The following is a 57,671-nucleotide window of genomic DNA, read 5'->3' as shown; positions in this document are numbered from 1 at the left end:
ATCCTTTATGTTCATCGTCAAATGCAACATTTAGATAATCAGCTAAAGGCACTTCTTTAGCGATTTCGTAACGTCCCATTAATGTATTTTGAAGCTGAATACCTGCAAATTCATGATTTTCTCCTGTTTTCTCAATTTTAACATTGGATAATACCAAGTTAGAACCATCAAACAAAGGATATGCATTAACTCCTGTATTTGCTGTTGCTCCTGAATTTTTCTTACCATATCCAAGCGCAAGACCTAAGGACCCTTCTGCTTGACCAGGCTGAATGAATACAGGAATATCTTTTATTGTTACTCCATTGGCCGTAAGATTTACGATTGAACCATCTAGTTGCATTCTGCCGTTCAAGTCGTTTTCAATTCCTAGTCTTTCCGCATCTTTAGGAGAAATTGTTAAATAATTATCCCAAGCCATTCTTGTGATTGGATCCGGAAGCTCTTGTAACCAAGGGTTATTTGACTGAGTACCGTCTCCCATTGAAGTTTTAGTATATAATACTAATTCCAAATCAGAAGCTTTGAAGCTTCCTAATTCAGAAACTGCTTGAGTAGCGTTTCCTCCTACATATGAAAGTGTCGTAGCTGTGGAAGAAACATTGATACCATTATATAAAGCTTTGTTGAATGAAGTCCCTCCTAAAATAGAAGAAGCATTAGCTTTTAAATAATCATAATAATTATTAGAAGCATTATTTTTACCATTTTTCCAAACCAATAAAGATTCTTCAATCTGTCTTGATTTGTAAATTTTCTGAATTGTGGGTTGCATTAATGAATATACTCCTGTTTGAGGTTCAATATCACCCCAAGATTCCAGCCAGTTAGCTACAGGAATTACAGCTTTAGCTGCGTTATACATTTCATTTTTCTTATCAGCAACTGCGATTACATAGGGAACCTTAGATAAGGATTTTTTGAAATCCTCTCCTTTATGGTAAGAATAAATTGGGTCTACATTGTTTGTAATTAATACACCAACCTGCCCTGCATTTACCCATCCAAGGAATTCCTGGAATTTTGCTTTATCAAAATCTTTTAGGAAATTTGCTTTACCTGTGAAAGCAACTGATCCTAATTTTTGGTTAATTAAATGAGCTAAAACCTGAGCTCCTTTAGATCCATCAGCAAAAACAACAGCTTTATTTCCTTTGGCTTTCAGTTCGTTTGCAATTTCGTTTGCAATTTTATCAGAAGTTATTCCCCCAACAATTGCGTTGTAAACTTCTACTAATGTTTTGTTTACTTGGCTAGGTTTTAATCTATATCTAGAATCCGCATTTGCACCAGTTAATGACATGTTAGACTCCACTTGTATGTGTCTCAACATATTTGCTCCTGGTTTTCTTGCTACTGCATAAGATGTCTCTAGACTTGATGCATTATAGTCTCCTAAAATATCAGCCTGAAAAGAAACGACTAGTTCAGTTCCTTTAAGATCATAAATTGGTAATGCTCTTTGTCCGAACACTTCTTGAGCAGCATCTAAAGCTGCAGAGTAAGGAAACGCATCATACGTTATTAATTCAGCTGTAGGATATTTTGCTTTAAATTCTGTGAATAATTTTTTGAAAGTAGGTGAAGCAAAAGAATGTGATAATAAAACAATTCTTTTACCTGCAGCTTTAGCTTCCTCTAAACCTTTGATCACAAAACTATCTACTTTATCAAAAGTTTCGTCTTTTCCTTCAAATTTAGGCTGCTTTACTTTATCATTATCATATAAAGACAGTACGCTTGCTTGAGCTCTAGCGTTAGTTTTTCCTAAATCACCAGCAGCCGGGTTTGGATCAATTTTGATTGGTCTACCTTCACGTGTTTTTACCAAAACACTAGCAAAGTCGAATCCATCAAAGTATGTTGAAGCGTAATAATTAGGAACTCCAGGAATAATATCGTGTGGTTTTACGACATAAGGAATTGTTTTAATTACCGGAGCTTCACAAGCAGCTAAAGTTACAGCTGCAGTAGAGAAACCTAATAATTTTAAGAAATCTCTTCTTGAAGTACTGGAACCATTTTGTTCAGCATCTCCAAGGAAATCTTCTACAGGAATTTCTTCTTGGAACTCTTTTTGGGCCAGCTTATTATTTAAAGCAGGATCTTTAAGTTCATGAATACTTCTAAATTGTATTTTGTTTGAAGCCATTTATACTTCTAATTTTTAGTTATTAATAATGACATTTACCACACTCAAGACCTCCAATTGCATCTACAGTAATCTTACCACCATCTTTAGGGTATTGTTTTTTCAACTTGTCATGTAGATTCTTGAAGTATTCTTTATTATAACCGTTATTCATATCAACTTCTGTCGTTCTATGACATTCGATACACCATCCCATTGTAAAGTCATTAGCCATTTGAACAACATTCATGGTATCTATTTTACCGTGACAAGCTTTACATACAACATCAATTTTGTTATTAGGATTCTTCTTATTGAAAGAGTTTATAATTGCTTGTTCTCCTGCCACCACGTGTTGAGAGTGGTTAAAGTAAACAAAATCAGGCATGTTGTGTATTCTTGTCCATTCTACTGGTTGTGTCTTTCCGGTATACTGAGCTTTTTGTGGATCCCATCCTGTTGCAGCATAGATCTTTTGAATTTCACCATCATAGAAAGCTTTATCTTTTCCTGGCTCCATATATTTACCATTGTACTCAGATATTGTTCTGTGACAGTTCATACATACATTCATGGAAGGGATTTCGGATACTTTTCCATATTTAGCACTAGAGTGACATAATTGACAGTCAATTTTGTTCTCTCCTGCGTGGATTTTATGTGAAAAATAAATAGGTTGCTCCGGTTTATATCCTTTATAAACCCCAATCCACATGATCCAGTTCCAAATTCCATAAGTTGCTAAAAGAGCAAGAATTGCAATTAGACCTTTACCTATAAGATGGTATTTTTGATAGATTTCACTAAAAGATTTTACTCTTGTTTCGTTTAAACCTGCTAAATCTTCAGATTGTCCAAGTTTAACGAGCTGTCGGAGTTTAATTAAAATCCAGACTAATAAACCAGCGATTGCTAAAAGTGAAATAATTACAATATTAGTAGTCGTTTTGTCTGCTGGTGAGGCTGCTGTAGCTTCTGTTCCAGCAGTTGCTTCTGGTGTTTTTTTCTCTTCCGGAGCGGGAGGATTAGTTGTGTATGCTAGGATGTCATCAATATCCTTCTCTGAAAGATTAGGGAAGACTAACATCTCAGTCTTGTTATACTTTTCAAAAATCTCATTGGCGTATTTGTCTCCAGAAGCTCTTAGAGCTTTGTTGTCTTTGATCCACTTATGAAGCCAATCTTTGCCTACACCTCCTTCAGTCTTTACACGATCTACGACACCCTTCAATGGTGGCCCTATAACCTGTTTGTCTAAAGCGTGACATGCAGTACAATTCGCTTTGAAAAGTTTCTCACCATTTTTAGGATCGCCGTCTTGCCCGTAAATTGAAGCACTGGTTGATAGCAATAATCCTATTGCAATCAACGTTTGTTTATAATGCTTTCTCCAACTAATCATTTAAATTATCTTATGTTAGTAAATATTGAACATTCAATCAATTCCGCAAAAATAATATTTTTAACAGGAATTTAACGGTATATAAAAACAGTAAAATGTCATTTAAGGTTAATTTGTATTGATTCTAAATAACCCCGTTTGGTATAGTTTTTTAATTTTTCTAAATTTGCGGAAAGAAGTTTAAATGAAAAATGTAATCAAAATATTTTCAGTATTGTCAATATTCGGGTTTTATGATATTGAAGCACAACAAATTGTAAAACATGATACTTTATCAGGAACAGAGCTTGTGATGACGATGGATTCTAAAGTAAAGGCTGCTTTGGAGGGGTTAGAAGATAAGTGTTTAAGAGTGAGTAATATATCTCCTAAAGAGAATGAAGAAGTCAATATAAATACAAAACCCACGAAAATATATGTTCCTAGCAGAGAGTTGACTAATGCCGAAATTTGTAGTAAAAATCCTAGAATTTTAGGATATAAAATACAAATTACTACGGTGAAGAGCAATGATGAGGCTAATGAGGTGAAAGCATATTTTAGAAAAAGATTTCCTAACTTGAAAGTTGAAACAGATGCTTCTTTAAGGCCTAATTATAAAATTTTGGTGGGGAGTTATTTTACAAAACAAAGTGCAGCATCTGATTTATCGAAAGTAAGAGAGTATTTTAAATCTGCGATTGCTGTTCAGTATAGGATTTTTTGTGCAGAAGCAAAATAAACGTATTAATATATAACTTATAAGATCATTCTAGTTAGGGATGGTCTTTTTTTATTGATAGTATTGGTTTAAAAACTGAAAGAATTCTTGCATTCTTATATAATTGTTTAAAAAAAGGTAGGTGGATAAACATGCTAATGTTATAATCAAAAATGATAGATATAGGGACGATTTTCTATATGAATAAAACAACCAACCGATTAATAATGGATAAACGAAAATAAAATGTCCTCCGTAAATGTAGGCGGTATGTAAACCAAATCTCATAATACAATGGATTACAATGTCAATTAAAAAAGAAATCATAATTATCTGCACTAAATTATTCTTGAAGTTTCTGAGATACCCCCATATAGTGAAAATCAATAAAATGATAATAAAGGCATAAGGAATCCAAGATGTGTATACTTCCATAAAAAGCCCCTTGAATTCAAATCCTCTCATATTATGTTTGTCTCGAATAATAAAACTTGAAAAAAGAATATTTTGTCCAAAAAAGAAAGAAAGGAGCATATCCCATAGGGGTGTAGAATTTACATTTGAAAACTTTTCATATTGTTTGGACGTTTTTGAAAAAATATTTTCATATTTAAAATTTATTCTATTGAGATATAATAAAATAAAGCACAGACAGGTAATCAAAATTCTAAATATAGCATACCCAATATTTTTCCAACTTTTAAATAGGTTCTTTTCAAAAACAAGAGGTATAAATACTTTTACAATATTAGTGATTGTTAGTCCACCAATAGTAACTCCTGCGAAAACCAGTGGTATAGTTGGTATTCTTTTTTCTTGTTTAAGCTTAGTTGCGGTATAAAAATTAAATACAGTAAGTAAAAATAAAGTATAAGTAAAGTTTTCTGGGGTGAATGAAAGAATAATATTTGTTGAAAAAGCTCCAAAAAAAGAGATAATTAAAAAGCATACTGAAAGAGGTAATTGAATAATATTTTTTAAGTATTTGAAGACTTGTAGGATACTTAAGCTAATAGCGATATTACTAAACCAAGCTAATGTTAAACGGAATATAGAATCTTTTTTACCATCTGAAATTAATAGAGCAAGTTCTCTAATCCAATTGAAAAAATAATAGGATAAAGGATGTCTTTCAAAACTGCCACCAGTCATAACGATGGAGCGATTATCAAAGCTAAAATAAGCATCCCAAGGTATTCTGTCATCAAAAATAATTCTGTAATGAATGGCAATATAGGATCCTAAAATGCCATATGATGTAAGAAAAAATAAAAATACAACAAACTCTGGGTATGAAGTAGGAAATAATAGTTTGAAAAAATTATATACTTTCGATTTGAAATACACGTTAAATTTTTTTGCAAAAATATAAAAACTCACCGGCACGAGTAAGTTTTTATATTTATAGTTTTATGAACTGCATGATAGCATTGAGCATCCCGGGATATTATCATACTTTATTGGCCTTTTTCCTGAAAACTTAGGAATGATTTCTTCGTAAGGTTTTTGTAAAGCATGTAGTAACTCATAAAACACTTCGGATTGCCCATTATTAAGTTCTTCAATACATTGATATAAGAGATAATTTCTAAGAATAAATTTTGGATTATTTTCCCTCATTAGGAGAATGGATGAATTCCTAGATATTTTGTTTTTATCAAGTCTGATTTTGTAGATGCTGAGGAAGTTTTCAATTTTAGTTAGGCTTTTATCATCGAGTATCCCATATGAGACTTTTTGAAATTGACTTTTTAAATCCTTTTCTTCATTAAATGTTTCTAATACGTTGAAGAATAAAGTGTAGTCCATTTGTAATTCTTGCATTAACCCTTGCCAATTTGTGAAGAACTCTTCATCCTCTTCAAGGAGTTGATCAAACCCAAATTTTTTACAAAGCATGTTGTCATGGGCCTCCCAAAAATAAGTTCCAAAAGCATTTAAGCTATCTTCCAAAAATTTTTCATCTTTTATTAAAGGATGTAAAGCATTGGCTAATTGCCAAAGGTTCCATTGTGAGGTTTGCCCTTGTTTTCCAAAAGCATATCTTTTCTCCGGAATATCAGTTGTATTGGGTGTGAAATTTAAATCATATTCTTCCATCATAGAATAAGGACCATAATCAATGGTTAATCCCACAATAGACATATTGTCTGTATTCATAACTCCATGAACAAACCCCACCCGGTACCATTCAACCATTAGATCGGCAGTTCTTTTGGATATATTTTCAAAAAAGTCTTTATATTTTTGAACTCCAACAGATGTGATTTCGGGAAAGTATCTTTCAATTACATATTCTGTAAGCTTTTCGAGTGTCTTATATTCGTTTTGAGCAGACAATAGTTCGAAATGTCCAAATCGTAAGAAGCTTTCGGCTGTTCTTACTACAATAGCTCCTTTTTCTGCTTGTGGGTTTCCATTATACATAACATCTCTTATGACGTCTTCCCCCGTAAGACTTAGACTTAACGCCCTCGTTGTAGGAACTCCTAAATGAAACATAGCTTCACTCATTAAATATTCTCTTAGGGAAGATCTAAGGACGGCTCTTCCGTCTGCATGTCTTGAGTAAGGGGTTGCACCTGCGCCTTTCCATTGGATTTCTGTTGCTTTTCCTGAGTGGCTCGAAATTTCTCCTGCAAAGATAGCTCTACCATCACCAAGCTGTCCTGCCCAATTTCCAAATTGATGCCCAGCATAGGCTGTAGCATAAGGCTGGATATTTTCGGGAAGGTGATTTCCTACTAAAAAATTAATATCATTCTGATCATATTGGCCTAATCCAATTTCAGCAGCAAGATTCGAATTAAAATGAATTAACTTTGGATGATCAAAACCAATCGGATCTATCGTCGAGAAAAGAACTTTTGGGGTATTTCTCTGCATTGGATTTTTAGAAAAATCTCCCGGAAAGTATTCTGTAAATGGATGTTTAATATGTTCAATATTCATAATAACAAAGATACAGATAAAATAAAAAGACCTTTCAATCTGATTGAAAGGTCTTTTTATTTTTAAACGAAATTTATTTATTAAAATCAATTTCTTCAGAAGTATTCAGGTTTTCATTGATATTCTCTTCTTTTTTACCTGAATTATTTTTGGGTGCTGGATCTACGGGTTTAGGATTTTTGATTTCATCAATTGTCCGAAGGCTTCCATCATCGCCATATCCCGAACCTAATCCTTTAAGATTAGAACATCCATCTTTCCATTCTGCGGGCTTTACAAACTTATCATCAGGAGAAATACCTAAAGATTTATTTGCCCATACTTTTTTCATGAATATCGCCCAAATTGGTAATGCCATTTTTGCTCCTTGTCCTTCTCCAGTTCCATAAAAGTGAGTGGCTCTATCTTCCCATCCAACCCAAGCGCCAGTAGCAAGTTTTGGAACAATTCCCATAAACCAACCATCAGAATTATTTTGAGTTGTACCTGTTTTGCCTGCTATTTCCACTGCTTTGGATATTCCTTTTCTTCCGAGCTCCCCTGAAGCGGTACCATATTGGGTTACACCTTTCATCAATTCGATCATAGTATAAGCATAGAGTGGATTCATAACTTCTTTAGGTTCTACATTCACTTCTTTTATTACTCTACCATTTGCGTCTTCCATTCTCCAGATCATTTCAGGTTTATTGTAGTTTCCATAATTGGCGAATGTACTATAGGCACCTAGCATCTCATAGATAGTAATATCTGATGATCCTAAAGCAATTGTATTGTTTCTAGGTATATCTTCAGTTACTCCCAAATCTCTTGCGGTTTGAATTACAGCATCAACCCCTGTCATTTCAATAAGACGTGCTGCAACCGGGTTTTGAGAGTGAGCTAATGCGTCTTTTAAGGTTAGCATCCCTCCTCTTCCAGGAACGTGCCAACCATTATGATCATATGATCCATTGGATACAGTAGAACAAGGAGTCATTCCTAACTTCATAATAGCAGTTGCATATACGAATGGTTTAAATGTAGATCCTACTTGTCTTTTACCTTGTTTGATATGGTCATATTGAAAATGTTGCCAATCGATCCCTCCAACCCACGCTTTAATTTCACCTGTACCAGGTATCATGGACATTAATCCAGCTTGTGCTATTTGCTTATGGTATCTTATGGAGTCCCAAGGAGACATTTCTACTTCTTCTTCTCCTTTCCAAGTAAAGCGTGATGTTTTTATTGGCTTTTTAAATTCCATTATAATAGAATCTTCAGGCATATTATCAGCTTTAAGATCTTTGTAACGTCCCGTTCTTCTCATGGCTTGAAGCATGACTTGATTAATCTGCTTTTCAGTAAGATAATAGAAAGGTTTATTTTTTCGTCCTCTTTGTTCGGCGTCAAATCTTTTTTGTAGATCAGTTAAGTGTTCTCTGATTGCCTCTTCTGCATACTTTTGCATTTTAGAATCTAGAGTTACGTATACTTTTAAGCCGTCTTTATAAAGATTAAGTTTTTTTCCGGTTTCTTTTTCGTAGTCACCTAAGTATTTATCGATTTCTTTTCTTAAATAAAATTTATAATAAGCAGAATATCCATCAGTTATATTTTTGATAGGATGAAAATCAACGGTTATAGGTGCTGTAGTTGCTTTTTCATAAGTTGCTTGATCAATATATCCTGTTTTTAACATTTGATCTAAAACGACATCTCTTCTTTCTTTAGCCCTATCCGGATTTCTATAAGGATTATTTTTTCTTGGATTTTCGAGCATTGCTACAAATGTAGCGGCTTCTGGTAATGTAAGTTCGGAAGTTTTTTTATTAAAATATATTTTTGAAGCCATTTCAATACCATTTGCATTGAATAGGAAATCAAATTTATTAAAATAAAGTGTTATGATTTCTTCTTTTGTATATCTTTTTTCGAGACTTACAGCAACAATCCATTCTTTTAACTTCTGGAATGCTCTTTGGATCTTATTTTGAGAAGCGTTTCCTGTGAATAGAAGTTTCGCAAGTTGTTGAGTAATAGTTGAACCCCCGCCTCTTTTACCTCTATAAACTACAGCTCTGGCTACAGACTGAATATCTATACCGGAATGCTCTTTAAAACGTTCATCCTCTTTTGCTTGTAATGCGTAAATAAGATATGGCGGAAGATCTTTATAGAAAATAGGTTGCGTTTTTTCTTTTTCAAATTTACCGAGTAAAACACCGTCTGAAGAATATATTTCAGAAGCGACATAAATATCTGGATTCTCAAGTTCTTTTACATCAGGCATTTCGCCAAGAAATCCCTGTGAAACAGCAAAGAAAATTCCTGATATTCCTAAAACGACAACAATGAGTCCTACCCAGATAAGTCTGACCCATTTTTTCCAAGAAGTATCTTTCTTTTTTTTGGGAGGAAGAGGAAAAGATTTTCCTTTATTTCCAGTGTTTTTTTTGTTTTCGTCCATTTTTATATATGGTTACGGTTTTGCTGTTTCTAATTTTATTCCAATGTCCTCAATTCCGGGAAGATTATTATTTCTCATAGCCTGGATTAGCCCGATTTGATATTTGCCTTTTGTGGGAAATTTGTAATTAAGTTTATACTGAAAAAGAGTTTCCTTAGTGTCACCAAAGCCTTTACCTAGCCATTCTCCGTTGGGCTTTGCCAAGATGTAATTAAGGGTGTCTGTTTCTTTCTGTTTGTTTTGAAGATTAGTAAAATTCACAATAAACCTTATATTGCTGTATGGATAATTATTATTATTTCTTACAACAAATATAATATTTTTAGGATTTTGTGGATCTGCAATTTCAAGATTAAACTTCTGCTCGCTTTTCTTATCCCATTTATTATTAAGGGGATTCATTATTATATTTTCTCCTGAAGAATTACAGTTAAAGAGAAGCATAAGGCTTAATAATCCTAAAAATTTATGCATTTTTATCTTTTTTGGGAGGAAACTTTTTTTTGAATTTTTTCTTAGGTGGGTTTGTTTTTTTCTCACTATCAGCATTAGGCTCTATTTTTTCTACCTGAGCTCTTGCTTGTTGAGGCTTTTGTGGCTTATGATTAGTATTTTGTTTTGTTGAAGGATTTTGAGGTCTTTCAGGTCGATCCTTTTTCTGCTCTGGAATATTTTTTTTATTCTGTGCTCTGTTTTTGCTTTTCCTTTTTTCAAATCTGTCAACACTGTTCTCTTGAATAAGATCAATGCTTTGAAGAGGGGCTTCTGTTTGTTTTAATTCCTCAAGGGGAAGGATTTTTTCGCCTCTCTTATTTTTTGATATAAGTTTCTTAACTAGGTCAATATCAAAATCATACCAGGCAATAGAACTTTCAACATACGCAAACCACATTTTCTTTTTAAAAACATCAATTTTTATACAAAACGCCCTTCCTTTTTCTGTTTCCAGAGTAGTAGAGGAAGAAGGAAAATTGCTTAAAGCATCCAAATAACTATCCAATTCATAATTAAGGCAACATTTCAGTTTACCACATTGTCCGGCTAGTTTTTGAGGATTAATGCTTAATTGTTGATAACGTGCTACGTTTGTGTTTACAGATCTAAAATCTGTAAGCCATGTAGAGCAACAAAGTTCACGGCCACACGATCCAATTCCTCCTACTTTTGCTGCTTCTTGCCTAAAGCCTATTTGCTTCATATCGATTTTTGTTCGAAAAGCAGCCGCATAATCTTTAATTAATTGCCTGAAATCGACACGATTGTCTGCAGTATAATAAAATGTAACTTTTGAAGCATCGCCTTGATATTCCACATCTGTGATTTTCATTTCGAGACTCAGTTTCCGTGCAATTTTTCTTGCTTCAAGTTTTACATTATCTTCTTTTTTTCTTGCTTCTTGCCAAACTTCTAAATCTTTTTGATTCGCTTGTCTGTATATTTTAAGGCTAGATTCTTCACTAAATTTTTTATTTTTCATTTGAATCTTAACCAATTCGCCGGTGAGACTTACCACACCTACATCGTGTCCGGGACTCGATTCTACTGTAACTACACTGCCTATATGTAATGGAATATTACTTACATTTTTATAAAACGATTTTCTATCATTTTTAAATCTAACTTCTACAAAATCACACCTATTTGGAGTAGGATTATTGATATTAGAAAGCCAGTCGAAAACACTTAATTTATAACTATTACCACAGGTATTTACATTTTCACAGCCACTTGGGCCTTTTTTAGGGCCACAAGAATGTGCAGAATCGCCGGATGTTTTACATCCACAACTCATAATTATTATATTTTAATCTTGCAAATTTATGTATTTTTTACTTTATGTAATTCTAAAAAAAATAAATATTAAAAACAATTCATGTTTAAAATTAAACAAAGTGGCAATTTATGAAATAAAATAGGAATAAATAATTAATAATTAGGTTATTGTATTTTGTTTATTTTCAAATATTATTTTAAACATAGTTTTATTTTGAGATATTGTTTAAAATTTTAAGAATTATTAACAGCTGTGTCCAAAATAATTTTATATTTGGGTTATATAATAATAGTCTATGAAAAAGATCTTAGTATCAACTGCTTTATTGGCAGGTGTTTTATCTTATGCAGGTGGCTTTAGGGTTTCTTTGCAAGGAGTAAAACAAATGGCAATGGCGCATACTAGTGCCCATGCTGAAGATGCAAGTGTGGCATTTTTTAACCCTGCAGGGATGTCATTTATTCCCGCTAAATTAAGTATTGCGGCAGGAGGGTTTGGAGCAAGTAGTAAAGTAACATTTCAAAACTTGAATACCTTACAAAGTACAGAATCGGATAATCCAATGGGGACACCTATTTATGCAGCAGTTGCTTATAGGCCTATTGAAAATTTATCAGTAGGTTTTAGTTTCACGACACCTTTTGGTAGTACTATTAAATATCCTTATGATTGGGAAGGAAGAGAAATGGTACAAAAACTTGAGCTTAAGAGTTTCTATTTTCAACCTATGGTTTCTGTAAAGTTAGCACCTTGGGTATCTTTTGGAGCAAGCTATATATATGCAAGAGGTAGTGTGAACTGGGATAAGGCTGTTACTCAGTTAGGAGGAGGACAAGTTAATATTAAAGACGATAAAGCGAGTGGTCATGGATATGGATTTGGTTTTTATTTCAGACCAGAAGACAAATTGGATGTGAGTGTGGCTTATCGTTCACCTGTTGATATAAAAGCAAAAAATGGAACTGCGACGTTCCAGTTTCCATCGCAATCTGTATATCCTTTATTGGGATTAGATGGTTCAGGAAAAGATTCGTTTACTGCTACCTTACCATTGGTAGAAGAATATACCATTGGTTTAACTTATAAGATAACACCAAAATGGTTGGTTGCTGCTGACTTTAATTATCATGGATGGGAAAAATATAGTAAATTGACATTAGATTTTGCTAATGCTCCACTTGGAAGCCCTCCTGATCCTACAATTGTTGTTTCTCCTAAAAACTTTAGAAATTCAAAAACGTTTAGATTAGGAACGCAATATGCATTCACTGAAATGATCTCTGCCCGTTTAGGAGCTTACTATGATGAATCTCCTTATTCTGATGAAGACTTTATCCCTGAAACACCTTCTTACAATACATATGTAATTACTGGAGGGGTAGGGTTTAAGTTAAAGAAGTTTGGTGTGGATGTTGCGGGAGGTTACGCGATGCCTCAATCAAGAGATGTAAAAAATGCTAATCTCGGTTTCTATGGACAATCTAAAGCGACAGCGTTTTATTTTGGCCTAGGTTTATCTTACAATCCTTTTTAATTGACAGACTATGAAAAAAATAATAATATCGACATTAGCTATTTCTGCATTTCTTTTTACAACAAGCTGTGAAACAGACTTTGATCAGGATGTTAAAGATATTCCGGTAACAAAGGGAGAAGCTGATTTTTCTAATTATGTTTCTTTAGGTAATTCATTAACATCAGGGTATAGAGATAATGCTCTATATATGGATGGACAAAATGAATCTTATCCAAATATTATTGCAGGGCAAATGAAACTTGCGGGTGGAGGAAACTTTGTACAGCCTTTGATGGCAGATAATAACGGAGGTTTAGTCCTATTAGGAATGGTTATTCAACCGACTAAACTTTACATTAAATCATTTACAAATGGTTCTCCAGATATTACGACTGTAAGTGCAACTCCGACTACTGATGTTATGAATAAAGTTACCGGACCACTCAATAACTTTGGTGTTCCAGGAGCAAAATCATATCATTTAGTAGCTCCAAATTATGGAAACCCTGGTGGAATTCTGACAGGAACTGCAAATCCATATTATGTAAGATTTGCCTCAAGTGCTACTTCATCGGTTATTGATGATGCAGTAGCGAAGCATCCTACATTCTTTTCTTATTGGATAGGGAATAATGATGTTTTAGGTTATGCTACGAGTGGAGGAGTAGGTGTGAACCAAACGGGTAACATGAATCCTGCTACTTATGGTTCTAATGATATTTCGGATCCAAATGTAGTTGCTGCTTCTATTAAAGCAGGTCTTGATAAGTTAAAGGCGGGAGGTACTACAAAAGGAGTTATTGCAAATATTCCTTATGTAACGTCAATTCCTTTCTTTACAACGGTTCCTTATAACCCATTAACTCCGGCAGCTTTGGGTACAAATCTTACGGCTCTGAACACTCAGTTGTATGGACCTCTAAAACAAGCTTTAACGGCTTTTGGAGCGGGTGATAGAATTAATTTGCTTTCTTCTACGTCTTCAAATCCTGTTCTTATAAAAGATACTTCTTTGCCAAATTTATCTGCACAACTTACTGCAGCATTGACTCCTTCATTGGGGCTTCCTACAGCAACTGCTTTCGGACAAATTTTTGGACAGGCAAGACAAACAACAATGGAAGATTATATCCTTCTTACTTCAAGGGCTGTCATTGGAACGACGGTAACTGGTGCTCCTTCTCCTGTTAACGTATATGGGATTTCTTATCCATTAGAAAACCAACACGTATTATCTAAAACGGAAGCTGCTAATGTGAAAACGGCAATTGATGCCTATAATGTTTCTATTAAAGGTTTGGCCGATTCTTATGGTTTGGCTTTTGTGGATGCGAATGCAAAAATGACGGAACTGAATGGTCAGTCAGGAATTTCATTTGATGGAGTAAAATATACCGCGAAATTTGTAACGGGTGGAACTTTCTCTTTAGATGGAGTTCATCTTACAGGTAGAGGATATGCAGTTGTTGCGAATGAGTTTATTAAAGCAATTAATCGTAAATACAAATCTACATTACCACAAGTAAATGCAAACAATTATTCAGGGGTTAAATTTCCATAATAATTGATTAAAATAAAAACTTAGAAACCACAAGAGTAATTCTTGTGGTTTTTTTTTAAATTTGCAAAATCTTAAAAAGTAAAAATGGCCGATCAGTTAAGTTATCTATTTTGTACAAGGACGAGTAAGGACTTGGCAGAAAAAATTGCCCATCACTACGGGCGAGAATTAGGAAAAATCAACTTTCAGGAGTTCAGTGATGGTGAATTTGAGCCTGTCTTGGATGAATCTGTAAGGGGAGGAAGAGTTTTCTTAATTGGATCTACATTCCCACCAGCAGACAATTTATTAGAACTTCTTTTAATGATTGATGCAGCGAAAAGGGCTTCTGCGAAAAGTATTACAGTCGTGATTCCTTACTTCGGTCTTGCAAGGCAGGATCGAAAAGATAAGCCTAGGGCTCCTATCGGTGCAAAACTAGTAGCAAATCTTTTGACAGCGGCAGGAGCAACAAGAGTAATGACTATGGATTTGCATGCAGACCAAATCCAAGGATTTTTTGAAATCCCTGTTGATCATTTGTATGCTTCAACAATTTTTGTAGATTATATAAGAGATCTTAATTTAGATAACCTTACTATTGCATCTCCAGATATGGGGGGAGCTAAAAGAGCAAAAAATTATGCAGGGCATCTTGGAGCGGAGGTTGTAATTGCCTATAAAGAAAGGAAAAAAGCGAATGTAGTGGAAGAGATGTTTCTTATTGGAGATGTAGAAGGTAAAAATGTTATTCTTATTGATGATATGATTGATACGGCAGGTACCCTTTGTAAGGCTGCTGATATTTTGATGGAGAAAGGAGCTAAAACAGTAAGGGCAATGGCAACACATGGAGTACTTTCAGGAAAGGCTTATGAAAATATTGATAATTCAAAATTGCTAGAAGTTATCGTAACTGACTCAATTCCTGTTAAAAATAATTTGTCATCTAAAATAAAAGTGCTATCTTGCGCCCCATTATTTGCAGATGTAATGAAAATGGTTCATGAGCATAGATCAATTAGTAATAAATTTATTATTTAATTCATTTTCAGATATTTGTAATTTAATTTGAAACAATTTTTTAAATTTTTATAAATGAAATCTATTACAATTCAAGGTACAAAAAGAGAAAGCGTGGGCAAAAAGTCTACAAAAGCTTTACGTGATGCTGAATTAGTTCCTTGTGTTGTTTACGGAGGTGGTGAGCCATTGAATTTCTCTGCAGCAGAGAAAGCGTTCAAAGGTTTAGTATATACTCCTGAAGCACACACGGTATCTATTGAGGTTGATGGTCAAACAATTCCAGCTGTTCTTCAGGATATTCAGTTTCACCCAATTACAGATAAAATCCTTCATGCTGACTTTTATCAATTAGCTGATAATAAGCCAGTAATTATGGAAGTTCCTGTAAAAATCATTGGCCGTGCGAAAGGTGTTGTTGCTGGGGGTGTTTTACGTCAGTCTTTTAGAAAACTGAAAGTGAAAGCTATTCCTGCTAACTTACCAGATGAGATCGTTGTAGATGTTACTCCATTAAGAATTGGTAACAAGCTTTATATTGGAGGTATCAAGAATGATTCGTATACTTTTATGCATCCAGACAATGCTGTTGTTGTAGCAGTTAAGATGTCTAGAAATGCTATGAAGGCAGGTGCAGCAGCAATGGATGATGAGGATGAAGAAGAAGTTGAAGGAGCTGCTCCGGTAGCAGAAGAAACTGCAGCAGAATAAGAATTACTTATGTAAGCAATATAAACCTGTCAATTTTGGCAGGTTTTTTTATATACTAATAGATTAATAATTTCAAATTTCTATTATTGAAAACTTTTATGAGTAGAGGCTAAGGACCCGTTAGCCCTTTGAAAAAAAAGCCGTAAATTTGAAGTGTTCTAAATAAGAACGGTATAATTTAAAAAATTAATAAATGTTTGATATTCAGGAAATAAGAAGCCAGTTTTCTATATTAGATCAACAAGTAAATAGTAAACAATTGGTTTACTTAGATAATGCAGCGACATCTCAAAAGCCCAATTCGGTGTTAGAAGTATGTCACAAATATTATACAGAGCTTAATGCAAATGTACACCGAGGAATTCATACATTGAGTCAGCTAGCTACTGAAGAAATGGAGATTTCAAGAAGAAAGATTCAACAGTTTATTAATGCAAAATATGATTTTGAAGTTATTTTTACAAAAGGAACAACGGAAGGACTGAATCTTATTGCTTATATTCTCACACAGAAACTTAAAAAAGACGATGAAATTATTATTTCTTACTTGGAGCATCATTCAAATATTGTTCCATGGCAATTGCTATGTGAAAGAACAGGTGCTAAGCTCAGAGTTATTCCAATAGATGAGAACGGTGTTCTTCAATTGGATTATTTAGATTCATTTTTAAATGAAAAAACTAAAATTGTTTCGGTAAATCAGGTGTCAAATGCCTTAGGAATAATTAATCCTATTGAAGAAATCATTGCAAAAACAAGGAAGAATACCAACGCATATATTGTAATTGATGGAGCTCAATCAGCTCCACATTTTACTATTGATGTACAGAAGCTGGATTGTGATTTTTTTGTTTTTTCTGGTCATAAAATGTATGCTCCTATGGGGACGGGAATTTTATATGGAAAGCAAGAAATTCTTGAAGATTTGCCACCATTTCATGGGGGAGGGGAGATGATATCCACCTGTTCTTTTGATGGTACAACTTATGCAGGATTGCCTTTTAAATATGAAGCAGGAACACCCAATGTAGGAGGGAATATAGCTTTAGGAGCCGCTGTGGATTTTATTTGTAAAGTAGGACAGGAAAATATTCAAATTCACGAAAATAATTTATTGGAATATGCTCAAAAGGAGCTATTAGAGATCGAGAATATTAAAATTTATGGGAAAAAAACTAAGAGAACAGGTGTTGTTTCTTTTAATTTAGAAGGTGTGGGAATTTCTTCTGATGTAGGAATGATTCTTGATAAACTGGGTATTGCAGTAAGGACAGGGCATCATTGTACACAACCTATTATGGATTATTTTAATATAGCAGGTACTGTTAGGGCAAGTTTTGCGGTCTATAACACTTTGGGTGAGATTGACCTACTTGTAGAGGGTGTTAAAAAAGCACAGCGAATGTTAAGTTAATTTTAGCTGACTTTTCAATTTAAACCGGTGGTGAAATATCTGCTTTTTCCTAAAAAACCGTCATTAAATTTATAAAAAAGGGAATGACGGTTTTTTATTTCGCTGAAGCGAAGCTCTGGCTATTTAAATTTTCTTTAATGCGATTTTTAGATTTTTTACAAATTTTTCAATCATCATTTCATCTAATAGATCCAAAGACAAATATGGATTTAGATCTTCCAATTCTACTAATAGTAAAGAGCCATCTTTTAGCCTACATGCATCAACACGTGTTATTCCTCTTGTCATGTTATTCCAATCAATAAAAGATTTTGCAAATACTAAATCTTCATTATTTGCATGATAAACTTCCAAAGCCCATCTTTTATTTTTATCAGGAGCATACAGAGCATATTGAAACTCATCATCTATATAGTAAAAGGAGACTTCATATTCAAAATCTAGAAAAGGCTGAATGAGTTTATCCGAAATCTTTTTTTGCAAAATTTCATTTTTGGACATTATTTCAATTCCTATAGAGTCAGCACCATCTTTTAATTTTACTAGATATTTTTGTGAGGTACCCAGTTTTTCGATTTCAGAAAAATGATCTATTGTAGGAATAATAGGATAATCTTGATTCATCAATTGTAACATATAGTCTTTCCCTTTCATATCGGCTTTCCCATCAAAAGAATTGAATGTTTTAATATTTTTTTCCTGTACAGCTTTTACAAAATCGTCATAGCTTTCTTGATAATTTTTCACAGGACCTGTATTTCTTAAAACAACAAAATCTACATCTTCAATAAAAGCAATTGCCTGCTTTGGATGTGCTGTTATTAAATTATAATCTTCCATAAGTTTGCTGGTAAGATATAAATCTTCTTCATAATAATTTCTTCCTTTTACCTCACAGTAAAAATCGGTAACAAATAATAATTTCTTCATATTTTTTTAATAGTTAAACGGTCTTAATTGGGTGTAAATAATCTTTTTTGGTCAAAAATAATAAAAGGGAGAAATATCCAATTATTTTTCTCCCGAATTGTAACCACTTATATTTTTATAATGTTATTAGATAGTTTAGTCAGGGTTTTTAACTTATAAATTGTATCGGAGCGTGTGTCATTTTAAATTGTTATTCTACTAGAAATTTAAAGGTTTTATAGTTGTTCTCGGTATAAACAGTTATTATAAATAGCCCTGTACCTAATTTTTCTTTCTTTATTTTAAGATCAACTCCTGATGTGACCTCTTTTTTTAAAACTTCTTGACCGATAGCATTAAAAATGGAATATCTAACTATTTTAAGGCCTTTTTTCGAATAAATATTCAAATAATCTTTTACAGGGTTAGGGTAAATATTAATTTCATCTTTTGATAAACCACTTTCATTAACAGAAAGTTGAGAGTCGCATACTGTGGATGTAATCAATGATGCTCTTCTAGGTGAGTTTTGTAATACGGTTAAAATTCGTATTTTCTGATCTTGGGTAAAAATATTCATACAAGTATCATTAGAGTAATCCATATAATTTTCTGTCATATCATTCCCTGGATTGTTTGGACATGAATCATATACTGAATTACAATCATAATGTTCTATGCTCTGTGCGGGTGTATCTAAACAATAATCATTAAAGCTATCTATTGCATCAACGGTACAGTCATTATTATCTCCCCAAATATGTCTTAAACCAAAAGCATGACCTATTTCATGAGTTGTAGTTCTTCCCTTATTTATGTTAGGAGTGTATAAACCATCAGCCCCTGCAAAATCATTAGAGCCAAATGATTTCCAATCTATAATTACACCATCTGTATTAGCTGTTATTTCAGGATCATCTAACCCTGGCAAACCTGAGCTTAGAGGGAATTGAGCATAACCAAGTACGCCACTAAGATCTCCGCCAAACTGGCATACCCATATATTAAAATATTTTGTTGGATCCCAAATCGTAGAAGGTTTCAAAATGGTTTGAACATTTGATTCGTTCCATACTCTATTTCCTAAATTAACCCGGTCAATTCCAGTTGAAGGATTACCTAAAGGATCAATTGTAGCTAAACAAAATTCTACTTCTATATCTGCTCCCACTGGATTTGTATTATATCCAGGAGTTCCAATCATTCTTCTGAAGTCCTGATTCAATACTGTTATTTGAGATAATACTCGTGTATCAGTAATATTTCTGTCGTTATTTGATATGGTTTCACCAGAGTGTATTACGTGTACCACAACAGGAATCCTTACTACAACTTTTGAGGTATTCTTGGCGAGAGATTTTTTAATTTGAGAGGCCTTGGGTGCCAACCATTTCTCAAACTCTTCTTTACTTTCTAATTTGTATTTTCTGACCAGTTTATTATTATATTCATCGGTCGCACATCTTATAAGATGGGTATTAGGATTTTGCTTATAATCCGAAATTTTTTTATCAAACAATACTTCTACATTTTGTCCAAAAATTTGTCCTGCACAAAATGTGATTGCTAAAGAAATAATAATTTTTTTCATCAGGAATTTATTTAATGTGTTTATTAAATTTATAAGAAAAGGCCCTTAAATATCTGACAAATATAAAAGATAATTCTCTAATTTGGATATATGTGCTTTGTTTTAACTATTTGATTTGTAGTATTTTAAATCTCTGCCTGTCCAAAATAAATGTGATAACTTGCTTCAGTTCGAAATTTATTGAATATAAGTTAATATGAGTTTTTTTTTAATTTTTTTTATTTCTTAAAATGGATCGGCATGGCTCAGAGGGGTAAATGAAAAAATCCCTCTAAAAAGAGTACAACTTTTAGAGGGATTTTATAGAAAAATATATCTACTAATTACATAAATATGGAATGCTAAGAATTTAGATATTCGGTTTCCAGTCAACGACTGCTTTGATGAAAGCTTCTGCGTTTTCTAGAGGAATATTGGGTAAAATCCCATGGCCTAAGTTGGCTATATATCTATCTTTTCCAAAACGGTTAATCATCTCATTGACCATTTTTTTTATCGTTTCAGGGGATGAATGCAATCTTGCTGGATCGAAATTTCCTTGAAGTGTCATGGTATGGTTGGTGAAAGTTCTAGCAAGCTCAGGAGTGATAGTCCAGTCAACTCCTAAAGCAGAAACATTAGATGTGATCATTTCTTCTAGGGCAAACCAACATCCTTTGCCGAAAACTACCACGTGGGTGTGAGAGCTCAAAGCATCAACGATTTGTTTAATATACTTCCAAGAAAACTCTTGATAATCAGTAGGTGATAGCATTCCTCCCCATGAGTCGAAAATTTGTACCGCAGAAACTCCTTTTTCTATTTTCCTTTTTAAGTACGCAATTGTGGTGTCGGTAATTTTTTGAAGTAATTGATGAGCTGCTTCGGATTGTTGAAAACAAAAAGATTTAGCAATATCAAAGGACTTACTTCCTTTTCCTTCCACACAGTAACATAGAATGGTCCATGGAGAACCTGCGAATCCAATTAAAGGGATTGCATTGTCTAGTTTTTGTAGAGTGAGTTCAATGGCATCGAAAACATATCCTAGAGTTTCATTGACATCAGGAACCTGGATATTCTGAACTTGTTCAGCCGTTCTAATAGGATTATCGAGCCATGGGCCAACGGATTCTTTCATTTTGAAATCAATTCCCATTGCTTGGGGAACTACCAAAATATCAGAAAATAAAATAGCGGCATCTAAAGGAAATCTACGGATAGGTTGAACGGTAATTTCTGCTGCTAATTCAGGGGTTTGACACCTTGTGAAGAAATCATATTGATCACGAAGAGCGATGAATTCCGGTAAATATCTTCCCGCTTGTCTCATCATCCAAACAGGAGGTCTTTCCACGGTTTCTCCGCGAAGTGCTTTTAAATAGAGGTCGTTTTTAATCATAATGTATTATTAGACTCACATTGCCCCTCAGGACAAATTAAATTTATCAATCTTTGTTTAAATCCTTTTTTTTATCAAATTCAATACGGAAAATAAATTATTTTCCTGAGAAGTGAAAATTTCTTGAGAAGTATAATTTTCTAGCTCATTAGATGTGGTTTTTCCTATTGAAAAAAGTTTTATATCATTAAAAGAATTGTGTTTTGCAAAGCTACGAACTCCACTTGGACTAAAAAAAACAACTGCATCATATTTTTCATTAATCACAGGATTGATTTCTTCCGTATGATAAATTACTATTTTTTTATAATCAATATTTTGCAACGGAAGGTTTTGATCAAGAATATTCAATGCTAAATTACTACAAAAATGTAAAAACCTTTCATGTTGGCAATGTTCTATAATGAAACTTGAAAGTGCTTCAGCATTTCTTAGTATCTTGAATGTCCCAAAACCATGTTTTCGTAATTCATATTTTGTTTTTTCTCCCACACAATAAATTTTATTGTAATTTTTTGCGGTGAAATCTTCGTTTGGAATAAAGTGGTTCTTAAAAAATGAAACAACACCACTTACACTTGTGAAAATTAAAGAATAGTTTTTTAGGTCAAAAGGGTGTATTGTAAGATGATTAATCTGGATTACCTTAATACAATCCACCAAAATATTCTCTCCTAATTCTTTGGATATAATGGCCTTGTCTATATTTTTGGTAAATAAGATTCTCATATATTTTGGGTAGAATATTAAAAATAAAAATTAAAGATGGTTCTTAATTTCTGTCATTAATTCTTTGCCTCCATTTTCAAGAATAATTTTTGCGAATTTTTTTCCAAAATTCTCCTCCTCATTATATTCAAAACTTTCCTCTGCTGAAATACAATTTTTGCCATCCAATGAACAAAGTGCTGCTTTGAATCGAACTTGATTTTCAATGATTTCAGCGAATGCTCCAATAGGAGCTGTACAACCTCCTTCTAATGTTTTCAAAAAATTTCTTTCAATTTCCACGCATATTTGAGTGGATTTATGGGTGAGATTTCGCAATATCTCATTGATTTCATTTTTATCAGAATGTCCTGCAACGGCAATTACTCCTTGTGAAGGAGCAGGAATTAAAAATGGTAGCATTTCGTATTCAATATCCATTTTCATTCTTTTAATTCCGGCTAAAGATAGAATGGTGGCATCAAAGTCACCTTCTTCTAATTTTTGTAGACGCGTTTGGATATTTCCACGGATATCAGAAAATTTGGCATTGGGGAATGCTTTTAACCAAAACGCTCTTCTTCTTAGGCTACTGGTTGCTAATTTTAATTCGTGAAGCTCTTTATTTTTTGCAGATTCTTTTCTTATTAAAATATCTTGAGGAAAATCCCTCTCTAGATAAGTAACCAGTTCAATATGTTGAGGTAGTTGAGTGGGAACATCTTTTAATGAATGTACAGCAATGTCAATCTCATCATTTAGGAGAGCGATATCAAGGTCTCTTGTAAATACACCAGTAATTCCTAAAGAATAAAGAGGCTGATTAAGGTTTTTATCACCAGAGGAAACAATAGGAACAATTTCTGTTAATTGATTATTGTTTTGAAGGAGTTTTGCTACTTCTTTAGCCTGCCAAAGTGCAAGTGCGGAATTTCTGGTTCCGATTCTAATGCTTTTCATTGAATTCGTTGTTTGGTTGTTCAACTAATATTTCGTGCATTAATTTACTAATTTCTTCGGCTTTTAAAGGATTATCAATGATAAATTTTGCGAAACGATTGGTGATTTTCTGAATCATTTTATCGGAAAGCTCCATGTCCGTGATGTTTATGTATTTATTTTTTTTGTAAAAATTGTGCATTTCATTACGTTCCATGTTCTTTAATACCGCCTTGAAATGATGAATATTGGGAGCTAATTTCCTCTTTTTTTCCCATTCGAGAAAATCTTTTGTTAATTCCTTAATGATTTTTTCTGCTTTAGGAATTTCCTTTTCTCTTTGTTGGATTGTTTCTTGGATTTGTTTTGAAAGCTCATCCACGTCAATCAACGTTATGTTTTCATTTTCAGAAACCTCTTTTTCTACATTATGAGGAATTGATAAGTCGATCACTAAAGTTTTCTTTCCATTAGGGAAATGAGATTTATTAACAATTGGATGCTTTGCTCCAGTTGCTACAATAAGGATATCTGTATTTTCTAATTCTTTATCAAAATCAGAATAATCGATATGGGGGATATGATATTTTTCTGAAATTTTTTCAGCTTTCTCTTGGGTTCTGTTAGCGATTTTTATTTTAGGTTGGTATACATGTTTAACTAAATTTTCAACAGTATTTTGTCCAATTTCTCCCACTCCAAGAAGAAGTATATTTTTTTCTGTAATTCTTTTTTGATTATTTAAAATATAATGAACAGCTGCATAAGAAACTGAAGCTGCTCCATTAGAAATGCCTGTTTCGTTTTTGATTCTTTTTGAAATCTGGATGGCCGAATTAATTGCTCTTTCAAGATATGGGTTAGAATTCTTTCTCTCTTTTTTGAAGCGATTATATGCTTTTTTAATTTGCCCGATGATTTCAAAATCTCCAATTATTTGGCTTTCCAGTCCCGCTGCTACTCTGAATAGATGTGCTAGCCCTTCTTCTTTGGTAATAATATTAGCAAATTGAAGGAAGTCCATAATATTCACACCAATCGTTTTACAGTATTCTTCTGCAACCAAAAGATAATTAGAGGATGTGGTATAAATTTCTGTTCTGTTGCATGTAGAGACTACAAAAGCATCCCCTAAATTTTCATCATGAATTCGGGTAACGAAATTTTTTATATTTTCGTCAAAAAAAGCAAACTTGCCTCTTGTTTCTACATCTGCCTTTTCATAGCTTATAGAAAGTACGGCAAAGTTTGACGTCTGATGTATATTAGAACACTGTAACATAAGCAATGGCAAATTTACATTTTTTTTCATAAACCGCCTTCTGATAATGTATATGATGATAATCGTAAAAAACTATTTGGAAAATAAAAAATGATTATCTTAACTGAAAATAAAATTGCTTTTGAAGGCAAGCATGATTTTGATGAAATAGTAGTTTATGCTTTCTATTCTTGTTTTTAGAGTGTTAATATAATGATTTATTGGATTTAAATGGTTGCAGAAGTTTGTAAATGTTTATATTTAAATTTAATAAGATATTATAAATTTTAACCAAATTTTAACCAAATTATATGCTTGTGAAATTTCTTCGATAGTGTTAAATTTATATCTTTGTAAATCTTTAAAAATCTAAAGGAAAATATGAGTTTATTCGACATGTTTACGCAGGAAATTGCGATAGACTTAGGTACTGCCAATACCCTTATCATCCATAATAATAAAATTGTTATAGATCAACCGTCAATTGTTGCAATTGAACGCTCTACGGGTAGGCCGATAGCTGTGGGTGAGCAAGCGAAACATATGCAGGGTAAAACTCACGAAGATATTAAAACAATTAGGCCTCTAAAAGATGGTGTAATTGCTGATTTTCATGCTTCTGAGCATATGATCAAGGAATTTATCAAAAAGATTCCGGGGATTAAAGGTAAGTTTATTCAACCTGCATTAAGGATTGTTATTTGTATTCCTTCAGGAATTACTGAAGTAGAAAAAAGAGCAGTAAGAGATTCTGCTCAAAAGGTAAATGCAAAAGAGGTCAGGTTGATTTATGAGCCAATGGCTGCGGCAATAGGGGTTGGAATTGATGTTCAAAAACCTGAAGGTAACATGATTATTGATATAGGGGGAGGAACTACAGAAATTGCTGTTGTTGCTTTAGGTGGTATTGTTTGTGATAAATCAGTGAAAATTGCTGGTGATGTGTTTACAAATGATATTGCTTATTACTTAAGGACTCATCACAATTTATATATTGGAGAAAGAACTGCAGAAAGAATCAAGATTGAAGTTGGTTCGGCAGTTGAAGACCTGGACGTTGATATTGAAGATATTCCGGTTCAGGGTAGAGACTTAATAACAGGGAAGCCAAAAGAAATTATGGTAGGATACAAAGAAATTGCCAGAGCATTAGATAAATCAATTATTAGAATTGAAGATGCTGTAATGGAAACTCTTTCCTTGACTCCTCCTGAATTGGCTGCTGATATTTATAAAACGGGAATTTATCTTGCTGGAGGAGGTGCCTTATTAAGAGGACTGGCTGACAGAATACATAAAAAAACAGGCCTTCCTGTATTTGTGGCAGAAGATCCTTTGAGAGCAGTAGTTCGTGGAACAGGAATTGCCCTTAAAAATATGGATAAGTTCAATTTCTTGATTAAATAATTATAACTTTTTACGACTATATATCTGAATGGGATTTTTGCTGAGATTATTTTCAAAGAATGCTTTCTTTGTATTCTTTATATTTCTGCAAATACTTGCTTTAATTTTCATATTTTCTAAAAATGCAATGCAAAAGTCTTGGCTAGCAGGACAGACAGCAGCATTTAATTCTTGGGTTTCCGGGTATATTGATGAAGGAGTTTCTTATCTTAAATTAAAGCAAATAAATGAAGATCTTGTGATACAAAACAAGGCTCTTATGCTTGAGTTATATGGTAAGCAAGGTGCACAAAATCCTGTTTTCCGAAAGGTACACGATACCTTGGGGGGTGGACAGATATACACTTTTGTTGATGGAGAAATTGTTTTTAATAGTATTAATAGAAGAAATAATTACTTTACAATAAATCGAGGTAAAAGGGATGGTGTCTTACCACAAATGGGTGTGATGGCTCCAAGAGGTATTGCAGGTATTGTTATTAATTCAACTGATGGCTATGCGTTAGTTCAATCTATTTTAAGTGTAAATAGAATTAGAATTAATGCTTCCCTTAAAAATTCAGGTTATTTTGGTACTTTAACGTGGAATGGCGATAATTCCAGAGTGATGCATTTAGCTGATATTCCAAAGTATGTAGCTTTGAAAATTGGAGATACTGTTGTTACTGATGGGAAATCTGCTATTTTCCCGAAAGGGGTAATGATTGGAACGATTGCGGGATACTCTGTAGATCATAAAACCGGTTTTTGGGATATATCAGTAGAATTAAGTGAAAAGATGGGAGCTTTACATAAAGTATATGTAGTAAAAAATCTTAAGAAGGCTGAAGTACAGAAAATTCAAGATACAATGCAAGCTGTAATAAAAAAGGAAAATGATTAGTAGAACATTAGTCACCGACATATTAATAATGGTTTTTCTTGTGGCATTACAGATTTTTGTATTGAACAGGATCACTATTTTTGGGAAATATACTCCGGTATTATACCCTGTATTTGTCATGTTTTATCCTTTTTTTAGAAATAAATTTCAATTTTTAGCTTTAAGTTTTTTAATTGGATTATCGGTTGATGCATTTCTTTACTCATGGGGAATTAATGCTTTTGCAACCACCTTAATTGCCTATTTCAGGACTTTAATTTTTAGAACATCTACTGATACATCTACCGATTTTTTTTCATTTCAGTCTTTACAATGGGTACAATTTTTACTGTTTTTATTTTCAAGTATTTTTTTGCACCAACTTTCAGTACAATATATAGAGTTCTTTAAGTTTAGTAGATTTTTTGAAATATTAGTTAATGTATTGGTGACAAGCATAATTTCATTTATATTTATAGTTATTTATGCATTAATATTTAAAATCAAACAAAAAGTTTGAATACACGTCATTTAAAAATCCTTTCTGTTTTACTTATTATCGCTTTAACTTTCGTGGCGAGGCTTTCTTATTTGCAATTGTTCACCGATCGTTATGCCTTAAATGCAGCTAATACATCTATTAAAATTGAGTACATAATACCTCAAAGAGGAGTTATTTTTGATAGGAATGGGAAGATCATGGTAGGTAACCAACCTGCTTATGAGATCTCATTTACACAAGCGTTGATGAAAGGAGGTTTTGATACGCTAGCTTTTTGTAATTTGATGAAAATTACGAAATCTGATTTTATTAATAGAATTACTAAAATAAAAAAAGAAAAATATTATTCTAAGCTTACTCCTATGACTTTCATGAAGGACTTAAGCAGAGAAGATATTGCGAGAGTACAAGAAATTATTTTTAAATATCCTGCATTTAATATTGTTTCTAGACCTCAACGACAATACGAAGTTTTTACTTCCGGAAACCTTTTGGGATATACAAGTGAGGTAAATGAAAAGGAAATTAAAAAGGATTCTACTTATTATCTTCCGGGTGATTTTATTGGAAAAAAAGGGGTAGAAAAATCTTATGAAAAAGAACTCCGGGGGGTAAAAGGGATGAAGTATATTCAAAAAGATATTAAGCTTCGAAATATTGGTTCTTATAAAAATGGAATTTTAGACAGGGATGTAATTACGGGTAAAGATATAACGTTAACCATTGATTATGATCTCCAGCGTATGGCTGAGGAAATGCTTGTCAATAAGCATGGTGCTATTGTGGCTATGGACCCAAATAATGGTGAAATTTTAACTTTGGCATCAGGACCGGATATAGATCCTAATTTATTTACAGGTCCTAATAAATCTAAAAATTTATATGCATTATCAAAAGATACTCTCTACGAAAATAAACCAACTTTTGATCGATCTGTTCAGGCAGCGTATCCTCCTGGTTCTACTTTTAAACTTTTAACGGCATTGTCAGCTATGCAGATGGGAGTAATGACGGAGAATACAGTTTTTCCATGTGGAGGAGGTTTTAATTATAGGGGATTAAGGATTAAAGGGCATGGAGGCGCTGATCCATTGATACCTGCTATACAAGTGTCTAGTAATTGTTATTTTTCTTATGCATATTTGGCTATTCTAAATAAATATCCGGGTAATCCTTCTAAAGGAGTCGATGAATGGAAAGAAATTATGAATAGCTTTGGAGTAGGAGAATTTTTAAATAACGATTTGGCTTCCGGAGCAAAAGGGAGAATCCCTTCTGGTGAGTTTTATGAAAAAAGACAAAAAAGTCTCAATAAATATAGTGGTAAAAAAGACTATAAAAACTGGGACCCTTTAGCGACTGGAGCTGTTTTTAATGGTATGGGACAAGGAGATGTAATGATTACGCCTTTACAATTAGCGAATTATGTTTCAGCTATTGCTAACAAAGGATGGTATTATACGCCTCATATTGTTAAATCTATTGATGGTAAACCTAATCCTGATCCAAGATTTAAAAAGAAACATAAAACATTAGTCGATCCTAAGCATTTTGAACCTGTTTTAAAAGGGATGGAGGCTGTAATATTAAGAGGTACCGCCCATGGATTGAAGTCAAATGATTTTACCCAATTAGCAAAAACGGGGACAGCTCAGGTTCCTCAAGGGAAGGATAATTCTATTTTTGTGTTAATTGCTCCTGCGGATAAACCTAAAATTGTTGTTGTTGCGGTAATGGAGCATGCGGGTTTTGGTGCAACTTGGGCTGGGCCTGCCTGTACTGTAATAGCTGAAAAATATATTACCGGAGATGTAAAACGAGAAAATCTATATAAGAAGATGATTACTTCAAGTTTTATGCCTGAGTATAAAAGACAGTGGGTTGCTGATTTAAAAAGAAAAGGATTATATGTAGACCCCAAGCCAGATTCGATTAAACTGAAAAAAATACAAGATAGCTTAAACTTTATCAAAGAACAAAAAATAAAATTACAAAAAAAGATCGATGAGGAAGTTAAGAATAGTAAGAATACCAAACCTATGAAATAATGAGATGGTCTGAAGGAATAGATAAATTAGGATTAGGGCTATATTTATCGCTTTGTATTTTTGCAATTGCGAATATATACAGCGTAAATCCTAAGTTAGGAGAAAAACAGTTGATTTTTTTCTGTATTTCTTTATTTGTCGGATTTATTATTTTTATAGGCAGAAGTAAGTTTTTTGAAAATATGGCTGCTATAATATATATAGGGGGGGTATTATTACTTCTGGGACTTTTTCCGTTTGGGAAAGAGATTTTAGGGCAAAAAAACTGGTATAAGTTTGGCAGTTTTACCATGCAACCCGTGGAGTTTGCAAAAATGGGAACGGCGCTTATGCTAGCAAATTATGTGTCTGGTCCCGAATTTAATTTAAATAATAGAAAATCTCTTTTGACCACTTTAGCAATAGTGGGAATTCCTGCAGCTGTTGTACTTGCTATACCTGATGTGGGTTCTATGCTTGTTTTCATTGCATTTTTTATTGCACTATATAGGGAAGGGCTAAATGGATGGTTATTTGGGGTTGGTTTTATTTTTGCCGGAGTCTTTCTGATATCTTTAGCAATTCCTCCTTTATATGTAGTAATTACGATTTTAATTATTTCTGGAGGTTGGATTGTGATGAATTATTATAAAATGTCATGGAATGTGATTTCTATTTCTAGTATTGTAGGTTCAATTTTAATACTTAGTGGATTGGCTTTTGGATCACCTTATATTCTGGAAAAATTACCAAAACATCAACGAGAAAGAATAGAAGTTCTTTATAAAGGAGAAAAAGCATTTAGAGATACTTCAGGATATAATTTATTGTATTCAAAAACAGCAATTGGATCCGGAGGATTATTGGGAAAAGGTTATCGGGAAGGATCTGTTACCCAAGGTAAATTTGTTCCGGAACAGGAAACTGATTATATCTTCTGTACGGTAGGTGAAGAATGGGGATTTATGGGCAGTGCTATTTTAGTATTTTGTTATGTGATATACATAGGACGAATTTATTATCTTGCAGAACAACAAAAATCTTCTTTTAATAGGGTTTTTGGATATTGCTTTGCATCTATATTATTAATGCACTTTTCTATTAATTTAGGGATGGTTATGGGGCTTTTTCCCACAGTAGGAATTCCGTTGCCTTATTTTAGTTATGGAGGGAGTTCTTTATTGGCGTTTTCCATTATGACTTTTATTTTCTTTAAATTAAATTATTCAGATAAGAATAGTTTGGTATAAGGGAATGTATCTCCCCATATGATGTTAAATTTCAAATTATCGTTAAAAGCTCGTTTATAATTTTATTCATATTTTTTAATGAGGAATATTTTTTTAATATGATTATTGGAGAGTTTTGGCCATTTTCTGTTCTTCTTTACTTTATGATATGATTAAAATCATAGATTGTCCTAACAGGTACATATTTTGTTTTATCCTTATGCTGAATTTTATTCTTAATTCTGAGTTTTTTCACTGTCTCTTGGCTGGTTTTTTATTATAGCAAAAGGATATTATATTTTAAAAAGTTTGATTGGATAAATTTTACAAATAACTATAATGTTGTTATGTGTTAAAATACAGCAATTTAATAAAATTTTATTTTTCATAAATTTGCATTCAGAAATTTATTTTCTCGCTTATCATAAAAGAAACCCAGTGATGAAAAACAACAATTATACTATTATTACTCTAGGATTTGCACTTTTTGCCATGTTTTTTGGTGCTGGCAATCTTATTTTACCGCCTTTTATTGGAATAAAATCAGGATCAGAATTTTTTTATGCTATTATAGGCTTTATTATCACTGGAATTATTTTCCCCCTAATCAGTTTAATTGCTGTTGTGCAAATTGGACATAATTTTACAGATATTGGGAAGCGGGTTAATAAGAAAATGATAACGTTACTTGCATTTATTATCATTTGGTTTATTGGACCTTTGATCGCAATCCCACGTACTGGGGCTACAACATTTGAGATAGGATTACAACCCATCTTTCCGGATATTTCACCCATTATTAGTGCTGTGCTATTTTTCGGGATAACTGGTTTTCTTGCCATTTCGCCGAGCAAAATTGTTGATATTATTGGGAAATACCTTACTCCAGTTATTATATTACTATTACTAATTTTAATAATTGTGGGTATTGTCAATGTATCACATGTTCTAGAAATTTCATCTCTTAGTCCTGTGGATAGTTTCGCGCTAGGTTTCCATGAAGGATATCAAACTATGGATGTGCTTGGCGCTGTGATTTTTGCTGGAATTATTATTACTACTATTACAGAAAAAGGATTTACACAAGTTAATCAAAGAGTTAAAATGACCACTATGGCAGGATTAATTGCTGCATTTTGTTTGTTGATTATTTATGGGGGGCTTGTTTATTTGGGAGCTACTTCAGGATATCCGGTAACGGAGGATTTATCTCGATCCAAACTTCTATTACACATCTCCAATTCTATATTAGGAAAGTCTGGAACCTATATAATTTCATTGGCTATAGCTCTTGCATGCTTAACAACAGCAATTGCTTTAACTTCAGCTTTTGCTACTTTTATGGAAAAAATTACAAAGGGAATATCTTCTTATAAAATCAATGTTATTTTCTGTTGTCTACTTTCCGCTATACTTTCAGTGAAAGGTGTAGACGAAATCATCAACTATGCTGGAATATTATTAGGTTTTGTATATCCGATTGTTTTTACTCTCATCATATATTTAATTTTCTTCGAGAAAATTATTAAGTCTAAGGCTCCTTATGTGGCTGCTGTTATTACAAGTGCTTTGGTATCTTCGCTTTCGATATTCCAACATTATGGTATTGCAGAAAGTTTTATGACTTCTCTAAAAGATAGTCTTCCTTTAGTAAAGCATAGTTTGGAATGGGTTTTACCCTCTTTCTTAGCTTTTACTATTACTTCATTTTTTTCTAAAAAGAGAGCATAGATCTTTATTTTGTTTCTAATAGGATGAAATGTCTCCAGTCTATCAAAATCGAAGAATGGAGACATTTTAGAGAAGCTTTTACCTAAGAATTATATAACGATGTTTTTTTCGGTATATGTAGAGTAAATTTCAGAAAAAACGGTGTCAACATATCTCCACTCTGCATTAATATTTGTAGTGTTGAATTTTGTATATAAATAGCCTCTTCTATATAGATTCGCATATTCTAAATCATCAACTAAAATTTGTAATGCTCCTGCCAGTTGGATTGCCTGTGTTGTATCTGAAGGATTAGTCCCAAGATAGTTTTCCATCCCGGGAGAAGATATTGAGCTTGTTGCGAGTTCTTTTCCAATAGTACCACCTTGAGCGTCTTTCATAGCCCCAAACCAACTGTTGTGTGAATCCCCGGCCAGTGTAATTACATTTTTGCCATGTAAATGCGCGAATAATATTTCCCTTTCCATTGGATAACCGTCCCAAGCATCCAAGCTATACGGTAAAACGTTTTTTACCCTTGCTATTTCTGCTGCTGTAAGTGTTGGGTCATTAAGCTTAATTCGGATTTTGATGTTTACCAATTGTAGGAGGGAAGTTTGTAAGGTTGCTATTGTTTGGGGTAATGCGTTTCCGTACATTCCGACTTCTGTCTGAATTTGATTGACAAGCATTAGCATTTCTACCGGAATCAACATTTTGGTCATTAAAACTTGTTGCCCCAAAACCTGCCATTTTGAAGTACTTTCATTTAGTTTTTGTTGTAACCACCCAATCTGTTCATCTCCTAACATTTTTCTGTTGGGATTCGTTAAATCTGTCTCAAAGGCATTGTTATTAAACCCTGCTGGTGTAAAATAATTAGCATAGTCAAGTTGTTTATCTCGAGCAATAATTCTTGTGTCCAGCATATGGAGAGAGAGAATATTTCCAAAATCAAAACTTCTATAAATCTTTACATCTTTACCCGTTTTTAATGGAATGTATTCACTGTAAGCTTGTAAAGCGTTCGTTTTCCTAATCTCAAAGGAGCCTTCATTGGGCTGGTGATTTCCCGCTCCATGTTGCCAAGCATCATTGGCAATTTCATGATCATCCCAAACGCAAATAAAAGGCTTTTTTTGATGTGCTAGCTGAAGGTTGATATCACTCCTGTATTGTCGATAGCGTTCCCTATAATCTGAAAGGGTAATAAGTTCTTTATTCGGTTTATGAGTTCTGTTATGGGCAGACGTGTACTGGTTCGTGCCATACTCACCTGGGGCATATTCGTAAATATAATCCCCAAGATGGATTACCACATCGACATCACTGTTTGCAATTTCTTTATATACATTGAAGAATCCAGCCGGAAAATTAGCACACGAAGCTACTGCAAGTTTGATTTCATTAACTGAATCCGATTTTGAAGGTAAAGTAATGGTCTCACCGATTGCTGAAGTTTCATTAGCTGTAATATTATAAAAACGATAATACCATTTTTTATTTGAAGGTAAGTCTTGAATATCAATTGCAATGGTAAAATCTGTACTTAAATTAGTGGTCACTTTTCCCTGACGAATTATATTTGTAAATTTAATATCTGAGGCTATCTCATAGGTGATTTCTCCTACAGATTCATATCTTGTCCATATTATCACGCTATTCTCTGTGGGATCGAAACTTGCCACTCCGGAATCAAAATTTTTTGTTTGTAAACCTGGTGGAGCGGGTACAAGTTCCTCTATCATATCATCATTACAACTTTCGAGAAGGGGGGCGAGAAAAATTCCGCCCGCAGCAAGCATTGTGCTTTTCAAAAAACGACGTCGGTTAATTTTTGACATATTATTTTTATTTGAAGATATCATTCAAAATTTTCTTGAATATGAATAAATCTTTAAATTTTTCTATTTAACTATTCATTATATAACATATTTCAACAGTTGGTGTTATTTAATTGGAATAAATTTATTGTTGAAATAAGATTTTTATGAAGTATATTCAATTATACTTTGTCTATTTTTGTAAAACCAAAATTATAGATATGGGGATGTTAATGATTGACCGTGTCATACGAAATAAGTAATTAATTTTGACTACCTAAATTACCTCAATGAAACCAACTTTTATCACAGATCAAGTATTTGAAAATATAGACTTTACTCAGCATCCATTGGAAAGGCTTGAGTATAATCAGTGCATTTTTAGAAGATGTAATTTTGAATATTCTAATCTTTCGGGATTTAATTTTACCCATTGTGAATTTATAGAATGTAATTTGAGTATGGTGAAACTCTTGAAAACGGCTTTTCGAGAAGTGGTTTTTAAAGATTGTAAAATGCTTGGTTTACATTTTTATGACTGTCATGAATTTGGTTTGTCTTTTGAATTTGAGGGGTGTATTTTAAATAATTCCACATTCTATAAAACTTCGATTAAAAAAACAAGATTTAAGAATTCGAAATTAATAGAAGTAGATTTTGCCGAATGCGATCTTTCAAATTCTATTTTTGATAACAGTGATTTGCTAGGAGCTATTTTTGACAGTACTAATCTTGAAAGAGTAGATTTTAGAACATCTATGAATTATTCTATCGATCCTACTTCTAATAGGCTTAAAAAGGCCAAATTTTCACTTTCTGAAGTCTACGGGCTTTTATCTAAGCTCGATATTGAAATTGATAAAAACAGCTAAATCCAATTATAAAAAACAAAAAACCATCAATATACATATTGACGGCTTCATTTTTATTTATTAATCAATTATTTAAGAATTAAAAGCTAGCATCTTTGGGGGTCGTTGCTATAGCTGTCAAAGCCAGGTTATTATAAGAATCACCATTTTCATTAATAATTCTTTTTCCAAATCTGTATTTTGGTCCCCAATAAGAATCATCAAGAGATGAAATCATCACTCCTTTTGAAGTAGCAGCATGTATGAATTTTACTTCACCGTTTTCAGATACATCTTCTACAATACCAACATGAGAAATTCTTCTACCATGAGAAAAGAAAATCAAATCACCTTTTTGAAGATCTTCTTTTGCAATTTTCTCACCTTCTTGAGCTTGTGAAGCCGCTACTCGGGGTAAGCTAAGTCCAACTGCTGCACCGAATACGGAAAGTACAAATGCAGAACAATCTATCCCTCTTCTTGTTGTTCCTCCATATCTATAAGGAGTTCCAATATAAGTTTCTGCCTCTGTTAATATATTGTCAATTGTTTTATCATGTTTAAGAACTTTAGCAAGCTCTGAATTTTTAGCATTATCTCTTACACTCGTTAAAGATAATGTCTTTTTAGCAAGAAATGAGTTGATTAACTGCTGTTTATCTTGCTCCATTTTATTATTATCAATAAAGGCTAATTTGGCATCTGTTTTGTACTCTTTAGAATAGGTTGCTGGCTTAGAAACTACATAATTAGTTGCACACGATTGTAGTGAAACTGTAGTAACTAAAGCAACTAAATAAAACAAAACTCTTTTCTTCATATGTATTAATTATCCGTATTAAAAGTGTGCTTTTCTTCAAAAGCTTTACAAAAATATGTATTCCCCCTAAAAGAGCTTTTATATGATTAATATCAGGTTTTCTTTTTAACATATTTTAACATAAAAATTAAATATGTTAAAGAAAAACAAACCGCGATCCCTTATTTTTCGATAAATAGACTTTTTTTTTATTAAGGTTTTTTAACAAAATAAATTGTATTTCCTTTATTAGTCGATGTCTTTAATTTAATAGCCCCAATCTATTTTCTGTTAATATACATTAAAAATTACTCAGAAATTGTATATGTAATTACTTTATAGTCTATTATAAATAAAGGATTGAATGATACTTCTATTAAAAACCATAAATAAAAAATATTCATATAGTTCATTTGTTTTAGTCATATCATATTCATTTTACCATATCAAAAAATAAGAGGTTGCCTTAAAAGACAACCTCTTAAACTAATATGGAACTTTATAGATATTATTTCGTAAATAACATTTCTCTGTATTTTGTCATTGGCCAAAGTTCATCATCTACCATCATCTCCAAATCATCGGATGCTTCTCTGATTATATCAAATAATGGTTTTACTTTGTTGCAATAGTTTTCAGCTTGCTTTTGGCTGTCAGACATTGCTTTTGCTGTTTCTCTAGCTTTGATAAGATCCTCAACACCTAATTTTATTTTTGAAACATTTTCAGAGATGTTAGCAATTAGACTCATTTGTTCTTTAGCTAACGTTTTGAATTCTTTATCTCCGAATATTTCTTTAAGACCTTTTACATTCTCTATCAATCTATTTTGATAATTTAAAGCAGAAGGAATGATATGATTTCTTGCAATATCACTTAATACCCTAGCTTCAATATCAATTACTGTAGAGTATTTTTCTAGTTTAATCTCGTTTCTAGCTTCTACTTCTCGGTGTGTAAATACTCCAATTTCTTCATAAAGGTCTAAGAACTTTTTATCCATTTCTTGTTTAAGAGCTTCTGGGGTAGTTTTTAAATTATTCAGCCCTCTTTTTTTAGCTTCTTTCGCCCAATCATCTGAATATCCATCCCCCTCAAACATGATATTTTTACACTGTTTGATATATTCCCTCAATACGTTGAAGATGGCTTCGTCTTTCTTCAGCCCTGTTTCGATAAGAGCATCAACTTCTTTTTTGAAATCATTTAATTGTTTAGCAGCAATTGTATTCATTACTGTCATAGATTCTGCACAGTTTGCAGAGGAACCTACAGCTCTGATTTCAAATTTGTTTCCAGTAAATGCGAACGGAGAAGTTCTATTTCTGTCCGTATTATCTAAAAGTATTTCAGGAATTTTTCCTACTACATTGAGTTTTAATTCTGTTTTTTCTTCAGGAGAGAGTTTTCCATTGGTCACCTTTTCAAGTTCTTCTAACACTCTAAATAGTTGACTTCCTATGAATACTGAGATTATTGCAGGAGGAGCTTCATTGGCACCTAATCTATGGTCGTTACTTGCCGATGCAATGCTTGCTCTTAAAAGATCAGCATATTCATGAACAGCTTTAATAGTATTAACAAAGAATGTTAAGAACTGTAAGTTTTTCTTTGGATTTTTTCCTGGGCTCAAAAGATTTTCTCCGGTATCGGTTGCTAGAGACCAGTTATTATGTTTTCCACTTCCATTTACTCCTGCAAATGGCTTTTCGTGAAATAAAATATGAAAGTGATGTTTGTGAGCAACTCTAGCCATAATATCCATTAATAAAGAGTTGTGATCCACTGCTACATTTACTTCTTCAAACATAGGAGCTAGCTCAAACTGGTTTGGAGCCACTTCATTGTGTCGCGTTGTTACAGGAATACCTACTTTCATACACTCAATTTCCAACTCTTTCATGAAATTCATCACTCGGGTAGGAATGGAACCAAAATAATGATCATCAAGTTGTTGACCTTTTGCTGGGGAATGTCCTAATAAAGTTTTACCTGTTAAAACAAGGTCCGGACGGGATTGATATAATGCAGAGTCAACTAAGAAATACTCTTGTTCCCAGCCCAAAGTAGGGGTGACTTTTGTTACGTTTTTATCAAAATACTGCATTACATTGGTAGCAGCTTCGTCTACAGCATTTAAGGCTCTTAAAAGAGGAGCTTTATAATCCAAAGTTTCACCTGTATAGGAGATGAATATGGAAGGGATACATAATGTAGTTCCCATGATAAACGCTGGAGAAGTTGGATCCCAAGCAGTATAACCTCTCGCTTCGAAAGTGTTTCTAATACCTCCGTTTGGAAACGAAGATGCATCTGGTTCTTGCTGAATCAACATTCCTCCGCTGAATCTTTCGATAGCTCTTCCTCCTTCTATAGGAGTGAAGAAAGAATCGTGTTTTTCTGCAGTGCTGCCTGTCAAGGGTTGAAACCAATGGGTATAGTGAGTTACTCCTTTGCTCATTGCCCAATCCTTCATAGCAACGGCTACTTGGTCTGCAATGTGTCTTTGGATTTTAGTACCCTTTTTGATCGCATCTAAAATCGAAGTAAATGCTTCTTTTGTTAAATACTCTCTCATTGTTTCTTCCGAAAAAACATTTTGGCAGAATAATTCTGATAATTTTGCAGGAATTTCAATGGAATTGTCCCTTCTAAAATCTTTAAAAGGTAATGTTTCTAAGGCTTTGAATCTTAAGGTTGACATATTGGGTTTGATTTTTATGGGGCAAATTTACAAAAAAAATGAATTAAAATGATTTTTACCCTAAAATTTAAGGGGTTGGTTTTGATTTTTTATTGTAAAATAAGGTTGGAGGGTTGCTTCTTCACTTTTTATTGTGAAGTTAATAAAGGGGTAATATAATACCTATTCAAGATAGCTTTTAGAAAAGATAATTTCTTGGAAAGTTTAATATTCATTTAAAGATACATAAAATGTACATATAAATTATATTTTTTTTGTATTATATACTATACAGATATGGGCGTATTATCTTTTATCAGATCATGTAGTAAGTAGATATATATCAAATGTTAACAGATATTCATATTATAATTAATGTGAAATGCTTATTTAGGTGATTTGTAGATTTTGGTTTAAATAATGCATTTTTTTAATCGTTGTGTTTGTTTTTATTATATATATGAGTGGATTGTTAAACGGTTTGTTAAATGATACTTAAAATAAAGTTGGGTTGAGATTTTGTATATTTGTATGAAATTTATTTTATGACAAATTCTAGAGCAAGAGAAACAACGGAAGCAATTGAAAGATTGTATATTTCTATGAGACACCTCTTTTATAGAGGTTTTTTTAAACCTGCCGGTGTTTCGGGAGAGAGTATCAGAAGTTTGTTGAAAACAGTCAATCCAGAGATTTATGGAAGTATGAATATTCCTAATAAATTGGAATTAGATGGTTTGATGTATGTTTTAGACAGACTGCCTGAAGGAATTGAAGAATGTGCTTTTATTCATCTTACGTCAGATGAGGGTTTTGATAAAGGGAGTTTCGAACCTATTGTACCTAAGAAGAGAAGAAGAAATTGTTATAGAATTGATGAGCATCAGATGAATATTGAAGTTCTTTTGGGGCGTTCTGAAATTTATGATATTCTTACACATTTGACATTTTTATTTATAGAAGCCGATAAAATTAGAAATTTAGCTTTTATACAAGATGAAAATTGGAAACCTACACGTGCATTTAAGATTATTGAAGAGGTAGTAAAAGGAGAGAAGAAATTTAGTAGAAAGGAAAAAGAAGTGGCTCTAATTCATTTGTCTTCTTTAATTGGAAGAACATTTGATGAAACATTGAGAGCGTATAATACTTTCGGAGATGATCATAATCCTGATCGTTTATTTAAAATTATTTATAATCTAGGGAAAGTAAGCTTAGAAGATGCAAAGCAGACTAGGGAAAGAGAAATCCACTTTAGTGCAATATTGAAAGAAAGGGTAGGACATCATTACTTCGGTGAAAAATGGGCTAATAAAGTGAAAGAAGTTTTATTTGAAAACAATCTTCATATGCGTCCGTTGCATATTATTTCTGCCAATATGCATTCTGTGAAAAATATGCTATATGGAAATGAGGCATTAAAGAAAAAAGATCATAAAGACGTAGATTATAAACTATATGGCGAAATCTCTGATAAAAAAGACCTTCGGGATAAAGTTTCTAAATATGCTTTAGAAGAAGGAATGATCTATATTGATGATAAAAGTGGAAGTAATATTGATGTACAGGTTATTGATTTAAGCAAGACAAATCTTAAGAATACCCCTTTCGCTAATATCAAATATGGAGGAGATGATGTAATTATGGTATTTGATTATGCTTTTGGAGAACAGGCGTTTGAAGTGATGGATGAACTGTTGAGGCCTTTCGAACAAAAAGGAGAGGTATATATGATGAAGGTAAAATCTGTTTCCATTATGGGAAAAGCAGGGATTCTTGCAGGGGGAAAAGGAGATATTATGATTCCTACTTCTCATATTTTTGAAGGAACAGCCGATAATTATCCTTTTGAAAATGCATTGAAGCTTGAAGACTTTAAAGATGATGAATTGAAAGCATTTGAAGGACCAATGATTACGGTATTGGGAACTTCACTTCAAAACAGGGATATACTTTCTTATTTCATGAATACTTCTTGGAAGGCTATTGGTCTTGAAATGGAGGGAGCGCACTATCAGAAAGCAATTCAAGTAGCTTCAAAAATAAGACATCATATTTCGCCGGATTTATTTGTTTGTTATGCCTATTATGCTTCAGATAATCCATTGGAAACAGGAAGTACTCTTTCTTCAGGAGGACTTGGGCTTACAGGAGTAAAACCAACTTATCTGATAACCTTAAGAATTCTAGAAAAGATTTTACAAAGCGGAAAAAAAGAAGTTTCTGTTAAAAAATAATTTAATTTTTAGATGATATATAGCCCTCAAATGAATACCATTTGAGGGATTTTTCTTTTTTAATTATATGTTTTTAATGAAAAATCAAATTAATTATCTTTATATAAAATTAAAAATGAGTTTAGTTTCACAATTAGTCAAAAGATTCAGAGAGGTATTACTAGATGGAATGTGGATTGCTAATACCAATTTTAAAGCCCAACTTTCAGATGTTACTTTGCAGCAGGCAACAACGAAAATTGGTTCTTTAAATACGATTGCGATGCTTACTTTCCATATCGATTATTATATTGCTGGATTGGTGAATGTTTTTGAAGGAGGTGATTTAGAAATTAGAGATAAGTATAGCTTTAATCTTTCGCCAATTGAATCTCAGGAGGAATGGGAAACTCTCTTAAATAAACTTTTGATAGACTCTGAAAAGTTTGCCAATTTACTAGAAAAAATGCCCGATTCTAAGCTTGATGAAGTCTTTATTGATGAAAAATATGGAACGTATTTAAGAAATATTGACGGAATGATTGAGCATGCTTATTATCATCTAGGGCAGATTACCTTAATAAAAAAGTTGTTAGATAATTAAAATATTCTTATCCTCGGTAATAATAAATGTTAAGTCTTATTTTTCTGAATATTATTCGTTTAATTCTAAATTTTAGGGTCTTATTTAAAATACTTACTTTTGAGAAAATAAAATTTTAAATGAAAAAATCGGTGACAATCCTTTTTGCGTTTATCATTTCACAATTTCAAGCTCAGCCAGGAAATTACTATCAGCAGAGTGCGAAGTACAAGATGAATATTGATGTGGATGCTGAAAAGTTTACCTATCAAGGAGAGCAGACTTTAGAATATACTAACAATTCACCAGATGAACTTAAAGTAGTATATTTTCATTTATATTGGAACGCGTTTAAACCCAATTCTATGATGGATCAAAGGGTTTCCGGGCAGGGTAAAAATGGGGATTCAAGATTGCAAAAAGATGGCGTTTCTAGGCTAGCTTCCATTCCAAAAAATGAAGAAGGATCACAAAATATTCACTGGATAAAACAAAATGGAAAAGAGCTAAAGTTTGAAATTCAGGAGACTATTATGAAAGTGTACCTAGCAGAATCCATTAAACCCAATTCTACTACAACTTTTACGATGGACTGGGATGCTGTAATACCACAACAGATTAGAAGAAGTGGAAGAAATAATCGGGAAGGTGTGGATATGACTATGACACAATGGTATCCAAAAATTGCAGAATATGATTATGATGGATGGGCAACTTTTGATTATATAGGTAGAGAGTTTCATGCACCCTTTGCGGATTTTGAAGTTGCTATTAAGATTAATAAAGATTATGTAATAGGTGCAGGAGGTATTCTAGAAAATCCTCAAGGCGTTAAAGGTTATGAATCTAAACCGCTTCTATCCATTGATAAAAATAATAAAGTGACGTGGAGATGGACAGCAAAAAATATTCTTGATTTTGCTTGGAGTGCTGACAAAGATTACAAGGTGAAAAGTTTTGATGTGCCTGAAGGTCCCAAAGTTTTTTTGGTTTATCAGCAAAATAATAAGACTAAAGCTTGGGAAGAAGCTCAACCTTATGTGACGAAATATTTCCAGATTATGAATTCGCATTTTGGAAAATATATATATCCAACTTATACATTTATTCAAGGAGGAGATGGTGGAATGGAATATGGAATGTGTACTATGATTTTAGGTGAGGCTCAAAATATAAAAGATTTAATGGGACTTATGGCTCATGAAGGAGCTCACTCTTGGTATCAGCAAATGTTGGCTACAAATGAATCAATGCGCCCGTGGATGGATGAAGGCTTTACAAGCTATGCAGAAGGATATACCATGCATCAATTGTTTCCAGAGGATCTTCCGAATCCGTTCATAAAAACGTTGGATTCCTATAGGGCTTTTATTAAAAAAGGAATTGAAGAGCCTGCTGTTTGGTTGGGTGATCATCATGACAATGGATCAGCTTACACCTATGCTTCTTATGTAAAAGGTGAGCTATACTTGGTTCAATTGGGATATATTATGGGCGAGCAAAAATTAGCGGAAGTTTTAAAGCAATATTATGACCAATGGAGTATGAGGCATCCTTCTGATAGAGATTTTTTACATATTGCCCAAAAGGTATCAGGAATGGATTTAAAATGGTTTCATAATTATTGGATTAATACAACAAAAACAATTGATTATGGAATAAAAGATATCAAGTATGATACAAAATCTACGACAATTATATTAATTAATAAAGGACAAGTCCCAATGCCTATTGATTTTAGTGTGATGACGACTGACAAGAAAATAATTACTTATCAAATTCCTTTGAATATGACGCATACCTGGAAAGATAAAGATATGTATGGCGATTTTTCAACAATGCCTTATTGGCCATGGACGCAAAAGGAATACACTCTTACTATTCCCTATACAAAATCTCAATTATATGTTTTAGGAATTGATTTCAGCCAGAGGATTGCAGATATAAATATGAGTGATAATTTTATTGAAGTAAAATAATAACATTATATCTACATAGTCGGCATAGAGTATATTTCTATGCCGATTTATTTTTTATTGTATAATTGTTTTTAAGTTATTTAAAATAGAGGATAGAGGAAATTCTCCAAAATGACTTATATATTTATTGTTATATATGATCACATAGCTTGAACAAGGGTAATGATAGTGAAAGAATGTATTTTCAATGATGTTTTTAGGATCTTTATACCACTTTATTTTATTTATGGTTTTTATACCCTCTTTACTTTTGTATAAATAGAGAATATTTGATTGTTTAATCTTGTTAGCTTTTTTTTCGTTTTCTTTAAAATCTAAAAAAGAACTTTTGGGAGTGGATAAACCACTAGAATTACAAGGATCCTTTCCTGGGTAGAAAATGATAATGGTAGGTTGGGTAGGAGAGATCTTTAATTTTAATAGATGGGCTAAGTCGGTTATTAGCTTTTCAGAATCTACTTCTCCTTTTTCTGTATCTGAGGTTATTTTAGCTGTATCTAATGAATCATTATAGACAATTTTAAGCCCTCCTAATTTGTTTTTTCGGTGATTAAATTCATCCAAGGTAATCATCTTATCATTTTCATCAAAGATTTTTTTTTGAGAAAACAAAAAATTGCTAAAAAGTATTACAGTGATAAATAACAGTGTTCTCATTTTTATGGTATTTTTTTATTGTATAAATTTAAAATATTGTATTTTTTTTGTTAAAATGATTTATTTCATAAATTAAATATAAATGTAGATATAAGTGAGCAGTTTTATTAAAATTATTAATTTTAATCCCTAAAAATAATTTTGAATTTCAATTGTAATATAGAATTGAAAAGATTTTTGAAAAAGTATGCCAGTGAATTCAATTGTAATTAATATAGGAAATAGTAATGTCCGATTTGGTCTTTTTAATGAAGATAATTGTGATATTTCTTGGGTGATCAATACAAAACCGTATCGCACAGCCGATGAATTATATGTTCAAATGCTGATGTTGTATCAGACATACAAAATTATACCGAAGGAAATAGATAAGGTTATTATAGGATCAGTAGTGCCTCAACTTACTAAAGTTATGAGCTCTGCTATAAAAAAAATTCATGGAATTCTTCCTGTAGTGGTCGATCGAAATACTCCTTCAGGAGTTCAGGCAAAGTCAAAGCAAATGGGCACTGATATTTATGCAAATCTTGTAGCGGCTCATAACTTATATCATAACAAAAAGAAAATTGTTCTTGATTTTGGTACTGCTCTTACCGCAAGTTGTATTGCGGAAAATGGAGAAACCTTAGGCGTAATTATTGCTCCAGGTATTGTAACGGCCCTCAACTCTTTAATCAGTCAAACGGCACAATTACCAGATATAGAGTTGAAAAAGCCCAAATCCGTGTTAGGGCTAGATACAGTGACTTGCATGCAAAGTGGTATGGTGTATGGATTTTTAGGAATGGTAGAAGGTTTTATTGATCGTATCAATGATGAAGTTAAGGATGAGTGTTTTGTGGTGGCTACCGGAGGTGTTTCTCATATTTATAAACCCTTGACTGATAAAATTCACATCATGGATCGATTACATACTTTAAAAGGGCTATATTTTTTAGGTAAAGGGATAGAATAGTAGTAGATTATATAAATTAAAGAATATCAATGATTTCGTATGAAGAATTACTGTTATACGAAATCATTCTTTTTAAAAAGTCTATCTTTTTGATTTGAAAAACGTTTTGATCATGGAGGAGCATTCATGTTCCATCACTCCTGTGATAATTTCTGTTTTGGGATGAAGAGATAATTGTTTATTGATAAATCCTCTCTGCTCATCACGAGCTCCAATGACAACTTTAGAAATTTGTGACCACGAAAGAGCTCCAGAACACATTACGCAAGGCTCAAGGGTGACATATAATGTGCAATTTTTGAGGTATTTCCCTCCTAAAAAGTTGGCGGCTGAAGTAATGGCTTGCATCTCTGCATGGGCTGTAACATCATTTAGAGCTTCTGTAAGATTATGTGCTCTTGCAATGACTTGATTGTTAGAAACTATTACACATCCGATGGGAACTTCTTCTTTTTCTAGGGCAAACTCGGCTTCTTGAAGAGCCATTTTCATAAAATATTCGTCAGTAAACATATAGGCTAAATCTACAAAATTAAGCTTTACAAGTGATTTTTAAATTATTTAAAGCTAAAAGTTAAAGGTAAATTAAATCGATATCTGACAGGATTCCCATTGATAATAGCAGGAGAAAACTTCTCTGATATTGAGTATATGGCAATTTCTGCTTGTCTGTTGAACGTAAAGTTTTCTCCTTCGGCTTTTACATTACTGATGCTACCATCTTTTTCTACAATAAACTTAACATTTGTTTTTATATTAGGCGTTTCTGAATAAACACTACCTCCATAAAAGAGATGAGCTACTTCTTTTCGAAGTGCATCAACCCCTCCAGGGTAATCAGCTGATTTATCAGTAGTATAAGGGACTTTATCGTCCGTATTTTTCGTAATAATATTTTTGTTGTGAAGGATATTTAGGTCTTCAATATTTTTTACTTTCAATAAGGCACCAATAAGAGCTGTATTCTCGATGCTATCCATTTTTCTCATAAAAAGGATAAAGTCTTTTTTTATAGCGTCTTTTTTCAGGTTATTGGTTTCAGTGTCTAATTTTTTCTTGAATTCCTTTCCTAATAATGTACGATGATGATTATAGTAATTTTTTACAAATCTAAACTCTTCTGTTTGTTGGGCAAAACAGAAGCTTGGAATGATGAGGGATAAGCAAAATACTACAACTTTCAATTCGAGGGATTTATGTAAAGTTAATTAAAAAATGTGAAAACCTAGCGATACATTATGTACAATTGAGATAAGCGTTTAACGATTCTTGTAAATGAGCTTGAATATCATCAACTAAACTTTTCGGTTCTAGAACAGTTACTTCTTTCCCATAAGAAAGAATTTCCTGCATAAAGTCGTAGGTGGGATGAAGGAAAAATTCAAAAAATGTCTCATTTGGATTTTCTTTTATTTCTTTTTGAGATTGATGGAGAGGAAAGCTTTTAATATACTCTCCTTGATGTTTACTGCACTTTAAAACAATCCTTTCAGGGTTTTGCTCTGCAAGGTTCATCACTCCAAAAGCGTTTTTGAAATGCTCTCTAAAATTATATTTATATTTCTCTTTAAACTTAGTTTTGTTGACATCTAAATAATGGATACGATCTAATCCAAATGACTTTAACACTTTATCATTGGTATCCGAAGCAATTAAATACCATCTGTCTTTCGATTCTTTCAATGCTAGAGGGTGTACTTTTCGAGCCGTCATTAATTTGTTTTTGTAATTATAATATTCAAACGTAATAACGCGTTTATTTCGGATAGCAAAGAAAAGATCATAAAAGTTCTCGGCTCCTGTGGATTTCCTTGTTTCAAAAAAAATAAAATTTGAAAAATTTGGATGAACATTTAGAGCATTACTTACCTGAAAAGATTCTAATAGTTTTTGGTTATATTCATCTACTTCCATAATGGGCCGGCTCTCGATGTAATAACGATTATCTCCCTTCTTTTTATTATGGATGGATAGATTAAAAAGATTTGAAATTTCTCGGATATCCCTTTGCAACGTCCTAATAGAATAACTTTTTATTCCGGCATCCTGAAATTCAAATGAGTTTAATAGGTATTCTTTCAGCTGAGAATAGGTTGCAGGAGAATTTTCTAATCTTTTAATGATTAAAGCATACCTTGTTAAATAAAAATCTTTTTTCATTGGTAGAATGGTATAAGAAGCATTTTACTGTTATTATTTTGCTTCGAATCTAAGACTCTTTTTTCAATAAAACTTTATAAGTTTGATTTTTTACAAAAATATATACTTAATATATGAGTAGTAATATGTCCATAACTTGGATAATAGAGTGTTAATGCAGGAAATTTCTGTTTATTCAAGAATGTTATGAAATAGATTATAGTAATGGTACTGTTTTTTTTTGATTATTATGATAGTAAATGGTTAGAAATTTCCTGCGTGTAGTTGCACCTTATAATAGATCTTCTTCCAAAGGATCATTTTCAAAATCTTTTTTTAAAAAAACTTCAAGAGCATTCAGATTATTTTCTGTTCAATGTTCTCTCATTCCTTTTGCTTTTGTTTACAAATTTATTTACTCTACTGAAACTTTTGCAAACATAGGAGGTGTTCAATGTATTTTCATGTGAGTTATATATTGAAGGGGGCACTTTTGTGAAAAATAGAAAATGCAAAGTCATTATTAATCAAGAATATATTTCTAATGGGGTGTAATTTCACAAAACGTTCGTTTTATAAAACTAATTATTCATTTCATTTTTTATGCTCAAGTTAGTTTCATATTCCGTCTTATTTATTAGTTTTGTAAAAAATCTTTTTTTAAGACAAGGACTCCTTCTAAACTTATGAAAAAAAATCTTCCTACAAATCTTTTCTTCACCATAAAAGATTTAATTGAAAAGTCTCGATTAAATATTGTCAGAAATATCAATACAACAATGCTATTGACTTATTTTGAAATAGGAAAGATGATTGTGAATGATGAACAAAAAGGGAAAGACAGAGCAGAGTATTCCAAAGAAACTATTAAGAATTTAAGCAAGCAATTAACAGTTGAATTTGGAAAAGGGTACTCTGTATCAAATCTAGAATATTTTAGAAAATTCTATCTGACCTTCCAAAATAGAATTTCCCAATCATTGATTGGGGAATCTAAAATACCTTTTACTCTTTCCTGGACGCATTATATTCAATTATTAAAAATTGAAAATAAAGATGAGCGAAATTTCTATGAAATAGAAGCAACACAAAATAATTGGAGTGTACGAGAGCTTACGCGACAATATAATTCAGCTATATATGAGAGACTCGCATTAAGCAGGGATAGAGACGGTATGAAGCAATTAGCTAAAGAAGGACAAATTATAGAGAAGCCAACAGATGTGTTAAAGAGTCACTATGTTTTAGAATTTTTAGATTTAAAAGAGGATGCCCGTTATTCAGAAAATGATTTGGAAACCGCAATCATTAATAAGTTAGAACATTTTATGTTAGAATTGGGTAAAGGATTTTTATTTGAAGGAAGGCAACGTAGATTTACTTTCGAAGGAGACAGCTTTTTTGTGGATTTAGTCTTTTACAATAGAATTCTTAAATGTTTTGTCTTATTTGATTTAAAGATCGGCAAGCTTACCCATCAAGATATCGGACAAATGCAGATGTACGTTAATTATTATGATAGGAAAGTTAAGCTTAAGGACGAAAATCCTACGATAGGTATTATTCTATGTAAAGAAGAAAACAAAACTGTGATAGAATTTACCCTTCCAGAAAATAACAAAACCATTTTTGCAAAAGAATATAAAGCAGTCCTTCCTAGTAAAGAAGAACTTAAAAAACAGGTTGAATAAAAAAATTTAATATCATTATGACCGTAGGGTATGCACGTGTTTCGACTTCAGATCAAAACATCTCCACACAAATTGAAATTCTAAAAGAAAATGGTTGTGAAAAGGTTTTCACCGATATTGCAAGTGGAGTCCGAGAAGATAGAGCTGGTTTAAACGAAATGCTTTCTTATTTAAGGAAGGATGATATCATAATGGTTTATAAAACAGATCGCATATTTCGCTCATTGAAAAACATGATAGATCTTATTGAAAAGTTTAATGAAAAGGGAGTTCTTTTTAAAAGTATTACCGAACCTGCATTTGATACTACTTCTGCTAATGGAAAATTCATCATTCAAATTTTTGGGGCTGTTGCAGAGTTTGAAAGGAATTTGATTAGTGAAAGGACTAAGGCTGGATTGGAAGGAGCTAGAAAAAGAAAAAAACTTTTAGGAAGACCAAAAGGGGCTAGTAAAGAAAGTATAGAAAAATATCAATTTGCAAAACATCTTTATGATAATAAAAATACCCCAATTGATAAAGCTTGTAAACAAGCGGGTATAAGTAAAGCTACTTTTTATAGAATAGATAATTCAAAAAAGTAAGCAAATTTATTCTTTATAAGCTACGTAAAAGTTCTATTTGTTTAAAAAAAATCTGTCAAAAAATCATAGCTATTTGACCATATTTCAAATATTTATTGTTATTTTGTATATTATAGGCTTATGGCTGCAGCAGAACAAATAAAGAGTTTAATTAAATCATACGGAGTTGGTGACGATGGCAGATTTTATGCTACCGCAATGCAAATTGCCGCCGCTGAAGCAAAAAAAGGACATGTCATTCTAGCAGATGAGATAAAGAAGCTTATTGACAATGCAAAGTCAAGCAAATCAAAATTTACAGGCATTATAAGGCCACTTCATGATAGTGTTGGCCAAAAGGAACTAAGCGAATTATTAGAACTTATTCAGCCAGAGTTTAAGCTTAATAATATGATTTTATCTCCTAAAATCAACAAGTCACTTAGACGTATACTAGATGAACAATCTAAAATTGAACTTTTAAAACATCATAATCTTCAGCCTAGAAAAAAACTATTATTTGCTGGTCCTCCCGGATGTGGGAAGACGATGTCTGCTAGTGCTCTTGCAAGTGAACTAGCTATACCACTGTTTGTTATTAGGCTGGATGGATTGATTAGCAAATACATGGGAGAGTCGATTGCAAAGCTTAGATTAATTTTTAATGCGATGCATCAATTCCGAGCAGTTTATCTTTTTGATGAATTTGATAGTGTAGGGACTACCAGAACAAGTATTAATGAAGTCGGAGAGATCAAAAGAGTTTTAAATAGTTTTTTATTACAGTTAGAGAAAGATAACTCTAACAGTTTGATCATAGCTGCTACTAATATTCCTGAATTTTTAGATACAGCGCTCTTTAGGCGTTTTGATGATATTATTATTTACACATTACCTGAATTGCCAGAGATTAAGAAACTATATCTGAAAAGATTGGATGAACTTAATTTGAGTAATAGTTTTAATTTAGAAAAAATTGCTACAGAGTCAATTGGCCTCAGTTATTCTGAGATTTCTAGAGTGTGTGAAGATCTTGCAAAAGATATTTTGGTGTATGGGATAGATGAAATTTCTGAGGATGACTTTATTGATTCAATAAAGCATAGAAAGAAACCATTTTAACACAAAATATGCCTCAATTTTTACGTGATCACATTTTTCTCAAAGAACGTACTGCTCCAATGCCTTATACCCCCGTTTCTACGGGGAGAAGTAAAGTAAAACCGCGTCTAAATCTTGACAGAGCAGTTCAAGGGCAAAAAATACAAAATGAATTTAATGAAGCTGTTGATATTTTTAAGGTACTTGCACCTGAGGTTGAGTTCGTTTATCTCGTTTTCAAATCCGCACCAGGATTCCTTTTAGATATAGATAAATTTGAAGATTCAAATTTGAATTACAGACTCGCTTCATACAGGAGAATACCTGGAGAAAACTTGGAATACGATACCTACGAAGCAACTGTATGCATGAATCCTACAGCAATTGGTAGCTTTTTACGGAAAGTAGAACAGTATATCGGTGAAGAAACTCCTACAGGAAATCCTAAACATCAGAATCTCATTGCTAATCTTGAGTCAATTAAAAGTGCAACATTAAAAAGTTTTTGGCAGGAGCCTGAACTTGCATTTCCGGAATCTGGAGAGAGTACATGGTGGGAAATCTGGATATATAGAAATTATTTAATATCAACTGATGAACAACTCGAAAAAATTTTTGAAATTTTGGCAAATGTTGGGATCCGAATCGGGAGACGTCGGAGTCTTTCTTTTCCAGAACATATTGTTTTCTTAGTTTATGGAAATAGTCACCAGTTGGGTAACTCTATTTTATATACTGATTCACTTTCAGAATTAAGAAAACCTAAAGAAACTGCTGATCTTTTTACATACCTGGATAAGCCAGAGCAAAATGATTGGATTCAAAATCTCAATCACCGAGTAGATAATCATCAGTTGTTAGGTAATATATCTGTTTGTTTATTAGATACGGGTGTTAATATTGCCCATCCACTACTGGAAAATTTAATTGATGTAAGGAATTTAGACGCCATTGATCCTTCTTGGTCTATTAGTGATTCTCATGAGCAGGGCCATGGGACACCTATGGCTGGATTAATTATGTATGGTGATCTGAGTGATGTTATGGCTGGATTTGACAGGATAGAAATTTACCATGACCTTGAAAGTATAAAGGTTATTGAGCCTAGTCAACCAAATAATCCAGAACTATATGGCGCTATAACGCAGGAGGCTATTGCTCGTGCGGAATTGCTCAATCCTCGAAATAAAAGGATTGTTTGTATGGCAGTAACCAGCGATACATTAGTGCATTTTGGGAGGCCATCATCGTGGTCCGCTGCAATAGATCAAAAAATTTTCGGAGATACAGAAGATCCAAATGATACGACTCTTTTTTTTGTATCATCTGGTAATATTTCGATTAATGAGCGGATAGACTATCCACTTATTAATGATAAGTTTTCTATTGAAGATCCTGCACAATCTTTCAATGCAGTTACTGTAGGAGCCTATACTTTAAAAGATGTGATAGATTTTGAAAAGTTTCCCGAAGCATTTTTGATTGCGCCAAGGGGATCGATGGCACCATGTAATAAGACATCCGTAATTTGGCAGCAAGAATGGCCAAGAAAACCAGATATTGTTATGGAAGGAGGAAATCAAGGAATTTTTGGTGACGGAATAATTGACCCAGATTCGTTGTCTCTTTTGTCAACAGCGAAAGGTGGACTAGGACGTTCATGGTTTACAACGTTTGGTGATACAAGTGCTGCAACAGCTTTGGCAAGTAAATTTGCTGCTCAACTCTATGAATCATATCCCGCATATTGGCCGGAAACTATCAGAGCACTGATTATTCACTCAGCAGATTGGACAGACTCTATGTTAGGTGAACATAATATTTCTGATTTATCTCCTGATCAAAAGCTTGCTCTTTTGTCCACTGTCGGATATGGTGTTCCGAATTTCAATAAGGCTAAATTTAGTGCTAACAATTCACTTTCATTAATTATTGAAAGATATCTGAAACCATACAAGTTTGAAGAGAAGAGAGTTAAAACGGACGAATTTCATCTTATAGATTTACCATGGCCTGTTGATGTACTTCAAGATCTAATGAATACTCCAGTCCAGTTAAAATTAACACTGTCATATTTTATTGAGCCTAATCCCGGCAATCGTCAATATGAACTTGCAGCAAGTTACCGTTCACATGGTTTAAGATTTAAAATGATTGATACAAATGAAAGCGAAGAAGCATTTTCTGCAAGAGTTAGTAAATCTGCCCGAGAAGATAATTATGTTCCAGAAGGTAATGAGCACTGGATTCTTGGTTCAAAAGTGCGTGATAAAGGATCCATTCATAAAGATATTTGGGAGGGAACAGCTGTAGATCTTGCAACGCGAAATAAAATTGCAATTTATCCCGTAGGAGGATGGTGGAAAAATAGAAAGCAGCTTGCTCGCCATATCAATAAGATTCGTTATAGTTTAGTAGTAACAATTGAAACAGCGGATATAAATGTTGATATTTATACTCCAGTTCTTTTACAAATTCCAATTGAAATTTAATCAATAATCTTAAAAAACGATGGAAACAAGATATTTAATAGTCCAGTATGCTACAATGCTGGAAGAGCTTTGCTCATTATACTTATGCGAATTGTTACAAATTGACAAAAAATCATCAATTAGTTTCGGATATGGTTCTCAATCGTTATCTTTTAACGCAAAAGTAAATCTTATTACAGATCTTTCTAAGACGGATAAAAAATTGAAGGCAAAATTTATATTATTCGCAGAAATACGTAACAAATTTGCACATGTTTTTGATGTTTCATCATTTAAAGCTTTTTGTAGCCTTGGCAAAGACTGGGAAAAGAAAGGAAAAGATCTTTTGAATTTTTATGAAATAGAAAGTATTCCTAATGAAGAAGTTCACTTTACATTAGCATATATTTTATTATATAAAGAACTGGAAAAATATATCACACATTTATCATTTGAAAGCGCTCATAATAGGGGCTATATTCAAGGTAGATTAGATGCTCTTGAAAAATATAAAGAAATTGTAAGAAAAGAATTATTTAAAATGCCTAAAGGAAAAGAAATTCTCAGTAAATATTTAAAAGAATTTGAATAATCTCACAAAACAATATTTTATAAAAACTTTCTAAATCTCTTTCGTAATAATAGGCTTGTCGTTTCAGTCCTAAAAAGTGTCGTATTTGGGTAAAATTGTCTAACAAGCTCTATTTGCTTTTTCCAAAAAACATTTCCAAATCTAAATAAAGTCTTTTGAAATTTGTAAATAATATGGTCTTATTTATATGCTTTAGTAGAATTGAAAGCATATCAAAATTTAGCCTACTTAACATAATGCAAGTTATCGCCCTTCCTTACACCATTTTATAAAATAATTAATAGTCTCTTTATTATTCTCCCATAGGTACTATCATACTTTCTATTTCCAAAAAAATTGGTCCTTTTTTCTAAAATTAATATTGTATAGTCTCTGCCAATAAGTAGTCGAAGAGTAATACTTAATTTTAAAATTTTTTATGTCTAATGGTCAGTATTGTATTTCGTTTACAGATAGTTGTAACCATTTAAAAAAATGCCTTCTATACCTATTACATTTTCATTTTTTTGTATAGATTATATTTTCCTGATGGGCTTTAAATATCTACCATTCAGCAGTTAAAACTTCCCATTGATTCATTTTTGGTTCTCCACTAAACGTAAGAGGTCTACTTTTACAACTGATTGAAAATCAAAATGTATGAAAAAAAATAATTTAAAAAACACAACAAAAAATATAATCAAATCGTTTATGATTGTATTAATATTTATTGGATTAATGTCTACGATCTCTTGCAACAATAATAATGATGATATGCAAGTTCCTCAGAGTATGAAAACTGAGAGAATAGAGCATTTAGTATTATTTAAATTTAAGCCGACTGTAACGGAACAACAAAGACAAGAAGTTGTTAATAGATTCATGGCCCTTCGTAATTCTTTGAAGGATGGTAAAACTTATTTAAAAGTTGAATATGGTTTTCAAAATAGCATGGAAGATGTAAAAGGAAACTATGATGTAGGATTTAGAGTGACTTTCAATTCTTTGGAAGATCGTGATTATTATGTAGGTAAAATTGATGGACAACCAACTCCAGCAGCTTTTGACCCCATGCATGACGATTTTAAAAACTTTGTAGGTCCATTTCTTGATGTAGATGATCCTGCTACTGGAGGTGTTCTGGTTTTTGACTATAAGAGCAACGAAGGAGGTACAGGAAGTGTACCAGAAACAGGATACAGATTAGATCACTGGGTATTATTTAAATTCAAACCAGGAATTTCTGAAGCTCAAAAACAAGAAGTTGTAAACAGATTTTTGGATTTGAAGAATGGTAAGAAAGATGGAAAAACCTATATTCCTTTTATTGAGTTTGGTTATCAAAATAGTAAAGAAGGTGTCGCGAGAGGATATGATATAGCTTTCAGAGCAAGCTTTACATCTAAGGCAGATCGTGATTACTATGTAGGGAAACCTTTCTTGAATGATCCTGGAACATTTGATCCATTGCACGATGCCTTTAAGAATTTTGTAGGTCCATTTATAGATATTGATCCACAACCTACTAAAGGAGTGTTAGTGTATGATTATGAAGTAAAAAAACAATAAAAATTGATAATCTTAGGATAATAAAAAGAACAAATGAGTAAAGTCTGTAAGATTATTATCTTAAGTAAGGCGTAGCTATTTTTGCTACGCCTTCTTTTTTTATCGTATACCGTGAATAATACATTGTAAAGGTGAATAATGTTAAAACCTAGCAAAGTAAAGCTAATTTTTAATCTAAATTAGCTTAGAGCTTGTATGTTCAAAAAATTAGCTTCTTGCTTTACTGTTCAGGGTAGTGTCTGCTAATTTTGTTAGGGTTCCATCGCATTTTTTTTCCTCATCAAGAGTGGCTAATAAATTTTTAAGACATACTTCTTCTTTCAAAACCTTAGCATATGCCGCAAGAGTTCCATAAGTGGAAATTTCGTAATGTTCCACTTTTTGAGCCGCAGCTATTATACCTACATCTCTTATTGCTCCCGGTTCCGTCTCTTCCATAATACTTTTTCCTTCATCTAATAACCCTTGCATTGCATCACATTTCTTAGCCTGGGCTTTTTTACCCAATGAATTAAAACATTCTTCTAATCTTTCTACATGCATTTGAGTTTCCGTGATATGTTTTTCAATCGCTGTTTTTAACTTTTCATCTGTTGCATTTTTTTGCATGCTAGGTAGTGCTTTTACAAGGGCTTTTTCAGCCCAGTAAATGTCTTTTAAAGAATCTTCAAACAAGTCTTTTAAATCTTTTGCTGCATTTTTCTTTGCAGGTTCTTTTTTTAATGTGGTTTTAGCTTCCATAATATTGTAATTTGGTGATTAGTATTAGAGTCCCATAGTATCAACAATTATAATACCGTTATTTCTAAAGATATTATAAATTTTCAGCAATACCACTATATAATATACTGTTAATTAGTATTTTGAATACTTAAATGTTTCACCATTACAAGATTTATACTAATTGCTGCATGGTCTTTGCTGGTATAAGTTTAAATTTAAATAACCTTTTTATGAAAAAGAACTTATTTGATAGATTTTCAGATTGGGCAGTATGTTTTACAGGAAGTGCGGGAGCTTTTATAGGAGCAAGCTTGCTCGTAATTATTTGGGCAGCAACAGGACCGATATTTAATTTTTCTGAAACCTGGCAAATGGTTATCAATACTGGGACAACTATTGTTACTTTTCTTATGGTTTTTTTAATACAGAAAGCTCAAAATAAAGATTCAAAAGCAATTCAGATAAAGCTTAACGAGCTTGTTGCTGCCCACGGAAATGCAAGTAACCGTATCGTTGATATTGAAGATTTAACGGAGGATGAATTAGATCAACTACATAAGTTTTATGAGAAACTAGGGAAACTGCCAAAAAAAGAAGCGGGACCTGCGCAAAGCAAATCCCTAGATAATTATGGTAACTCCGGATGATAAATTTAAGGTAGAAATTACTGATAGCTTTCATCTATTGTAATATAAAATTTAATAGAACTCATGCTTAATCCTAAATATTTTTCGCTTCGTGAGCCGACCCCTATGTTGTTAGATTTATTGTAAAATTAATGCACGATTCATTTGACTTTTGAAACATCCCAGAATAAATTCTGTATAATATAGTTGAGCATCTAAAGCCAGAGTTTTTGGATGCAATTCTAATTTTTTTGTAAAAACAATTTCTCCTCTGTATGCAAAGGAAAAATAAACAAAAATTTTATATCCTGAATTTCTTATTGGGGTACAATATCCAGTAGCTGCAATTGACCAATCAGATCTAAAAAGTTGGGCCACATTTACGGCCATCATTTCTGCAATATTTGCTGATACACCATCGCACTCTTCTGCTTCCGTTCTATCTATATTTAGTAATCGTACTTTTTCAGATAAAGTATATGCTGTCATACCCCCCTTATAAAATAGAGAAGCATTGGGCATTTGCGAAAAAGCAAGTTGTAAACATCCAGAAGTAACACTTTCTACAATTGAAATAGTTTCACCTCTCTTCATCAGGGACTGACTTATATAGTCTAAAAGATTTTCTTCAAATTTCATAGCATTATATTTTGAATAGTTTAAATTATTTTAAGGTGTCCACGACTCCTTACATTTATAACTAACGTTTAGCATTGATCCGCAGGTATCTCTAAATATTTCTCAAAGTATAACAGATCTTGTGTATTCTTAATAGACATATAGAACATGATCTGCAGAGGTTCATATTTACCTATGCTGTCCAAGCTTTCAAATTCAACAATAAATGCCTGGATATCGTTGGGTGTTGAGTCCTTTATTTCAACAAAGAGTAGATAAGTATTTTGTTCTATTTCCTTTGCGTGGATTACCGATCCTCTTTCAATCCACTTTCCCTTATTTATAATTCTGAGAAAGCCTCCTGCTTCCAACCACTTAAATATTCTCTGATCTTTCATATTCACTATCATATAACTTTTTGTGCGACCTCCTAGGTTATAGCTCTATCTTCGGTGACTTTATAAGGTTAGAAAAAATTACCTCTTTACTGGCTTATAAAGAGGTAATCACATATGAATTATGAATTATTAGTTCTACCTCAAAACACTATTGACTAGAAACATATTATTATTTATCACATCTTGGAAGTAGAGTTTCGATTTATACACAACATAATGCTTTTGAATTTTAGCTAGATTATATTTTCCTCTTCCATGAAAAGCTTTTACCTATACGAGGGATTCGTAGTGTTTTATTCATGGGTGTAAAAATCTCTTTTTGATGTTCCTAGGTCTGTATGGGAGATGCTTTTTGAGAGCTTATTTTCTCCCTATATTGAGAAGTATTAAATGCAAGATTCATTCCAAAGGAGGGTTTTTTAATCATAATAATTAATTAATATAAAAAGATAAAGAAATTACTATATAGAGAGGTTAGCTGGCGAAACGGAAAATATAGTGCTTAAGGATTGGA

At 32.6% G+C, this 57,671-nt stretch carries 47 protein-coding genes (1 of these 47 running past the window's edge); 24 read left to right on the top strand and 23 right to left on the bottom strand.

Annotated features, from left to right (window positions below):
- Both CHRY9293_RS11835 and CHRY9293_RS11830 read right to left on the bottom strand, forming a co-directional pair.
- Positions 1-2,152, bottom strand: the 5' portion of a protein-coding gene (locus CHRY9293_RS11835; protein WP_162033169.1) for a TAT-variant-translocated molybdopterin oxidoreductase. 917 nt of this gene lie to the left of the window's left edge; 2,152 of the gene's 3,069 nt are visible here — the first part of the coding sequence; it begins with the start codon at positions 2,150-2,152; its stop codon lies beyond the left edge, outside the window.
- 22 nt (positions 2,153-2,174) lie between these two features.
- Positions 2,175-3,533, bottom strand: a complete 1,359-nt coding sequence (locus CHRY9293_RS11830; protein ID WP_162033168.1) for a c-type cytochrome — start codon at positions 3,531-3,533, stop codon at positions 2,175-2,177.
- Between the two features lie 184 nt (positions 3,534-3,717).
- On the opposite strand from CHRY9293_RS11830, the gene CHRY9293_RS11825 reads away from it, so the two are divergent.
- Positions 3,718-4,254: an SPOR domain-containing protein gene (locus CHRY9293_RS11825; protein WP_162033167.1), complete on the top strand. Its 537-nt coding sequence runs from the start codon at positions 3,718-3,720 to the stop codon at positions 4,252-4,254.
- 51 nt (positions 4,255-4,305) lie between these two features.
- On the opposite strand, the gene CHRY9293_RS11820 is transcribed toward CHRY9293_RS11825, so the two are convergent.
- From CHRY9293_RS11820 to ricT, 5 genes are all read right to left on the bottom strand, one after another.
- The gene (locus CHRY9293_RS11820) at positions 4,306-5,580 is read right to left on the bottom strand and encodes a DUF6080 domain-containing protein (protein WP_162033166.1); all 1,275 of its coding nucleotides are present in this window, start codon (positions 5,578-5,580) and stop codon (positions 4,306-4,308) included.
- Between the two features lie 63 nt (positions 5,581-5,643).
- Complete coding sequence (locus tag CHRY9293_RS11815; RefSeq protein WP_162033165.1) at positions 5,644-7,185, bottom strand: protein adenylyltransferase SelO; 1,542 nt, start codon at positions 7,183-7,185, stop codon at positions 5,644-5,646.
- Between the two features lie 73 nt (positions 7,186-7,258).
- Positions 7,259-9,637, bottom strand: a complete 2,379-nt coding sequence (locus CHRY9293_RS11810) for a penicillin-binding protein 1A (RefSeq protein WP_162033164.1) — start codon at positions 9,635-9,637, stop codon at positions 7,259-7,261.
- 12 nt (positions 9,638-9,649) lie between these two features.
- Complete coding sequence (locus CHRY9293_RS11805; RefSeq protein ID WP_162033163.1) at positions 9,650-10,111, bottom strand: gliding motility lipoprotein GldH; 462 nt, start codon at positions 10,109-10,111, stop codon at positions 9,650-9,652.
- A complete protein-coding gene (ricT, locus tag CHRY9293_RS11800) occupies positions 10,104-11,429 on the bottom strand; it encodes a PSP1 domain-containing protein (protein ID WP_162033162.1) in 1,326 nt (441 codons plus the stop codon). The genes CHRY9293_RS11805 and ricT overlap by 8 nt, the downstream gene beginning before the upstream one ends.
- Positions 11,430-11,706: 277 nt before the next feature.
- Here ricT and CHRY9293_RS11795 point away from each other — a divergent pair, with 277 nt between their 5' ends.
- The 5 genes from CHRY9293_RS11795 (at position 11,707) to CHRY9293_RS11775 (ending at position 17,615) form a co-directional block, all read left to right on the top strand.
- On the top strand, positions 11,707-12,945 hold the full coding sequence (locus tag CHRY9293_RS11795; protein ID WP_162033161.1) for an OmpP1/FadL family transporter: 1,239 nt from the start codon (positions 11,707-11,709) through the stop codon (positions 12,943-12,945).
- 10 nt (positions 12,946-12,955) lie between these two features.
- Positions 12,956-14,488 carry an SGNH/GDSL hydrolase family protein gene (locus CHRY9293_RS11790; protein WP_162033160.1) on the top strand — a complete coding sequence of 511 codons (1,533 nt, stop codon included), beginning with the start codon at positions 12,956-12,958 and terminating at the stop codon, positions 14,486-14,488.
- 84 nt (positions 14,489-14,572) lie between these two features.
- A complete protein-coding gene (locus CHRY9293_RS11785; RefSeq protein ID WP_162033159.1) occupies positions 14,573-15,511 on the top strand; it encodes a ribose-phosphate pyrophosphokinase in 939 nt (312 codons plus the stop codon).
- Between the two features lie 54 nt (positions 15,512-15,565).
- Positions 15,566-16,201: a 50S ribosomal protein L25/general stress protein Ctc gene (locus tag CHRY9293_RS11780; RefSeq protein ID WP_162033158.1), complete on the top strand. Its 636-nt coding sequence runs from the start codon at positions 15,566-15,568 to the stop codon at positions 16,199-16,201.
- A 193-nt stretch (positions 16,202-16,394) separates the two neighbouring features.
- The gene (locus tag CHRY9293_RS11775; protein ID WP_162033157.1) at positions 16,395-17,615 is read left to right on the top strand and encodes an aminotransferase class V-fold PLP-dependent enzyme; all 1,221 of its coding nucleotides are present in this window, start codon (positions 16,395-16,397) and stop codon (positions 17,613-17,615) included.
- 123 nt (positions 17,616-17,738) lie between these two features.
- Here CHRY9293_RS11775 and CHRY9293_RS11770 read toward each other — a convergent pair whose 3' ends face one another.
- The 6 genes from CHRY9293_RS11770 to hemA form a co-directional block, all read right to left on the bottom strand.
- Positions 17,739-18,545, bottom strand: a complete 807-nt coding sequence (locus CHRY9293_RS11770; RefSeq protein WP_162033156.1) for an ATP-grasp domain-containing protein — start codon at positions 18,543-18,545, stop codon at positions 17,739-17,741.
- 190 nt (positions 18,546-18,735) lie between these two features.
- Positions 18,736-20,115 carry a M43 family zinc metalloprotease gene (locus CHRY9293_RS11765; protein WP_162033155.1) on the bottom strand — a complete coding sequence of 460 codons (1,380 nt, stop codon included), beginning with the start codon at positions 20,113-20,115 and terminating at the stop codon, positions 18,736-18,738.
- A gap of 349 nt (positions 20,116-20,464) precedes the next feature.
- Positions 20,465-21,496, bottom strand: a complete 1,032-nt coding sequence (hemE, locus tag CHRY9293_RS11760) for a uroporphyrinogen decarboxylase (protein WP_162033154.1) — start codon at positions 21,494-21,496, stop codon at positions 20,465-20,467.
- Between the two features lie 57 nt (positions 21,497-21,553).
- Complete coding sequence (locus tag CHRY9293_RS11755) at positions 21,554-22,225, bottom strand: uroporphyrinogen-III synthase (RefSeq protein ID WP_162033153.1); 672 nt, start codon at positions 22,223-22,225, stop codon at positions 21,554-21,556.
- Between the two features lie 30 nt (positions 22,226-22,255).
- Positions 22,256-23,164 (bottom strand): hydroxymethylbilane synthase, encoded by a 909-nt coding sequence (hemC, locus tag CHRY9293_RS11750; RefSeq protein WP_162033152.1) that lies wholly within the window; start codon positions 23,162-23,164, stop codon positions 22,256-22,258.
- The gene (gene hemA / locus CHRY9293_RS11745) at positions 23,151-24,425 is read right to left on the bottom strand and encodes a glutamyl-tRNA reductase (protein WP_162033178.1); all 1,275 of its coding nucleotides are present in this window, start codon (positions 24,423-24,425) and stop codon (positions 23,151-23,153) included. The genes hemC and hemA overlap by 14 nt, the downstream gene beginning before the upstream one ends.
- A 360-nt stretch (positions 24,426-24,785) precedes the next feature.
- Here hemA and CHRY9293_RS11740 point away from each other — a divergent pair, with 360 nt between their 5' ends.
- The 6 genes from CHRY9293_RS11740 to brnQ all read left to right on the top strand — a co-directional run bounded on the left by CHRY9293_RS11740 (position 24,786) and on the right by brnQ (position 32,162).
- Entirely contained in the window at positions 24,786-25,811 is a 1,026-nt protein-coding gene (locus CHRY9293_RS11740) for a rod shape-determining protein (protein ID WP_122545736.1), read from the top strand.
- Positions 25,812-25,839: 28 nt separating this feature from the next.
- On the top strand, positions 25,840-26,694 hold the full coding sequence (gene mreC / locus CHRY9293_RS11735) for a rod shape-determining protein MreC (protein WP_122545737.1): 855 nt from the start codon (positions 25,840-25,842) through the stop codon (positions 26,692-26,694).
- Complete coding sequence (locus tag CHRY9293_RS18720) at positions 26,687-27,193, top strand: rod shape-determining protein MreD (RefSeq protein ID WP_122545738.1); 507 nt, start codon at positions 26,687-26,689, stop codon at positions 27,191-27,193. Before mreC ends, CHRY9293_RS18720 begins: the two co-directional genes overlap by 8 nt.
- Entirely contained in the window at positions 27,190-29,223 is a 2,034-nt protein-coding gene (locus tag CHRY9293_RS11725; RefSeq protein WP_162033151.1) for a peptidoglycan D,D-transpeptidase FtsI family protein, read from the top strand. The genes CHRY9293_RS18720 and CHRY9293_RS11725 overlap by 4 nt, the downstream gene beginning before the upstream one ends.
- Positions 29,223-30,452: a rod shape-determining protein RodA gene (gene rodA / locus CHRY9293_RS11720; RefSeq protein ID WP_162033150.1), complete on the top strand. Its 1,230-nt coding sequence runs from the start codon at positions 29,223-29,225 to the stop codon at positions 30,450-30,452. Before CHRY9293_RS11725 ends, rodA begins: the two co-directional genes overlap by 1 nt.
- A gap of 420 nt (positions 30,453-30,872) precedes the next feature.
- Positions 30,873-32,162, top strand: a complete 1,290-nt coding sequence (gene brnQ, locus CHRY9293_RS11715; protein WP_162033149.1) for a branched-chain amino acid transport system II carrier protein — start codon at positions 30,873-30,875, stop codon at positions 32,160-32,162.
- A gap of 89 nt (positions 32,163-32,251) precedes the next feature.
- Here the strand turns inward: brnQ and CHRY9293_RS11710 are convergent, their stop codons facing one another.
- The gene (locus CHRY9293_RS11710; protein ID WP_162033148.1) at positions 32,252-33,985 is read right to left on the bottom strand and encodes an alkaline phosphatase D family protein; all 1,734 of its coding nucleotides are present in this window, start codon (positions 33,983-33,985) and stop codon (positions 32,252-32,254) included.
- Positions 33,986-34,254: 269 nt separating this feature from the next.
- On the opposite strand from CHRY9293_RS11710, the gene CHRY9293_RS11705 reads away from it, so the two are divergent.
- On the top strand, positions 34,255-34,836 hold the full coding sequence (locus CHRY9293_RS11705; RefSeq protein WP_162033147.1) for a pentapeptide repeat-containing protein: 582 nt from the start codon (positions 34,255-34,257) through the stop codon (positions 34,834-34,836).
- A 79-nt stretch (positions 34,837-34,915) separates the two neighbouring features.
- Here CHRY9293_RS11705 and CHRY9293_RS11700 read toward each other — a convergent pair whose 3' ends face one another.
- Both CHRY9293_RS11700 and CHRY9293_RS11695 read right to left on the bottom strand, forming a co-directional pair.
- The gene (locus CHRY9293_RS11700) at positions 34,916-35,635 is read right to left on the bottom strand and encodes a C40 family peptidase (protein ID WP_162033146.1); all 720 of its coding nucleotides are present in this window, start codon (positions 35,633-35,635) and stop codon (positions 34,916-34,918) included.
- 487 nt (positions 35,636-36,122) lie between these two features.
- Entirely contained in the window at positions 36,123-38,318 is a 2,196-nt protein-coding gene (locus tag CHRY9293_RS11695; RefSeq protein ID WP_162033145.1) for a glutamine synthetase III family protein, read from the bottom strand.
- A gap of 524 nt (positions 38,319-38,842) precedes the next feature.
- Between CHRY9293_RS11695 and CHRY9293_RS11690 the strand changes: the two genes are divergently transcribed.
- The 3 genes from CHRY9293_RS11690 to CHRY9293_RS11680 all read left to right on the top strand — a co-directional run bounded on the left by CHRY9293_RS11690 (position 38,843) and on the right by CHRY9293_RS11680 (position 43,075).
- A complete protein-coding gene (locus CHRY9293_RS11690; RefSeq protein ID WP_162033144.1) occupies positions 38,843-40,534 on the top strand; it encodes a DUF6909 family protein in 1,692 nt (563 codons plus the stop codon).
- A 115-nt stretch (positions 40,535-40,649) separates the two neighbouring features.
- Positions 40,650-41,117 carry a DinB family protein gene (locus CHRY9293_RS11685; RefSeq protein ID WP_162033143.1) on the top strand — a complete coding sequence of 156 codons (468 nt, stop codon included), beginning with the start codon at positions 40,650-40,652 and terminating at the stop codon, positions 41,115-41,117.
- A 119-nt stretch (positions 41,118-41,236) separates the two neighbouring features.
- Positions 41,237-43,075, top strand: a complete 1,839-nt coding sequence (locus tag CHRY9293_RS11680; RefSeq protein WP_162033142.1) for a M1 family metallopeptidase — start codon at positions 41,237-41,239, stop codon at positions 43,073-43,075.
- Between the two features lie 54 nt (positions 43,076-43,129).
- Here CHRY9293_RS11680 and CHRY9293_RS11675 read toward each other — a convergent pair whose 3' ends face one another.
- Positions 43,130-43,732 (bottom strand): hypothetical protein, encoded by a 603-nt coding sequence (locus tag CHRY9293_RS11675; protein ID WP_162033141.1) that lies wholly within the window; start codon positions 43,730-43,732, stop codon positions 43,130-43,132.
- A gap of 193 nt (positions 43,733-43,925) precedes the next feature.
- Here CHRY9293_RS11675 and CHRY9293_RS11670 point away from each other — a divergent pair, with 193 nt between their 5' ends.
- Complete coding sequence (locus CHRY9293_RS11670; RefSeq protein WP_162033140.1) at positions 43,926-44,687, top strand: type III pantothenate kinase; 762 nt, start codon at positions 43,926-43,928, stop codon at positions 44,685-44,687.
- A gap of 81 nt (positions 44,688-44,768) precedes the next feature.
- Here CHRY9293_RS11670 and CHRY9293_RS11665 read toward each other — a convergent pair whose 3' ends face one another.
- From CHRY9293_RS11665 to CHRY9293_RS11655, 3 genes are read right to left on the bottom strand one after another with little or no spacing between them, the layout of a single operon-like run.
- Complete coding sequence (locus tag CHRY9293_RS11665; protein WP_162033139.1) at positions 44,769-45,200, bottom strand: nucleoside deaminase; 432 nt, start codon at positions 45,198-45,200, stop codon at positions 44,769-44,771.
- 44 nt (positions 45,201-45,244) lie between these two features.
- On the bottom strand, positions 45,245-45,871 hold the full coding sequence (locus CHRY9293_RS11660; protein WP_228455522.1) for an energy transducer TonB: 627 nt from the start codon (positions 45,869-45,871) through the stop codon (positions 45,245-45,247).
- A gap of 52 nt (positions 45,872-45,923) precedes the next feature.
- Positions 45,924-46,847 carry a helix-turn-helix transcriptional regulator gene (locus tag CHRY9293_RS11655; RefSeq protein ID WP_162033138.1) on the bottom strand — a complete coding sequence of 308 codons (924 nt, stop codon included), beginning with the start codon at positions 46,845-46,847 and terminating at the stop codon, positions 45,924-45,926.
- Between the two features lie 665 nt (positions 46,848-47,512).
- Here CHRY9293_RS11655 and CHRY9293_RS11650 point away from each other — a divergent pair.
- The 6 genes from CHRY9293_RS11650 (at position 47,513) to CHRY9293_RS11625 (ending at position 54,792) form a co-directional block, all read left to right on the top strand.
- Positions 47,513-48,517, top strand: coding sequence for a PDDEXK nuclease domain-containing protein (locus CHRY9293_RS11650; RefSeq protein WP_162033137.1), 1,005 nt, complete (start codon positions 47,513-47,515; stop codon positions 48,515-48,517).
- A gap of 17 nt (positions 48,518-48,534) precedes the next feature.
- Positions 48,535-49,101, top strand: coding sequence for a recombinase family protein (locus tag CHRY9293_RS11645; protein WP_162033136.1), 567 nt, complete (start codon positions 48,535-48,537; stop codon positions 49,099-49,101).
- A gap of 120 nt (positions 49,102-49,221) precedes the next feature.
- Positions 49,222-50,202: an AAA family ATPase gene (locus tag CHRY9293_RS11640; protein ID WP_162033135.1), complete on the top strand. Its 981-nt coding sequence runs from the start codon at positions 49,222-49,224 to the stop codon at positions 50,200-50,202.
- 8 nt (positions 50,203-50,210) lie between these two features.
- Complete coding sequence (locus CHRY9293_RS11635) at positions 50,211-52,673, top strand: S8 family peptidase (protein WP_162033134.1); 2,463 nt, start codon at positions 50,211-50,213, stop codon at positions 52,671-52,673.
- A 19-nt stretch (positions 52,674-52,692) separates the two neighbouring features.
- Positions 52,693-53,244: a hypothetical protein gene (locus CHRY9293_RS11630; RefSeq protein WP_162033133.1), complete on the top strand. Its 552-nt coding sequence runs from the start codon at positions 52,693-52,695 to the stop codon at positions 53,242-53,244.
- Positions 53,245-53,883: 639 nt separating this feature from the next.
- A complete protein-coding gene (locus CHRY9293_RS11625) occupies positions 53,884-54,792 on the top strand; it encodes a Dabb family protein (RefSeq protein WP_162033132.1) in 909 nt (302 codons plus the stop codon).
- 207 nt (positions 54,793-54,999) lie between these two features.
- On the opposite strand, the gene CHRY9293_RS11620 is transcribed toward CHRY9293_RS11625, so the two are convergent.
- Positions 55,000-55,533 carry a YciE/YciF ferroxidase family protein gene (locus CHRY9293_RS11620; RefSeq protein WP_162033131.1) on the bottom strand — a complete coding sequence of 178 codons (534 nt, stop codon included), beginning with the start codon at positions 55,531-55,533 and terminating at the stop codon, positions 55,000-55,002.
- A 212-nt stretch (positions 55,534-55,745) separates the two neighbouring features.
- Here CHRY9293_RS11620 and CHRY9293_RS11615 point away from each other — a divergent pair, with 212 nt between their 5' ends.
- Complete coding sequence (locus CHRY9293_RS11615) at positions 55,746-56,162, top strand: low affinity iron permease family protein (protein WP_162033130.1); 417 nt, start codon at positions 55,746-55,748, stop codon at positions 56,160-56,162.
- Positions 56,163-56,279: 117 nt separating this feature from the next.
- Here the strand turns inward: CHRY9293_RS11615 and CHRY9293_RS11610 are convergent, their stop codons facing one another.
- Together CHRY9293_RS11610 and CHRY9293_RS11605 are read right to left on the bottom strand one after the other, a co-directional pair.
- Positions 56,280-56,780, bottom strand: a complete 501-nt coding sequence (locus CHRY9293_RS11610) for a CinA family protein (protein ID WP_162033129.1) — start codon at positions 56,778-56,780, stop codon at positions 56,280-56,282.
- A 68-nt stretch (positions 56,781-56,848) separates the two neighbouring features.
- A complete protein-coding gene (locus tag CHRY9293_RS11605) occupies positions 56,849-57,157 on the bottom strand; it encodes a hypothetical protein (protein WP_162033128.1) in 309 nt (102 codons plus the stop codon).
- Positions 57,158-57,671 lie beyond the last annotated feature (514 nt).

The sequence above is a fragment of the Chryseobacterium potabilaquae genome (genome assembly GCF_902728265.1).
GTDB lineage: Bacteria > Bacteroidota > Bacteroidia > Flavobacteriales > Weeksellaceae > Chryseobacterium > Chryseobacterium potabilaquae.
Note: the sequence above shows the minus strand (reverse complement) of the source record. Positions and strands in the feature narration are given on the sequence as shown.

Bases quoted from the DNA above. Each gene is read 5' to 3' on its own strand.
- CHRY9293_RS11615 (WP_162033130.1), top strand. From the start codon at position 55,746: ATGAAAAAGAACTTATTTGATAGATTTTCAGATTGGGCAGTATGTTTT.
- CHRY9293_RS11640 (WP_162033135.1), top strand. From the start codon at position 49,222: ATGGCTGCAGCAGAACAAATAAAGAGTTTAATTAAATCATACGGAGTT.
- CHRY9293_RS11830 (WP_162033168.1), bottom strand. From the start codon at position 3,533: ATGATTAGTTGGAGAAAGCATTATAAACAAACGTTGATTGCAATAGGA.
- CHRY9293_RS11610 (WP_162033129.1), bottom strand. From the start codon at position 56,780: ATGAAATTTGAAGAAAATCTTTTAGACTATATAAGTCAGTCCCTGATG.
- CHRY9293_RS11620 (WP_162033131.1), bottom strand. From the start codon at position 55,533: ATGGAAGCTAAAACCACATTAAAAAAAGAACCTGCAAAGAAAAATGCA.
- CHRY9293_RS18720 (WP_122545738.1), top strand. From the start codon at position 26,687: ATGATTAGTAGAACATTAGTCACCGACATATTAATAATGGTTTTTCTT.
- CHRY9293_RS11790 (WP_162033160.1), top strand. From the start codon at position 12,956: ATGAAAAAAATAATAATATCGACATTAGCTATTTCTGCATTTCTTTTT.
- CHRY9293_RS11650 (WP_162033137.1), top strand. From the start codon at position 47,513: ATGAAAAAAAATCTTCCTACAAATCTTTTCTTCACCATAAAAGATTTA.
- CHRY9293_RS11695 (WP_162033145.1), bottom strand. From the start codon at position 38,318: ATGTCAACCTTAAGATTCAAAGCCTTAGAAACATTACCTTTTAAAGAT.
- CHRY9293_RS11805 (WP_162033163.1), bottom strand. From the start codon at position 10,111: ATGCATAAATTTTTAGGATTATTAAGCCTTATGCTTCTCTTTAACTGT.
- CHRY9293_RS11680 (WP_162033142.1), top strand. From the start codon at position 41,237: ATGAAAAAATCGGTGACAATCCTTTTTGCGTTTATCATTTCACAATTT.
- CHRY9293_RS11740 (WP_122545736.1), top strand. From the start codon at position 24,786: ATGAGTTTATTCGACATGTTTACGCAGGAAATTGCGATAGACTTAGGT.
- mreC (WP_122545737.1), top strand. From the start codon at position 25,840: ATGGGATTTTTGCTGAGATTATTTTCAAAGAATGCTTTCTTTGTATTC.
- CHRY9293_RS11815 (WP_162033165.1), bottom strand. From the start codon at position 7,185: ATGAATATTGAACATATTAAACATCCATTTACAGAATACTTTCCGGGA.
- CHRY9293_RS11705 (WP_162033147.1), top strand. From the start codon at position 34,255: ATGAAACCAACTTTTATCACAGATCAAGTATTTGAAAATATAGACTTT.
- hemE (WP_162033154.1), bottom strand. From the start codon at position 21,496: ATGATTAAAAACGACCTCTATTTAAAAGCACTTCGCGGAGAAACCGTG.
- CHRY9293_RS11690 (WP_162033144.1), top strand. From the start codon at position 38,843: ATGACAAATTCTAGAGCAAGAGAAACAACGGAAGCAATTGAAAGATTG.
- brnQ (WP_162033149.1), top strand. From the start codon at position 30,873: ATGAAAAACAACAATTATACTATTATTACTCTAGGATTTGCACTTTTT.
- CHRY9293_RS11645 (WP_162033136.1), top strand. From the start codon at position 48,535: ATGACCGTAGGGTATGCACGTGTTTCGACTTCAGATCAAAACATCTCC.
- rodA (WP_162033150.1), top strand. From the start codon at position 29,223: ATGAGATGGTCTGAAGGAATAGATAAATTAGGATTAGGGCTATATTTA.
- CHRY9293_RS11675 (WP_162033141.1), bottom strand. From the start codon at position 43,732: ATGAGAACACTGTTATTTATCACTGTAATACTTTTTAGCAATTTTTTG.
- CHRY9293_RS11630 (WP_162033133.1), top strand. From the start codon at position 52,693: ATGGAAACAAGATATTTAATAGTCCAGTATGCTACAATGCTGGAAGAG.
- CHRY9293_RS11635 (WP_162033134.1), top strand. From the start codon at position 50,211: ATGCCTCAATTTTTACGTGATCACATTTTTCTCAAAGAACGTACTGCT.
- CHRY9293_RS11700 (WP_162033146.1), bottom strand. From the start codon at position 35,635: ATGAAGAAAAGAGTTTTGTTTTATTTAGTTGCTTTAGTTACTACAGTT.
- CHRY9293_RS11770 (WP_162033156.1), bottom strand. From the start codon at position 18,545: ATGAAGAAATTATTATTTGTTACCGATTTTTACTGTGAGGTAAAAGGA.
- CHRY9293_RS11755 (WP_162033153.1), bottom strand. From the start codon at position 22,225: ATGAGAATCTTATTTACCAAAAATATAGACAAGGCCATTATATCCAAA.
- ricT (WP_162033162.1), bottom strand. From the start codon at position 11,429: ATGAGTTGTGGATGTAAAACATCCGGCGATTCTGCACATTCTTGTGGC.
- CHRY9293_RS11605 (WP_162033128.1), bottom strand. From the start codon at position 57,157: ATGAAAGATCAGAGAATATTTAAGTGGTTGGAAGCAGGAGGCTTTCTC.
- CHRY9293_RS11775 (WP_162033157.1), top strand. From the start codon at position 16,395: ATGTTTGATATTCAGGAAATAAGAAGCCAGTTTTCTATATTAGATCAA.
- CHRY9293_RS11685 (WP_162033143.1), top strand. From the start codon at position 40,650: ATGAGTTTAGTTTCACAATTAGTCAAAAGATTCAGAGAGGTATTACTA.
- CHRY9293_RS11665 (WP_162033139.1), bottom strand. From the start codon at position 45,200: ATGTTTACTGACGAATATTTTATGAAAATGGCTCTTCAAGAAGCCGAG.
- CHRY9293_RS11655 (WP_162033138.1), bottom strand. From the start codon at position 46,847: ATGAAAAAAGATTTTTATTTAACAAGGTATGCTTTAATCATTAAAAGA.
- CHRY9293_RS11780 (WP_162033158.1), top strand. From the start codon at position 15,566: ATGAAATCTATTACAATTCAAGGTACAAAAAGAGAAAGCGTGGGCAAA.
- hemC (WP_162033152.1), bottom strand. From the start codon at position 23,164: ATGAAAAGCATTAGAATCGGAACCAGAAATTCCGCACTTGCACTTTGG.
- CHRY9293_RS11810 (WP_162033164.1), bottom strand. From the start codon at position 9,637: ATGGACGAAAACAAAAAAAACACTGGAAATAAAGGAAAATCTTTTCCT.
- hemA (WP_162033178.1), bottom strand. From the start codon at position 24,425: ATGTTACAGTGTTCTAATATACATCAGACGTCAAACTTTGCCGTACTT.
- CHRY9293_RS11785 (WP_162033159.1), top strand. From the start codon at position 14,573: ATGGCCGATCAGTTAAGTTATCTATTTTGTACAAGGACGAGTAAGGAC.
- CHRY9293_RS11825 (WP_162033167.1), top strand. From the start codon at position 3,718: ATGAAAAATGTAATCAAAATATTTTCAGTATTGTCAATATTCGGGTTT.
- CHRY9293_RS11710 (WP_162033148.1), bottom strand. From the start codon at position 33,985: ATGTCAAAAATTAACCGACGTCGTTTTTTGAAAAGCACAATGCTTGCT.
- CHRY9293_RS11625 (WP_162033132.1), top strand. From the start codon at position 53,884: ATGAAAAAAAATAATTTAAAAAACACAACAAAAAATATAATCAAATCG.
- CHRY9293_RS11795 (WP_162033161.1), top strand. From the start codon at position 11,707: ATGAAAAAGATCTTAGTATCAACTGCTTTATTGGCAGGTGTTTTATCT.
- CHRY9293_RS11765 (WP_162033155.1), bottom strand. From the start codon at position 20,115: ATGAAAAAAATTATTATTTCTTTAGCAATCACATTTTGTGCAGGACAA.